The following is a 57,671-nucleotide window of genomic DNA, read 5'->3' on the forward strand; positions in this document are numbered from 1 at the left end:
TTAGTACAAGAAAGATTGGGAAGCAATTTTTAAAATCACTTATGCCATTAAATATTGATCATATAAGAGGACTTTTCCCAGTACTTCATCAAGAAGTAAATGGAAAACCTTTGATTTATTTTGACAATGCAGCGACTACCCAAAAACCTTTGGCAGTCATAGAGTCATTGTCAGATTATTATAAAAAAGACAATTCCAACATCCATAGAGGAGCGCATACTTTAGCTGATAGGGCGACGAGATATTATGAAACCACACGAGGATTGATCAAAACTTTCATCAATTCAAAAGAGGAAGCTGAGATCATTTTCACCAAAGGCACTACTGAAGGAATCAATTTGGTAGCAGCTACATTTGGAAGGAAATTCATCAAGGAAGGTGACGAAATCATCATTTCTACCCTCGAACACCACTCAAATATAGTCCCATGGCAAATACTGTGTGAAGAAAAGGGTGCAATCTTAAAGATAATTCCTATCAATGAGGCTGGAGAATTGGATATGGAAGCTTATGATGGGCTTTTGTCTCCAAGAACAAAGCTTGTGAGTGTAGTCCATGTTTCCAATGCTCTGGGCACAATCAATCCGGTTGAGGAAATCATTTCGAAAGCGCATAAAGTTGGAGCAAAAGTTTTGCTGGATGGAGCCCAATCGACTAGTCATCTTGAGGTAGATGTTCAGGCCTTAGATTGCGATTTCCTTGTTTTCTCAGCACACAAACTCTATGGCCCTACAGGCTTGGGAGTTCTATATGGCAAAAGAGAAATACTTGACGCAATGCCACCTTATCAAGGTGGTGGAGAAATGATCAAGGAAGTAACATTTGAAAAAACAACTTTCAACGAACTACCTTTCAAATTCGAAGCTGGCACACCAAATATTGGGGATGTGATTGCATTTGGGAGGGCTTTGGAGTTTATCAATGATCTTGGCAAAAAAGAAATCAAAGCACACGAAGACGACCTCCTCTCCTACGCTACAGAACATTTACAGGCTATCAAAGGATTTGTACCAGTGGGGACGGCCAAAGACAAAGTCAGTGTAATTTCTTTTAACATCAACGGCATGCATCCCTTTGATGTCGGAATGATGCTTGATGCAAATGGGATAGCTGTCAGAACTGGTCATCATTGCACGCAGCCTTTGATGCAAAGATTTGGGATTGAAGGAACTGTTAGGGCTTCATTCTCTGTTTACAATACCAAATCAGAAATTGAGACGCTTGTGGCTTCTGTTTCAAAAATTGCAAAAATCAAGAACAAATGACCATCCAAGATACACAGAACGAAATCATAGAAGAGTTTAGCATACTTGGTGATGACAGGGAATCCACCATTTTCTACATTATGGAATTGGGTGATAAATTACCTGAAATGCCCGAAGCAGATAAAACAGACGAGCATATCATCAAAGGTTGTCAATCAAAAGTGTGGCTTACTGCTTTCGAAAAGGAAAACAAAGTACACTATTTGGCAGACTCAAATACAGACATTACAAAGGGTTTGATCAGTCTTTTGATTCGTGTCTTGTCTGGAAAGACTCCACAAGAGATTATCAATGCAGAATTGAATTTTATTGATAAAATCGGAATGGGAAATATCATCGGTTCGCAAAGATCAAATGGTCTTGCAGCGATGATCAAGCAAATGAAATTATACGCTATAGCTTATCAAGCTAAAATTAACGCATAAAAATATGTCTGATACCAACAACAATATGGTAGAGATTCCTTCTCAGGAGTTGAAAGAAAAAGTTATCACAGCCATCAAGCAGGTCTATGATCCAGAGATTCCAGTGGACGTTTACGAACTAGGATTAATCTATGAAATCAGCATCTATCCAGTCAACAATGTATTTGTGTTGATGACGCTTACTTCTCCAAATTGTCCATCTGCGGAATTTATTCCAAGTGAGATCAAAGACAAAATACAACAGATTCAAGGCATCAACCATGTGGAATTGGAGTTGACATTTGACCCTCCTTATTCTCAAGACATGATGTCTGATGCTGCAAAGCTTGAATTAGGTTTTCTTTAAAAATTTAAATAAAAAATATATGTATCCAGAGGATTTAATTGCACCGATGCGTGCAGAATTAACTGACGTTGGTTTTCAGGAATTCAGAACCGACGAAGATGTGGTCAGTCACCTTAAAGATCACAAAGGAACTACTTTTGTGGTAGTAAATTCAGTTTGTGGTTGTGCAGCAGGTGCTGCGAGACCAGGTGTAAGGTATGCTTTGGACAAAAGCTCTGCCAAACCTACTTCATTGGCTACAGTGTTTGCAGGAAATGATGTATCTGCAGTATCAAAGTTCAGAGAGATAGTATTGCCTTATCCTCCATCTTCTCCAGCTATGGCTCTTTTCAAGGATGGTGAATTGGTACATTTTATCGAAAGACACCATATTGAAGGCAGGAATGCTCAAATGATCGGTGATCATTTAGTTGAAGTATTTGAGCACTTCTGTAAATAATATTTGCCCTTCGGGGCATTTTTTTTTGCTAAAAAAATATAGCAAATTTACCAATTGAAAACAGTATATTATTTCGAAACCGATAGCTATTGTTTTTATCTTGAGTTACAAAACTGTTTATTTGCAGGAAATATTCAAAAAAAGACGCATTGTTCAGTATTTATTTAATCGCAAAGTTATTACGCATAAATGACCGCTAATATGAATAATCATGTAAATAACACTCGTTTTTACTAACTTAAGGCACTCAAATGAGTTAATACTTAAATAGAAATCAATAAACTAATAAATATAATCAACCTATGTCCGAAACAGCTAAGTTATCATATGGAGGAAAAGAGTACGAACTTCCAGTAATTGAAGGTACAGAAAACGAAAAGGCTATTGATATTGCAAAATTGAGAGGCCAAACTGGTCTTATTACAATAGACCCAGGATTCAAAAACACAGGATCCACGTCAAGTGCAATCACTTATTTGGATGGTGAAAATGGTATTCTTAAATATAGAGGATATGGAATCGAAGAGCTTGCAGAGAAATCATCATTTTTGGAAGTTGCCTATTTACTGATTTACGGTGACCTTCCAAGTCAAAAAGAGTACGAAAAATTTACAAGAGAAATTACTACACATACCTTGGTGCACGAGGATATCAAGAAGATTCTTGATGGTTTTCCTTCTCGCTCCCATCCTATGGGTGTATTGTCTTCTTTGATTTGCTCTTTGACTGCTTTTTATCCAGAATCTCTAGATCCTACAAGGAATGAAGAAGCTGTCAATCTAAGCATCATCAGATTGTTGGCAAAAATCCCAACTTTTGCTGCTTGGGCATTCAAAAACAAAGTGGGACATCCAGTAAATTATCCAGACAATAGCCTAGATTATTGTTCTAACTTCCTGAAGATGATGTTTGCACTTCCTGCCGAAGGATATGACGCTGACCCAGTAGTTGCAAAAGCTTTGGATCAATTGTTAATCCTTCATGCGGATCATGAACAAAACTGTTCTACCTCTACTGTAAGAATGGTAGGTTCATCACAAGCAAGTATCTACGCTTCAATTTCCGCAGGTATCAATGCTCTTTGGGGACCACTTCATGGTGGTGCAAACCAAGCTGTGATTGAAATGCTAGAAGAGATCAAAGCTGATGGTGGTGATACCAAAAAATTCATCGACAAGGCTAAAGATAAAAACGATCCATTCAGATTGATGGGCTTTGGCCATAGAGTTTACAAAAACTTCGATCCACGTGCCAAAATCATCAAAAAAGCTGCTGATGACGTCCTTGCCAAATTAGGTGTGAACGATCCAATCTTAGACATTGCCAAAGAACTAGAAGAAGCTGCTTTGAGTGACCAATACTTCATCGATAGAAATCTATATCCAAACGTAGACTTCTATTCTGGAATTATTTACAGAGCATTGGGAATACCTACAGATATGTTTACAGTGATGTTTGCTATCGGAAGACTGCCAGGCTGGATCGCACAATGGAAAGAAATGAGAGAAAACAACGAGCCAATCGGAAGACCTCGTCAGGTATATACAGGAGCAACTGAAAGAGAGTACGTTTCTATGAACAAAAGAGGTTAATAAACCCTTTTTTATCATTAAAAAGAGTCCCAAGGCAACTAATTGTTTTGGGACTCTTTTTATTCCAATGTCTGTGTCTTAACAGGCCTTTTTGATCACAAGCTCTTTTCCTAACTGACCTTCATTTACCACCGCTTACAAAAGTTAATTGTCTTACCCCGCCTATGCCTTGTGGAGTCACAAGCCATGATAGGAAAAGCTATCCTTTCTGTTAACTGTTGTCTTTAAATAATTGATGTTTTTTTCTTTTATCTTTCAATTTTAAAATACCACTAACTTCTTTATATTTGGAAACTCACATCCAATCAATGAGTTTACCTATGAACGCAAATACACTAGAAGAAGCAGTAGCATTGACAAAAAAATTCACAAGCAAACCTACCAATGAAGAATTGCTGAAAATATATGCTTTATACAAGCAAGCTACCATTGGAGACAACAAAGAAGAGAGGCCTGGAGGTTTTGACTTCGTAGCAGCGGCTAAATACAATGCATGGATGAAGGAATCAGGCAAAGAAAAAGCAGAAGCTTCAGAAGAATATATTTCTTATGTAAATGGGCTTTCTTCAAAATATATGTAGTAGCGAAATCTTCACTTCTATACTTTTTTGAAAAGTAAATAGTCCTTCTTAGGATGAAGCAATTAAAGATATTAAAGCTTCCCTCTCTCTTTCAACATGATATTTGTACAAATGCACTTTAGACTTAAAGTAGCTTCAAACTAGGAATACATCCGAAAACCCAACAAATCAAAATCCCACCTGATATTATTTGATACATTTAAAGGTTTTTAGAATCATAAACGAAATCAAAGTTGTAAATTTGTAATACTTACATTCAATACAATGAGCAGAATTAAAATTAAGAATTTTGGACCAATAAAAGAAGGTTGTAAAACTAATGATGGTTGGGTTGATATAAAAAAAGTCACTGCATTTATCGGCAATCAAGGATCAGGGAAAAGTACGGTTGCTAAATTAATTTCTACTTTTACATGGATTGAAAAAGCTCTCGTAAGAGGTGATTACGATAAAAAACACTTTATAAAAACTTTCACTAAAAAAAACCAATCGAAAAACCAATATTTAAACTATCATCGGCTTGAAAATTACTTTGTAGTTAATGAAGCTGATAAAACTGAGATTGAATACGAAGGAGACGCATTTTCAATTATTTATAAAAATGATTCTCTGGTAATTAGTGAAATTCAAAACAAAGAGTATCCGCTACCGCAAATCATGTATGTCCCTGCGGAAAGAAACTTCATTACCTATGTAAAAACCCCAAAGGAGCTAAAACTTTCATCGGAATCGTTAAAGGAGTTTTTGACTGAGTTTGACAATGCTAAAAATGAAATAAAAGGATTTGAAAACCTTCCAATAAATAATGTGGGGGTTGAATATGACAAACTAAATGATTCTCTAAATTTAAAAGGAGAAGGATATAAAGTAAAACTTACTGAAGCTTCAAGTGGTTTCCAATCACTAGTACCATTGTATTTAGTTTCAGATTATTTATCCAATTCTGTAAAAAGGCAAAGCGAGGCAACCCAGCAAACTATGAGCAGTGAAGAAATGCAACGTTTTAAAAAAGGTGTTGAAGATATTTGGAGTAACGATAGCTTGACAGATGAACAGAAAAGAGGCGCTTTGTCTGTTCTTTCATCAAAATTCAACAAAACAGCATTTATAAACATAGTTGAAGAACCTGAACAGAACCTTTTCCCAACTTCACAATGGCAAATGTTACAAAGCTTATTGAAATGCAATTCGATGAACTTAGGAAATAAACTAATTATAACTACACACAGTCCATACATAATAAACTATTTAAGTATTGTAATTCAAGGAGAATATTTGGAAAGTAAAATTAAAAAATCGTCAAAAAAAAGCACCATGCTATCTAAATTGTATCATCTAATCCCAAGGGATTCAATGGTTTATTCTGGCGACATAGCTATCTATCAATTAGATGAAAAAGATGGCAGTATTAAAAAATTGGAAACCATTTATGGGATCCCATCAGACAAAAACTTCCTTAACGAAACATTAGCTGAAAGTAATTTGATTTTTGATTCCTTACTTGAAATTGAGCAAGAGTTATGAGTGTGAATTTTTTTGATACAGACTGTAAAGAAGTTTCAAGAACAGACGAGCAGTTCGGAATATGTGATGATCAAAACGGATCAAGTGCATACACGGACATTTCCGACAGTAAAAAATGGATTGCTGTAGTAAAAAATGATAATGAAATTGAGATTTCATTCACTGCTATAGATAATTGTATCAATATCTTCAAAGAAGGTACTAACGACAAAGAAAGTTCTTGTGATGGGATGCTGACATTTGTTCAAAGTATCTATCTTGTAGAATTGAAAGAAAAAGGGAAGGGTGGCTGGATTTCTGATGCAAAAGGGCAATTAGAAAATACAATAAAACTAATTTCAAAACATCATGACTTATCTAGTTTTCGCTACAAAAAAGCATTTGCCTGTAATAGAAAACATCCAAGCTTTACTGTAATTGACACAGCAGAAAGGAAGTCATTTTTTGAACGAACAAATGGTTTTAGAATTGATGTTCAAGCTGAAATTCTCGTTAAGTAAGATGAAAAAATTTAAACTCCCTTTTAGACTTTAGACCTTCTGAAAAGTATATTAACAAATTAAGTTAGGAATTGAAAAACCTCAACTGGTGATTATCAGAAGATTTCTCACAATTTTATCTTTTTCCTTAAAGAATATTCTAAAATCTTTAGAGTTCCTATTGCAATTCCAATTAATTAATCTACCTTTGCAACCGAATTAAAATTATAACATTTTTCTAACCGTGGGTTTCCTTACTGTCGCTTACTTTGGGATGCTTCTAGGAAATCATGGTTCAGAAGAGTAAGGAAACATTTCATGGAACAAGAATTAACATTCTCAGACCTTGGGATTTCAGCAGAAATCCTAAAGGCAGTAGAGGATATGGGTTACACCCAACCATCTACTATTCAATCACAATCTATACCTCTTTTGCTTGATGGCAGAGATGTCATCGGACAAGCTCAAACCGGAACGGGTAAGACTGCGTCTTTTGGTATCCCGATCATCGATCAAGTAGATCCAACGATCAACAAGCCACAAGCTTTGATCCTTTGTCCTACAAGAGAGCTTGCAGTACAAGTAGAAGGCGAGATCGTCAAACTATCTAAATACAAAAGAGGAATCAGCAGCACATGTATCTATGGCGGTGAGTCTATTGACAGACAAATCAAAAGCCTTAAGAGAGGTGTTCAGATTGTAGTAGGAACCCCTGGTCGTATAATGGACCACATGCAAAGAAGAACTCTTAACCTAAGTCAAGTTAGTATCATCGTATTGGATGAAGCTGATGAGATGTTGGATATGGGTTTCAGAGATGATATCGAGACGATTTTGAGCTCAATGCCAGAAGAAAGACAAACTGTATTCTTCTCAGCAACGATGCCTAAGCCAATTCTTGACTTGACTAGAAAATACCAAACCAATCCTGAGATTGTAAAAGTATTGAGAAAAGAATTGACTGTAGAAAATATCTCTCAAGCTTATTATGAAGTAAGACCAAGCTTAAGAATCGAATTGATGGCCAGATTAATGGACATTAACCAATTCAAACTAAGTGTGGTATTCTGTAATACAAAAAGAGCTACAGATGAAGTAACAGAAGCGTTGATTTCGAAAGGAATAATGGCAGAAGCACTTCATGGTGACCTTTCACAAGCACAAAGAACCAAAGTAATGAATAAGTTCAGAAAAGGAACTTGCTCAGTATTGGTAGCTACAGATGTAGCCGCTAGAGGTATAGATGTGGATGATGTTGAAGCCGTATTCAATTATGATTTGCCACTTGACGAAGAAAACTACGTTCACAGAATCGGTAGAACAGGTAGAGCTGGTAAATCAGGTATGGCTTTGAGTTTTGTAACTGGAAGAAAAGATACTTATAGATTGAGAGATCTTGAGAAATTTATCAAGACTACAATCCATAAAATGGATCCCCCTTCTGTAACTGACTTAGTGGAGTTGAAAAAAGCTTCATTGGTGAAGGATGTAAATGCTTCTGTCAACAAAGTAGAGGACAATCAACTTTTCGAAGAAACTATCGGAATGATGCTTGCTGAAGGTTTGACAATAGAGCAAGTTGCACTTGGTCTAATCAAAATGCAGATGGGTGAAACTGTCAAGGAAATGGAAGATCAAAACTTCGGACTAGATTTAGGTGGAGGAAGAGATAGAGACCGTGGTGACAGAGGTTCTAGAAGAGGTGAAAGAGACTTTGGAGGAAGAGGAAGAAGCGAAAGAGGAGACAGATTCTCTGGCAGAGACCGTTCTGAAAGAGGTGGTGATAGATTTGATCGTTCTGAAAGAGCACCAAGAAGAGAAAGAACTTCTTCAAGAGAAAAAGGTGTAAGAGAACCAGGAATGGCACGTCTTTTCATCAACGTTGGAGCAAAAGACAGAATCCGTCCAAATGATATCGTTGGAGCTATCGCTGGTGAAACTGGCGTACCAGGAAAAAGCATTGGTGGAATCGATATTTTTGACAACTTCTCTTTTGTAGATGTACCTCAGAAAGATGCAGATCACGTGATCAGCGTTATGAGAGACAATACGATCAAAGGTAAGATTGTAAACATTGAGATTTCTAAAGGTTAATCAATAACCTAAAGGCAATATAAGCGTACCCTTTCAAAAGGGTGCGCTTTTTTCATTTTTAAGCAATGCCTATTTGAGTAGAATTAAGTATTTAAAATATTTCTATTAAAAAAACACTTTAAATTTTACGCTACACATTTAATCTTATCAAAAGCATTACTTAATTTAGCTCAAAGAAAACACAAAAAGAATGCAGCTATTTTTCCACGAACACACCAACGAGGATCATTTCGACCTTGATGCAGAAGAATCAAAACACCTTATCAAAGTACTGAGAAAAACGCAAGGAGATCGTGTTCATTTCACTAATGGAAAAGGAAGTTTGCTTCACTGTGTAATCACAGAAGCAAATCCAAAAAAAGCAAAACTCAGAATCGAAGAAAGGGAGTTCACACCTGAGGATGATTATTATATTCACCTGGCTATTTCTCCCACCAAAAATTCTGACCGAATGGAATGGATGGTGGAAAAATTGACCGAAATTGGTGTACATGAAATCACTTTTATGGAATCTGAATTTTCGGAAAGAAGCCATCTCAAGCTTGACCGTTTAGAGAAAAAAATTATTTCAGCCTGTAAGCAAAGTCTCAAGACTAGAATTCCGAAATTAAATCCAGTTCGCCCAATGACTGAATTGGTCCAAGACAAAAACTTTGACACTTATCAGAGGTTTATTGCTTATGTGGATAAGGAAAATGACAGACATTTATTTGACAAAACAAAAGTTGATAATGCATACTTGGTTTTGATTGGTCCTGAAGGGGATTTTTCAAAACAAGAATTACAATTAGCATTTGACAATCATTTCTTACCTTGCTCTCTTGGAAAAAGTCGGTTAAGATCCGAAACTGCTGCAGTCGCAGCAATACATACTTTACAACTAAAAAACAATTTAAAAGAATTATAAATTCAAGCTAGCTCTAAATCATGCAGGTATATTGCTTCATTCAAAAATGTCTAACACAGGAACAATATTAAACCTTTTCCGTTGCAAGCTTTCCTATAAAACAAATAAAAAAATGAAAAAAACAATCCTAAACTTATTCGCCCTAGCACTACTTGCCTCGTGTCAAACTGCAGTAAATGAAGAAAAAAGTACAGCAGTAGGTTCTGAAGGCTGGTTGGAAGGCACATCTGAAGAGAAATTTGAAGAGGTAGCGCATCAACTAGGCGGATTCAGCAGGACGATGGTAGAAGTATCCTATAGATATTCCGAATTGTATTGGGCCGGAATGGATGAAAACTGGGGTTATGCTGAGCATCAGGTGGAGCACATGATAGAAGCCATAGAAGATGGTCTAAAAAGAAGACCTGTAAGAGCAGAATCAGCAGAAAGTTTTATGAAAGAAACTCTGCCAGCAATGGAAGAATTGGTCAAAAAAGAAAACAAAGAAGAATTCATCAAAGGGTTCAGAGCATTGACATCAGCATGTAACGCCTGTCACGCTAAAGAAGGTGAGTCTTACATTATGATTCAGGAGCCAGAAATTAGAACCTCTCCGGTCAGGTTTTAAAATTTATTTTCAATTTATTTTCGATGATTAAAGATTATATGGTTTTGCCTACAGACGATAAAGATACTGCGGAAAAGAAAGGCTTAACTTTGATTCTAACTACAGAAGAGGACGACGATAGGCCTGTCTTTATCTCAGGTAATTTCAATAATTGGCTTACACAGGACAACGAATTCCAAATGAAGAAATTGGAGGATGGAAAATATAGCTATGTTTTCCCTTCCGATTTTGAGATCTCTTTTCCCTTAGAGTACAAATTCACAAAAGGAGATTGGTCTGAAGTGGAAATTGATAGGTATGGAAACAAAACCCTGAACAGGATTATTCCCGAGTACAAGGAACATCATGAAGCACATGTACCGAGATGGAGAAAAAATTGGCTACCATTTCAAGCTGAGCATCTTCCTAAGATCCATTTGATCTCTGAGGAATTCGAGATTCCCCAACTTAATAAGACACGAAAAATCTGGGCTCTACTTCCTCACGATTATGATACATCAGAAGAGTGCTATCCCGTTCTCTACCTTCAAGATGCCCAAAACCTTTTCAATGAAAATGCCGCTTATGGCAATTGGCAAATAGACAAAAAACTTGCTGTAATGTCATATTATGGCATAGGAAAGCTGATAGTCATTGCTATAGAGCATGCGGAAAAAGATCGTGTAATCGAATACAATGTCGGAAACACATTACTTGGCAAAGGACAAGGAAAAAAATACATCAGGTTTGTAACTGATACACTAAAGCCTTTTGTGGACAAAAACTTCCGAACCAAGCCGCAGCGGGAATTCACCGGAATAGGTGGTAGTTCTATGGGTGGATTGGTAAGTATTTTTAGCGGACTGATGTATCCAGAAGTCTATGGAAAATTGATGATCTTCTCTCCTTCCCTTTGGGTCTTGCCAAAGATCAAGTTTTCTTTTTTGGATATCTACGAGCCTATGGACACTAAAATCTACCTTTATGCAGGTGGTGATGAAAGTGAAACCATGATCAAGCATGTCAAAAAATTCAAAAAGAAACTTCTCAAACAAGAAGTCAACAAAGAAAAAATGAAAATAAACTTGTCCATAAACGAAAAAGGAAAGCACAATGAAAGCTTTTGGAGTGATGAATTTCCAAAAGCAATGGAATGGTTATTTTTCAAAGACAAGGAGGAAAAATCCTTATAAATTTTAATCCCATATTTGCACTAGAGCCTTCTTGAATAATGAAGGCATCAAATAGGCTATCTAACCTGCCTTTTTACGAGAAAATCAATTAAAATTTAGACCAAAAAACAGATGAAAATCAATATTTTAAAGTCATCAGCCTCACTTGTGGGAATTATACTTTGCCCATTTTTAGAAAATGAAGATGGCGTCAAGGTTCCAGAAGAATTGCTAAAATCAAAGGTCTCCAAAAATCTTTTCTCAGGGAAAAAAGATAGTCAATTCATTCTCGAAGATCCTAACAGTGAAAAGGTTATCATCTTGATTGGTTTGGGAAAAAATCCCAATTTCAAATCCATTCAAACAGCTTTTAGAAGAATCGCACATAAAAAAGCTGATTTGATCTCAACGGATCTAAATATTTATTTTTCTCAAGAATTGAATGAAAACCATCTTCAGGCTGCAATCAGTGGATTGTACCTGGGGACATATAGATTAGGTCATTTCAAAAATACCGAAAAACAAGTTAAAGACTGGGAAAAAGTAACCTTAGGAATTTACGCAACAATAGACCACACAGAAGAACTAGCGATTTCATCTAAGAAAATCGTAAATGCACAGTTAGAAAGTATGAAAATGGTGGATCTTCCGCCAAACACTGCCACTCCAGAGTACTTGTCAAACTGGACAAAAGAAGCTGGAAAAAAATATGGATTTTCGGTAAATGTATTGGATAGAAAAGCAGCCAAAGAAATCGGGTTAGAAGCATTCTTGGCAGTCAGTCAAGGTAGTGATTTGCAGAGAGCACCACAGTTTATCATTGCAGAATACAGAAGTTCGGATGCCAAAAAGCATATTGGACTGGTAGGTAAAGGGGTTACTTTTGACACAGGCGGACTAAATATCAAAACAGCAGGAATGGTTCATATGAAATGTGATATGGGTGGAGCTGCTGCTGTTTTAGGTTCATTGCAGGCAATTGCTGATTTGAAATTACCGGTAAATGTAACGGCAATCGTTCCATGTGTGGAAAATGCCGTAGATAACCTTTCTTTTTTGCCCTCGGATGTTATTGGAAGCTATAGTGGTAAGACAATTGAAATCATCGATACGGATGCAGAAGGAAGGTTAATCTTAGCAGATGGTCTCTCCTACCTGATCAAAAACTATAAAATTGATACTGTTATGGATTTCGCAACCTTGACAGGCAGTGCAGTTGGTACTTTTGGATATGATTGTGCAGCATTATTTACAAATGATAAAGTACTTTCGGAAGCACTTCAGGAAAGTGGAGAAGCTGTAGGCGAAAAGATGTGGCCTCTCCCACTTTGGGACAGTTACAAATCCGAAATGGACAGTGAAATAGCTGATATAAAAAATTATAACGGAAAACCAGTTGCTGGAGCGATTACAGCAGCAAAGTTTTTGGAAGCATTTACTGAAGATCATCCATCTTGGGCACACATCGATATAGCAGGAACTGCATTTGGAGACTCCGAATTTGCAAAAACTAAGCATGCTACTGCTTATGGTGTCCATTTAATTATTAAATTGTTGCAAAACTTATAAGCTATGAATACACCATCAAAAACTTTTATCTGCGTATCCAACTTTTTCAAAGGGGGAGATTTCATGTCTCAATTAAACAAATTAGGGAACAAGGTATATCTGATCACATCAGAAAAACTTAAAAACAAACCTTGGCCTCACGAACATCTAGAAGAGATTTTCTATATGTCTGGTCAAGATTTAGATTGGAATCTTGAGCATCTGCTACTTGGAGTAGCGGATCTGATGAAATCAAACAAAATAGAGTCCATCATCGCTTTGGATGATTATGATGTAGAGAAAGCAACTTTTCTCCGTGAAAATCTAAGAATCCCAGGAATGGGACAAACCACAGGCCGGTATTTTAGGGACAAGCTTGCCATGCGTATACGTGCCAAAGCTGCCGGAGTGTTGGTTCCTGAATTTTCAGCGCTTTTCAATGATGAAGAAATCAACCACTTTGCAGACAATGTAGCAGCTCCTTGGGTATTGAAACCTCGATCAGAAGCTTCAGCAAATGGGATCATCAAGGTCCATGACAAAGAGAACCTTTGGAAGCATATCCATGAATTGGGAGAAAACAGGATTAGATATCTTGTGGAACAATTCAAGCCTGGTGATGTCTATCATGCAGACGGCTTGAATGTAGGTGGAAAAGTGATTTCATGTACAGTCTCCAAATATCTTGCAACACCAATGGAGATCTCCCAAGGTGGCGGGATTTTCAGAAGTGCAAATGTAGAGTATGGCTCTGATGATGACAAAGCCATCCAAAAAGCCAATATTGAAGTTATGAAAGCTTTTGGGATGAAAGATGGAGCTACACATACAGAGTTTATAAAAAATCGTGAGGATGGTAAAATCTACTTCTTGGAAACCTCTAGCCGGGTAGGTGGAGCACATCTAGCGGAAATGGTGGAAGCAGCTTCAGGCATCAACTTGTGGGGTGAATGGGCTAAAATAGAAGATTCACTAGCTAAAGGCTACACTTACAAACTTCCTAAGAAAAGAAAAGAATATGCAGGAATTGTTTTGACACTTTCAAAATTTGAAAAGCCAGATCTTTCAAGCTTTGATGATGAAGAAGTCTGCTTTAGAGTTCCTTTGGATTACCACGCAGGAATGATCGTAAGATCCAAAAAACATGCAAGAGTAAGAGAATTGCTTGACGGGTATGCTGAAAGATTAACGTCAGATTTTTCGACTACAGCTGATCCAGAAAAGCTCACAAAATTACATTAAAGGGCGAAAAAAAATTTCGCCCATTACTTACTACTACTCTGAAGAAATAATCAAAACCTCTTGAATTTTTACTACTTCGTTAATTTCAAATCCTTGTTTCTTAAGGTCTGAAAGAATGCTATCAAGTTTTTCAATATTTGAAATTTCAACGCCTATTCTTTCGGACTTTTCCATTTCGGTAGCTATAAATTTATTCGAGCCAAGATTTTCATTCATCATATTTACCATTTGCTCAAGGGAATAACCGACATATCTCCCCTTTCCATTTTTGATATCAGAAAAAGAAACCATTCCTTTGTCCATTTGACTTAGCATAGTTGCCATTTGATCAAAATTTGAAATACTAATTTCATAAAGTTCATATCTTTTTGAATCCATTGAAGTTCTGTACCCTAACTTTTCAAAAATAGCAGTTCCGACTTCCCTTCGAACCTCTTCTAAGGGAACTTTACTCTTCAACTCCAATCTATATTTTCTTTTATCTTCTCCTTCGAAATCCAAAAATGGAGTGTCAAAAAGCGCCATAATAACCTCTTCAAATGTTCCTGACTTTTGCAATAAATTAGGCCCTGAGGCTGATCCTTTTAAAACAATTCCTGAAATAAACTTTTCTCTATAAAGTTCCAACTCGAACCTTTCGTTCTTAATTTCCAATACGCGCTCTTGCTTTGGACCTTCTTTTTTCAATGTTTCATACTTGAATACAAATGATGCAATTGAAAGCATCATCAAAACTCCAACAAACAATACTTTAACCTTTTTCATTTCAAATCAATTTTAAGTTTGAATCAATCATTTTCGTCTAAATCAAATATATCTTCTACTTTGATTTCAAAACACTTTGCAAGCTTCAATGCCAAGACGGTGGAAGGCACATATTTACCTGCTTCAATAGAGTTGATCGTCTGTCTACTTACTCCAATTTGATCAGCCAAATCTTGTTGGGTCATATCTTTCTTCGCACGCTCTACCTTTAGACTATTCTTCATTATTCTTAAAATAAAGTTGATAGTAGAAAACAATAAGGTAGATTCCAATAAAGATAATCCCTACCAAGACCGCTGGCATGGGTAGATTCACAAGACCTTCTGCTCTCCATTCATCAAATAAGGAAAATCCCAAAACAAAAAGTACTTGTGCAAATACTGCCGTTTGAAGTGAATTCAATCGGATTGTTTGGATCATTTCATCTTCTATTTTCTCTTTGGCAGAAGCGATGATGAACAAGCCAAAGAATGCCATACTCATCATGAAGAGAAAATAGAAATAACCAAAGATCAAATGACCTAAAACTGAAATAAGAAATAAGGAAAACCCAATAGATTTGAAATAGGTAGGTAATAAAAATTTAGGGATCATATCAGGATGCTATTTTGAATGTTTTTCATCTATTCGGTTTGATTTCCATATTTGATATTTCAGTGCTCCCAATACATAAGTGCTTAATAAAAACATTACCAATGGAGCTGATATTTTTGGTCCAGATATCAATTCATTTGTGAAATTCCCTAAAAGATGAACTACTATCAAAAGCCCAAGTCCCCAGACCAACCAATAAAATCCAGTTTGAAATGCCTGAAGTCTGAAATGCTTGATCATTTCATCCTCTTTATCTACTGCAGTCAGAATCATAATTATTGATCCCATAGCCCAAAAAGAATAAATCAAATCCGCTACACCTTCTCCAGTCAACCTTATTTTCAATAGAAATAAAATAACGAGAACAAATACTGGAGCTGGATACAAAAAGTAAGCAAAAATATTCCACCTCTTATTTAGTAGAGGAACATGTATAATTTTATCATTTTCCATAAGACAACTTTATTTTACCAAATGTAAAACAAACTTTACATTAAGTAAAACAAATTTGATTTTATATTTTGAAAAAAAATAGATTGACGTTTTCAGAATTTTCAATCAAAAGCTTACTTAAAAACATATTTTATTCTTAAATCAAAATCTCAACACTACGATTTCAATAGATATAGCAAAGGCTATTTTAAATATTTCTAACTTTATAAAACTTTGATAAAGATTTACTGATATATAAAATGACATCTAATAAAAAAATTGCTATCATCGGTTGTGGAAACTTGGGAACATCGATTGCCAATGGACTTTTGGAACAATCGGATTTTTCGGCCCAAAATCTCCATATCACGAAAAGAAATCCAGCCAACCTACTCTACCTTCAAGATAAAGGAGTTCGTGTACATAGCGACAACATGATCGCTACAAAAGAATCTGATATTATAATTTTGGGTGTGAAGCCTTATAATGTGACTTCAATTTTAAAAGAGATCAAGCCTATGCTTGACAAAAATAAACACACAATTATCTCGTTGGCAACTGGAATTACACTGGATGAAATGTATGCAGTAGTAGATCGTGAAATGGTCGTTTACAGAGCTATGCCAAATATTGCAGCAGACATCAATGAATCGATCACGTGTATTTGTGGCAGAAATAATGACTTAATTACTGATGAATTGGTAAAAAACCTATTCAATAGCATTGGATTTTCGATTACAATAGATGAATCTCTGATGGAAGCGGCAACCGTTCTTGGTGCATGCGGTATCGCATATGTTTTGAGGTTTATGCGAGCGATGATTCAGGGAGGCATTCAGATTGGGTTTGACGCTAAGACAGCTTCCCAGATTGTAAACCAAACTGTCAAAGGAGCAGCAGAGTTGATGATCCAAAAAAACATGCATCCAGAGGAAGCCATAGATAAAGTAACCACTCCAAAAGGCTGTACCATCGTAGGGCTTAATGAAATGGAACATCAAGGCTTCTCTTCTGCCATGGTAAGAGGAGTATTGGCTTCCTACCAAAAAATCGCTAAGGACTGAAATATAATAATATAAAAAGAGGAATAGCTTTTGGATTTCCAATTAATATCAAATTTGACATTAATTGATAATCTAAAGCTATTCCTCTATTGAAAAACTATGAGTCTAAATGCTTAGCTCTGAAAGACAAAATCAATCAGGCAATGCAGCCCCTTTTTCGATCCATTCTTTTAGACTCTCCACAAACTCTTCGTGGGACAATGGTGGACGAGTACCGTAAGACCAACTATGTAATACCAATGGTTCATGCTCTACATGGTGAATCAAGTCTTCTTGCCAATTTACAAATCCTGTAAACTCATTGTCCATAAAGTGTTCTGCAAGTTGCCTTGGGCTTTTACCTTCAAACACCATTTTCATATGAGCTGGTGGCAACTGCCATATATCATGCCCTGGAGGCATGTTGTCTCCAGGAATATTTTTCTCCTGATGACAATTAGAACATTTGAGGGCATAAAGACCTTTTCCATCTATACCTCTTTTCACATTTTGGCTATGGATATGGCTATCATCACCTTGTAATGGAGCATCGCCTGCTGGATGACAATTGACACATCTGGGATGCATAAATACTTTATAAGCTTTTAGAAAGGCTTGCTTGGACTCTTCTTCCAGTTGTTTTTCAAACGCATAGTTTTTTTCGACTTCTTCATGGTTTTTATTTACTGCAAATACAGTAACAAAAACCATCAAAACCATAGGGGTCCATATTAAGAAGGAATTCTTTAATTTGTTAAAAATATTTTTCATATCGTTTCAGTTTAAATACTCTTTGCCGCAATATGGATGGCTTCTCTAATTCTTTGATATGTACCACACCTACATATATTGCCTGCCATGGCATTATCAATATCTTCATCTGTTGGTTTTGGATTTTCCCTTAAAAGGACAGCCGCTGACATTACCTGTCCAGATTGGCAATAGCCACATTGAGGTACATCTTTTTCTATCCAAGCTTTTTGGATCGGTTCGGACAAAGACTTATCTAGCCCTTCTATCGTCACGATTTTCTTTCCTTTGGCTCTAGAAAGTGGCGTTATACAAGACCTAACAGCCTCCCCTTCCAAGTGCATTGTACATGCTCCGCATTGCGCCATACCACACCCAAACTTAGAACCTGTCAATCCTAACTGCTCTCTGACAATCCATAATAATGGTGTATCTTCAGTGGCATCTACATTATGTTTTTTTCCGTTTACATCTATTTCTATCATGATAAAAACTATTTAAAAGTTGTCAAAAATTTACACAAAATCCTTTTTGTCAAATGGAAGCTTTGAAATCCTCCTTCCAGTCAATTTATAAAGTGCATTTGCTATTGCTGGGGCAATCGGAGGAACTCCAGGCTCACCAACTCCTCCCATCACCTTATCACTCTCCACTATATGTACATCTACAAATGGAGTTTCATGCATTCTTAGCATTTTATAATTGTGGAAATTGCTTTGTTCGATAGCCCCTTCTTTCAAAGTGAGCTCACCGTAATAGGCTGATGTAATACCGAATATTGCACTGCCTTCAATTTGGGCTTTGACTGCATCAGGATTGATATAAGGACCACAATCTATCGCAGCTGTCACATGGTGTACTTTAGGCCATTGATTCTCCAAAGAAACCTCTACAACAAATGCAACACAACTACCATAAGATGAATGAATAGCCAAACCTAAAACATGACCACTCGGAAGTGTTTGTCCCCATTTTGATTTACTGATAGCCAATTCCAACGTCTCGATACTTCTAGGGTCATCTTTCAGTAGCTTCTTCCTAAAGCTATATTCATCTTCCCCTGCAGCTTCAGCCAATTGGTCAATCATTGTCTCAACAGTAAATGCATTGAATGAATGCCCTACTCCTCTCATCCATAAACAAGGTATTTCATTAGGGGTTTCATGCCAAAGAAGCTTGAAATTAGGCAAATTGTATGGAGTATGTACAACTCCCTCAACTGCCAAATGATCAATATCATCATGAACCAGCATTTGTTCAAGGGCAGTGCCTCTAACAAAACTTTGACAAACGATGTGATGTTCCCAGGCAATTGGATTACCATTTTCATCAATGGCAGCTTTTACTTTACAAAGGGCTTTAGGCCTATAATATCCTCCTCTAATGTCATCCTCTCTAGTCCAAATCACTTTAATTGGAAGACCTACAGCTTTAGAAACTTGAACTGCCTCTGAGACGATATGTCCATCAAGAACACTTTTTCTACCAAAACCTCCACCTACATAATGATTGTTAACTTTTATTTTTTCTGGTGCAACCCCTGCATAATGAGAAGCGGTAAGCATATCAAAAGTCGGCATTTGGGTACCGATATAGATATCGCAACTATCTTCTTTTACATCTGCCAAACAATTCATTGGCTCCATAGGAGCATGCGCCAAATAAGGAAACTCAAATTCGGACTCGAAAACCTTACTCGCTTTTCCAAAACCTTCCTTCAAATTACCACGTTCCTCAGCCTGCCTTCCTACAGATTGGAGCTCTTTTGCGAAAGCCAATGATTGTTTTGGTGTATCAAGGTTTCCATTTGTACCACTACTCCACTCTACTTTCAAAGCATCTCTACCTTTTTTGGCATTCCAAAAACCATCTGCTACGATAGCAATACCTCTATCGATTTCTATAACGTGTTTTACGCCATCTATAGCTAGCGCAGTATTTGCATCAAATGATTTCACTTTACCACCAAATGCTGGAGGCCTTGCAATGACTGCTACAAGCATATTTGGAACACTTGCATCCATTCCAAACATGGCCTCGCCATTTGTTTTGATCTTGGTATCCAATCTTTTGATCGGTTTCCCTACAACTTTAAAATCCTTTGGATCTTTTAGTGCGATACTTTCTAAATCTGGTGCCTCTAGCTCAGAAGCTTTTTCTGCCAATTGGCCGTAGGTCAATGATTTACCATTTCCCTTTACCACCCCTTTTTCTACACTGCAATCCGACGGAGAAATTCCCCAAGTCTGAGCAGCTGCATCTATTAACATCATTCTAGCAGCAGCGCCAACCTGCCGCATTCTTGTCCATTCCGATAAGGCACTTATACTACTTCCTGTAGCTTGGATCGGTCCCATTTGGGTGTGGTTATAAGCAGGATCTATAGGAGCATGCTCGACTTTGATCTTATCCCAATCCACTTCAAGTTCTTCTGCTATCAGTTGGCATAATGATGTATAAATCCCTTGACCAAGCTCCGAGTGGTTCGCAATGATCGTAACAGACTCATCTGTGCCGATTTTTATAAATGCATTTGGAGCATGATAAGCTATATCTTTGAGGTTCATGCCTTGCTTTTTACTACAAGCCATAGGAATTTGAAATCCCAAAACAAGGCCTCCAAAGGTTATAGCACCGGTTTTTAAAAATGATCTTCTCTTTAATTTAACTTCATCCAGCATAACAATAAAATTTAAAATAATTGGCGGAAAGTTATCAAAATCCAAATACTGAACAAATATTCAGACTACGCAAAATACTTGTGCTTAGTAATTTATAATTATTCTGAATAAATATTCAGAAACTCAAAAACAATGAAGGCCTATTCTATTGTTTTTTGTTGAAAAATTAAAAATCAAATTACAAATGATTTTTCCAATAACGATATCAAATCAAACTGGTTACAAATTTAGAATGTTGTCAAATTTGAAATTCAAACCTCACACTACTTCCACTTTATCATTTGATAATCAGTAAATTGAGATTTACCCAATGAAAAGGAATGAAAAAGTCAAAAAGCTCCAATTCAAAAAATCGCCATTTTTTCACCCACAATTCTTTTGTCCAAAGACAAGTAAGAATCTAGAAACTTCGATTGTTTATTTCTTTATCGCATCCCAAAGCATTGAAAGCAAAAGATGGATATTTTTTTGATCCATTTCAATACCTTCATCTTTTGACCAAAGGATCCATCCATTCAATGTACTAAAAGAATACAACCTAAGATGTCGTGGTGAAAGTGGTTTAAACATCCCTAAATTCAGACCTTCTTCATACAAGTCATCGAAAGCAAGAAAATCTTTCATTGCAACTTCGTGTATCTCTTTGCTCAATACCGGTGACGCTGCAAAATGATATGAAAAATAATACTCCAATGGATTATCGCAAAAATAATTGATTACCCTTTCCCATAGAAATTCAAACCTTTCCTTTACTGTTCCATTACCCGCATAGTCTCGAAATATATAAGTGGATTCTTCTTTTTTTTGCTCAATCCAAATTTGTTGTACAATCTCATCTTTACTTTTAAAATGCTTATATATAGTTCCTATTCCAACTTTTGCTCTTTGCGATATATTCGCAAATGTTACAGTATGAAGGCCACGCTCAACAATAAGCTCTAATGATGCCTTTAAAATTCTTTTTTTCTTTTCCATGCTTAAGGGTACTAATATGGATAATATCTACAATCCAAGTAATGAAGTGCACAGCATATCAATTTGGGTGACTGATTAGCTAAAACCAAGAACATACCGACGATCGATGTGACAAAATTATATATCATTTCCAAGTCTCAACTTAAAGAAACGCCTATTTCATCACTAAAATTATCAGTAAAGTTTGGAGTGGGTGATCTATTTTGAAATTCTTTCAAAAAGCAACTGGTGATTCTTTGATTTTTTTTGGGTGAAAATTTGAAATCTAATACTTTTCTGAAAGCATATTTTTGTATTGTTTATTCCATTGGAAAATCTCTTCATCTGGTTTTGAAGATCAGAAACTAATCCCGTCTCACAATACAAGAGCGAACTTAATCGCAAAGTTCTGTTTAACCAAATATTCATATTCAAATTTCTTAAACTTTCCATAATCTAAGTAAATTGTTTTTACTAAACTTTAAGCTCGATTCCTTAAATTGGCACAATCAAAACACTATACCTATGAAACTTTTGAAAACCACAATATTTCTTCTGCTGATAAGCTGTAGCTTCCTTCAAGCAAAGACGGACACAATTGAAGTTTTTAGCAAAGCTATGAACAAATCCCTAAAAGCCACCGTGGTCAAACCTGCTGGAATTGATGGTTTAGAAAAGCAACTCCCTTCTGTGTATGTACTTCATGGTGCATGGGGAAACCATCTTGATTGGCATAAAAATGTCAAAAAAGCTGACCTTTTACAAAGTCTTGCTGATCTCTACCAAATCATCCTTGTTACCCCAGGAGTTGCACCATTTTCTTATTACTATGACAGTCCGCTGATGGATTCTGTCCAATATGAAACATACATCAGCAAAGAGCTAATCCCATTTGTAGATGCAAATTTCCCAACCATCAAGGACAAAAATTCAAGAGCAATCACAGGCCTTTCTATGGGTGGTCATGGTGCAATGATGATCGCTGCGAAGCATCCAGAACTATTTACTGCCGCAGGATCTATGAGTGGCGTGATGAATATCGATGTACGTACTTGGGTCGGAAATGAAGACACACAAGAACAACGACGAAAAAGCCAACAAGAGATGCTTGGAGATATTGAATATGATTATCCATTCAGTCCCTATACTGCTGTAGGGCTGGTAAATCAAATGAAGCAAAATGGAATTGCGCTCATAATCGACTGTGGAGTGGATGATTTTCTGATCGAAACCAACAGACAGCTTCATCAATTGCTACTGGAAAATGAAACACCGCATGAATATACAGAACGACCTGGAGCACACACTTGGGATTATTGGACTGATGCTCTTCCCTATCATATGCTGTTCATCAATCAAGTATTTGAAAAAAAAAAAATCAGATCGCTTGATTAAATGAATCACTATTGACAGAAATTTTCTCGAAGTTCTGAAATTTTGAAAAAAACAAACTTCCCAAATTCACTGTCAGCTATTTCAAAACAAACTTCCTCCAATATCATGGCCAAAAAGATCTATTTATTACTTTTTATATTTTCACTCTATTTACCATCTATTGCCCAAGAAAACCAGCAGTGGGAAACTTATGCCAAAAATAACGAGATCGCAAGAGATCAATGGGGAATCCCCCACATATACGGCAAAACAGATGCAGATGCTGTATTTGGGATGATTTATGCCCAATGTGAAGACGATTTCAATCGGATAGAAACAAACTTCATTAACGCCATGGGGAGAATGGCTGAGGTCGAAGGTATTTCGCAGCTATTTATTGACCTGAGAATGAAGCTTTATATTGATCCCGTCGTGGTCAAGAAAGAATATGAAGATAGCCCACTATGGCTCAAAGACCTGATGGATGCTTGGGCAGCAGGGATCAATTACTTCCTCCACACCCACCCTGAAGTTCAACCAAAGCTTTTGACAAAATTCGAACCGTGGATGGCTTTGACCTTTAGTGAGGGTAGTATTGGTGGTGATATTGAATCGATTTCACCCAATGGGTTAAAACAATTTTATGGTGAAAAAGCACATGCTTTTTTATCTTATTCAGAAAGAGATTGGGAAGAAGAACCCCGAGGTTCGAATGGTTTTGCTATAGCACCAAAATTAACTAAAAATGGCAATGCCCTTTTGATGATTAATCCGCATACTTCCTTTTACTTTCGTCCAGAGGTTCATGTAGTCAGCGATGAAGGGCTCAATGCTTATGGAGCTGTGACTTGGGGACAATTTTTTATTTATCAAGGATTCAATGAATATAATGGTTGGATGCATACATCTGCAAAAGCAGATGCCATTGACCATTTTGCCTTAACTGTAGAAAATCGAAAAGGAAAATACCATTATAAATTTGGAAATAAATGGAGACCTTTGACAGAAAAAAAGGTCATTGTCAAATACAAAGAAAATGATCAAATGCTTGAGCAGGAGTTTACGGCATTTTATTCTCATCATGGACCTGTAATTCGTGAGGAGGATGGAAAATGGATTGCTATAGCTTTGATGGTGGAGAGAGAAAAAGCTCTTATCCAATCATACAAAAGAACCAAAACAAAAAACCATGCTGAGTTTCATGCCAACATGGATCTCAAAACAAATTCTTCGAACAGCACTGTGTATGCAGACAGAGATGGTACAATCGCTTACTATCACGGTAATTTCATTCCCGTGAGAGATCCGAAATTTGACTGGCGAAATGTGGTTGATGGCAGTGATCCTGCTACAGATTGGAAAGGTCTGCACGAAGTTGAAGAAATGCTCTTTATCAAAAACCCAGAAAATGGTTGGATTCAGCATTGTAACTCTGACCCTTTCAATGCTTTGGGCAAAAACAGTCCCAATCGTGAAGACTATCCTCCTTACATCGCTTGGGACACCGAGAATGCCAGAGGAATCAATGCCGTTAGGATACTCTCAGACATCAAGGATTTAACTCTTGAAAAACTCATATCTGATGTGGCTTATGAACCAACTTTGATGGCTTTTGATCCCTTGATTCCTGCTTTGAAAAAAGCATATGACAAATTGCCTGAAAATGACCCAAGAAAAGAAAAACTTAAAGAACCAATGGCGGTTTTGGCAAATTGGGATTTAAAAACAGGAATCAATTCTGTTGGGACTTCTTTGGCTGTATTTTGGGGAAATCAAATGATGGCAGAAGGTCGAAGTATGGAAAAATCATGGGATACTTACATTTTTGATTTTTTGGCTTCAGAAACAAGTGATGAACAAAAGCTAATTGCGCTTGAAAAAGCGATAAAAAGACTTACTGAGGATTTTGGAACATGGAATCTACCTTGGGGAGAAATCAACCGGTTTCAGCGAGTAAACAATGATATTCAAGGTAAATTTTATGATGAATTACCTAGCTTACCAATTGGCTACAACTCTTCACTCTGGGGTTCACTTTCAGCTTATGGCAGCAGAGCATATCCAAATACCAAAAAATGGTATGGAAATGTGGGAAACAGCTTTGTGGCTTCAGTAGAGTTTGGAGAAAAAGTGAAGGCCAAGTCTCTTCTTGCTGGTGGCCAAAGTGGGAATCCATTTTCCCCTCATTTTGTAGATCAAGCGGAAATGTACAGCAAGGGGGTTTTTAAGGATGTAAACTTTTACAAAGAAGATGTGATGAAAAATGCTAGAGTTATTTATAAACCCGGGAAAGTTAAGTGAGTTAAGAGTTGAAATGAGTTATTTGGGAATTGGTTGATTAAGTTAATGGGGACAGGTCAATAGTTAATTAATTGGACTAGTTGCAAATATAAATTTCGGTAATCTAACGTAAATTAGATCATCTATCAATAAGGAAAAGATGAATTGCTGATGGTTGATACGAGTCATCAAAGGGTATATGGCGAAGATCACGAAGAGCCAATATGGTCACTTTCCCTTATACCTTTCCTGAATCCGGCAAATTGTGCCTTTGGATTCAAGTGAAAGTAGATCGTCAAATTATCAATAGCGTTTTTTGTTGTGGAAGCGGGGTAATTGATTAAAAACCAGAAGAAAAAAGCCCCATTGAATCACTTATTTTAGGTTTAAGTAAATCCTCTGCTGGTTTATAGAATGCTCCAGACCGAGTAGATACCATCACCAAACTATCCTTATAATAAGAACTTATTCCTGTTATTTTATGACTTTCCAACCCACTATTGTCTAATTCATTTACCATTAACTGACTGGGGGAAATAGATATTTGAAATATCTGGGAATTAAAGAAGCCGAATAGCGCACCATTGAACTCTTCGAAACGAAGCAAATCAAGAGAACCAAAATCAACATTTGAAGAAAATTCCGACAACACACTCCATGATTCCCCTTCATCAGTTGAATAATATGATTTCAAAATGGTAGTATGGTCTAATAAAAGAATGATGTTGGATTTTGGATCTTTTACTAAATAGCTATCAGATATTCTGAGATTTCCATTATTATCACGGATATCTCTATTTATCATTTTAATACTTCCATCAAAATACGTTTTAAAAAAACCAAAAAAAGTAGATACCAAAAACCCATCATTTACAGGTAATACAGAAAGAAATGCATTACCAAAGTTTTCTTCATATTCCTGTTGAATCGGCGCCTTAAATGTATGAATCGAAACAAGGTCTACGCCTAGACCAGCCCACCCTTCAGAACTTTGCTTTATTTCAATAACCGCAAATTTCTCCGGCCTAAAATATTCTTCACGGTCAGCATTGATAGTGTTATAAGAAACAAATAGAAAATTCTCTTTAAGTTCAAATGCATTACCTCTCGATATACCCAAACTTGAAAACTCTCTAAAATCTGGATCAATATCTTCTCCTTTAATTTCCAACCCTTCCCATGGAGCTGACAAATCCATAGGCTTTAACATGGAATAAACTATTATACTATTTGGCATCTCAACAAACCTAACAGGTAAATACTTTTCACTTACTGGAAAAGATAAATTCCCATATTTATGTTTTCGTCCAGGATTTTGAGTGAGATTTAGAAATTGAAAAATGTTATCAAACCTATGATTCGTAGAGTCATAGGTTCTCACTCCATAACCAAAATCATGAAGTGTTACTATGTAATTACCCATTTCAAAAATACCCCGCATTGCTTTAAGGTCATGTTGATAAAACGAATGTTTAGTCCACTCAATTTGATCTTCAACAGTTGGTTCAGGGTCTTGCTCATCATCTATACAAGAAAAAATTGTCAGAGTAAATAAAGCAAATAATATTATACGCATTTTCATACCCTAAGATAACTAAGGCTTTGTATTGATCGGGCAAAAGGCAAACAATAATGACTAATTTTTATTTAAATGAACTTATTATCCGATGAAAGGTAAAGTAACAAAAACTCATGACCATCGATTTGGCACTGTATGAAAATTCAAAACTCTGTTGGCTTCCTCGATTACGGCTGGATGTTTTTGAGCTTGCCAAATTTGATCTCTGGCAAATTTTCCCGACTTTTCTAAGTCAACGATTGGAAATGGATAATCTTCACCTAATCTGAACCCCATCATTTCCTGTTCAATCTGGGTTATTTCCCAAGGTTGATGAATCAATGAAACTGGCAGTTTCTCCAATTCCGGAACCCATTTTTTAATAAAAACTCCATCTGTATCATGATCCTCCGATTGCTTGACTGGATTGTAAATCCTTACAGTATTGATACCAGTCACACCTGCTTGCATCTGAAGCTGTGGATAATGAATTCCCGGTTCGAAATCCAGAAACTGCCTAGCAAGAAAATCCTTTCCAACTCTCCAGTCTTGAAAAAGATGATGCGTCAAAAATGATACAACCATCGCACGCATTCTGAAATTCAAATAACCAGTTTCCTTCAGGCATCTTACGCAAGCATCCACAAGTGGAAAGCCTGTCACACCATTTTCCCAAGCTTTCACTTTTTCTCTATCAAGTGGTTTTTGAATGATTTCAAAACCTTTGTTGACATGCTCCTTCTCCATTCTACATTCCATTTCAAACTTTTGGATAAAATGGCAATGCCACCTCAGTCTAGATTGAAAATTGGTAAGGTTTCTATTTTGAAATCCTTCTTTCTTTCTTGATTCTGCCGCTTGAAAAACCTGCCTGATGGATAGGTTACCCCATGCAAGATAGGGCGAAAGCCTGCTACATCCTTTTCTACTCATCTCTGGTTTGGAAATGTGTTTGCTATAATTTTTTACCCTTTCTGAAAAGAAGGAATTAAAATATTTATAAGCTGTCATCTCTCCTCCTTTTTGCATCATAGGATGGATGGCTTTCCAAGATTCAGAAATAGCCTTTGGATAGAGCTGATTTTCGAATGACTTTGAAAGCATAAAGTACTTTCCTTTTTCAAACTCTGGATTTTGCAGAGGCTTACTCATCATAGCATACCAATCTTGAGACCAATTTGACCTATTTTTTAGACCTCTTTTCACCCCTTGCTGCGCAAACTCTATCCATTTGATCCCACTTTTTTGAAGTAGTTTCTTCATTTGCAAATCTCTTTCAAAAGTAACTTTGATACCTGTCTCGAGATGTGAAAAAACAGTTTTAACTTGATAGTACAAATTCAATTTTTCAAAAAAATCAACTGGATTCATCAGATATACATGAACTTTAGTATCATAAATTTCAAGTTGCTGGTTCAAATCCTGCAAGCTTTGATATACAAATCTCCAATGCCTGTCATCGCTTTGGGGTGCAGCTATCAGATCAGGTTCAAAAAAATAAACCATGATGATAGGTAAACCAGCATCAATTGCTTTTTTCAATGGCTCGTGATCTCTTAGCCTTAAGTCACGCTTGAACCATACCACATTTACTTCTTGCATGATTTGAAAACATTTGAGACTGATCAAAGTTTTCTTAATATGAACAAATTTTCAAATTTAGAAGAAACTGACATCGATAGAATCATAGAAATGGCCTGGGAGGATCGGACATCATTTGATGCTATCGAAAGACAATTTGGTATTGTCGAAAAGGACGTGATAAACATTATGCGTAGAGAAATGAAACCAAGCTCCTTCAGGATGTGGCGCGCAAGGGTACAAGGAAGAAAAACAAAACATGCATCAAAATCACCTGAAGATGTAAATCATTTCAAATGTGCCCAACAAAGAACGATCACTCTCAATAAAATTAGCAAAAGATGAAGATGATTTGAAATCAATAGGAATATTCACAATATTGGATGTTCGGTATGAAATGAACTTTGAATATCACTGTTAATCAGCAAACAAGCTATATGCAGTTGTTAATGATTTGTAAATACCCGTGTCGTGTGGCAGTCTGCTGAAATTCAAATTACATTTACAACAAGACATTTTATGGCTACATGCAGGTGAACAGATGGTTACACTTTTTTAAAACCAAAAAAAGGTAAAAACGACTAGTTCTTTACCTTTCTCCAAGACATTAATTTTCCTTAACTAAGGATAGTATATCTATATATAAACACTTTAAGTTAGGCTATATCATATGGCCAACCAGAAATGCCTGAAGATAAATTATAGACATTCTCAAAACCATTTTCTGTCATTACTTCACAGGCCTGACCACTTCTATTCCCACTTCTACAGTAGAGATAGTACTTTTTGTCTTTAGGTAGATTTTTGATTTGATTTAAGAATCCTGGTCCCATGATATCAATGTTTCGAGCACCTTTGATTTTACCTGATTGAAATTCGCTGGCTGTCCTCACATCAATTATGACAGCATCTGTGTTAGACAATCCTTTTTTAAATTCATCAGAATTCAAATCTGAATATAATTTTGGCTTTGATTTAAAGAAATTAAACATGTTTCTATAAGTTTTATTTAATCAAAAATACGCTTAACCAAACTATCATAAAGTAACAACTGTCACTTACCTAGATTAACATCATATTTTTTGGCTATAAAATTCCTAAACCTATTGATAATCAATCGAAAAAATAAAAAGAATGGTAGTCCATGAAAGAAAAAATCAAACCAATCCAATGCTTCCATACCTTTTGCTCCTCCTAGGATCCACCTTACTTTACCAAAAATATGTGGTTCTGGAAAAAATGGAGCCAAACCAAGTGTTAAGCAAAGTATTGCGACAAATTTCCAACTATTAAGAGATGTTTTCATTATTATTTTTTGTGTGAAATGGATAAATTGTCTGATACCAAAATGTTTTAGGAAAGCTCTCCATCCCCTCAAATCCCAACGCTTCATTTTTTCCTTCATTTGGTATATAAGCAGTACCAAAAAGATAATCCCAAATACTAAGGGTCAAACCATAATTTACTCCATTTAAGCCTTTTGGGAGGTGTTTAGCATGATGCCAAATATGCATGACTGGATTATTGAAAACGAACTTTAGTGGGCCGTAAGTAATCCTGAGGTTAGCATGATTCAAATGCCCAATAGCAGTTGTGAATATATGAACGATAAAAAAATCGATAAGTCCAAATCCAATCATTGCCAAGGGAATGTACTGTACAGTTTTGTAGATGATGGTTTCCATCCAGTGAAACCTAAGATGCGCAGCAAAACCCATTTCTTCTACAGAATGATGCACTTTATGAAATTCCCAAAGGGCTGGATACTTGTGCAAAGCTCTATGGACATTCCATTGTATAAAATCTGCAAGAACAAACAAAATTAAAAATTGTAGCCAAGTAGGCCAAGACTCTACTTGAATAGCCACAATATTCTCTACACCAAGTGCGCCTAATAGATCATTGAATATTTCCACCGCAACATTAGATATTGCATTGTATGCAATCAAAGAGAATAAAAAGAAATTAAAAAACATGTAAAACCCGTCCAACCAAAAATCTTTTCTCAGAATCGATTGGTTTTCTCTCCAAGGAAAAAAAACCTCCAATAACCATACAAACACAGATAAACCAAATAGCCACCAGAAATAATTCAAAAATGACGGATATAGGATTTCATTTTTGAGGTAATCAAAATACCCAAAATATGCATCGTAGATGATATCAATGTATTTTTGCATGCTGTCTATATATTTTTGAAATTAAATGAATTTTTAATTTGATTAGCATCAATAGTTGAAAAGATTACGTATGGAATTTTTTGCCAGAATAAAATAGCAAAGTTACTACGCTTCGACACAACAATTGAACATTTTGAATATCCGCTTTTTTACAAGTACCCATTTGGAATCTAGTATGAAATACACTTCTATAAGCTATAGACTGATGACTGTTGTTGAGGAGTTTATATACAAATGATTGTGATAAATTTACCCACTGTTATCATTGCTGATTTTCAAATTGAAAATAAAATCAAATTTTGAAATCCAATTCTCCATTTCAAAACTAGGTAATATAATTTCTATCTGATGTGATTTAAGTTACATTCATTTAGAAATTATGTAACAATTTCTTCAAAGAAAAAAGAGTCCTAATTCTGTTGATTCGCTTCAAATCTTCTTAAATTAGAAACTTAACTACCAGCAATTATGAAAATATTAGTCCCTACCGATTTTTCCGATAATGCCAACAATGCACTAACCTTTGCAAAAAAGATAAGTTCAGGAAGAAATGACGTCCAAATCACACTTTTGTTTGCTTATTACGCTGTTTATGATTTTGCTGCACATGCCATAGAAATAGTAGAAACAATAGAAACTGATTCACAAAAAGCAATGAAAAAAGCTGTATCAGATGCTAAAATTGAAGGCATTGCAATTGATTACCAAATAGTCCAAGGCACAGTGGCAACCTCTGTAACTTCTAAAGCCTATAAGGAAGATTATGATTTAATCGTAATGGGAACTCAAGGTGCTTCAGGAATAAAAAAGAATTTGATAGGAACAAATACTGCCCATGTCATAAAAGACAGTCAAGTCCCGGTACTAGCGATTCCTTCCCAATCAAATTGGAAAAAATTAAATGAAATTATCGTAGGAGTAGAATTAGATGGGAAAGAAAATCTTTTCTATAAAAAACTGATTGCTTTGACTTCTTCTTTGGGATTTCCTTATCATTTTTTCAATCTTAAAGTTAGCTCGGAAACTGAAGATTTGATTTCGCTTGAAGATTTCCAGAGGAATTTTAAGCTAACATTTCCAAATATTGATTTTACTGTAGACCAACAATTCGCAAAAAGTGTAATTGATGGTATTGAAGAACAGCTAAAAGAAAAACCAAATAGTATTTTGGTGATGTTTTACAAGAAAAAATCCTTTTTTGAATACATGTTTAATTCCAGCAATTCAATAGCCATGGCTTACCATTCATCGGTTCCTCTATTGGTGTTAAAATAGAGTATTCTTCACTTCTCGTTTTGTAAAATTAATATTTTTTTATTTCATAATTCCCTTTTTGTATTACAAAATAAGACAATTGTATCTTATTTTTATATTGTATTTGGTGAGGTTTATGTAATCAACTTGATTAATTTTGTAATAGAAAATCTGTCAATCTCATAAAATCCTAACGAGAATAGAAAAGACATCTAGCCATTTTTATGAATGACAAAAAAAATATCGAAGAGCAAGATTCAAGATTTCATTTTGAGGAACTAACCTCCAAACTAAAAGCAATTTTAGACAGCACTCCAGATTATATTGTTCTAATTGATCTTGAATTCAAAATACAAACATTCAATAAAGTTGCGTATGAAAACTGCGAAAAATTCCACGGAAAAAGATTGGTTGAAGGAAATGATTTTAGAAAATATGTTTCCAAAGAGGTAGAAGAAGATTTCTATGAAAACTACTACAGAGCATTAGAAGGGAAAAATAACAGGTTTGAAAAAGAAATTGAGGTATTTACTTCAGAAAATATATGGCTTGAATTCATTTTTTATCCTGTATTTGATGAAGAAAAGAACCTGAAAGGATCGACTCTATTGATAAAAAATATCACTGCAAGTAAAAAACACATTGCCAAGATAGAAACCCAAAATAAGCGATTAAAAGAAATAGCTTGGACACAATCTCATGTAGTAAGAAACCCCCTTGCCAACTTAATGGGTTTAGTCAATCTCCTATTGATGGAAAAAAACAATCTTGAGCCAGACCATTTGGAGGGATTCTATCTGAATATTTTGGAAGAAGCACATAAACTCGACCTCATCATCAGAAAAATCACAAACTCGACAGAAGAGGACGAATATTTCAATTAGGTTTTCTCAATTCTTATTGCTATCCATTCAATAACATCCTTTATCACTTTCTCTTTTTCGAATTCATTGATCAATTCATGATATAATCCTTCATACCTAGTGTAAGTCTTATCCTCAACATTTGCTTTTCTGAAAAACTCCTCACTTCCAATCGGATCAGTAAGTTGGTCTGCCGTACCATGGATCAGTAAAACAGGATTTTTAAATTTATTTAGGTTCAATTTTATGCCTTTCATCATTCGGAGAAGTTCATAACCTGTTCTGGCAGGGATGGCATCAGAATATACCATAGGGTCTTCATTGTATTTTCTGACCTCCTCCAAATCATGGGATATCGTGCTGCTATCAAGTTTGAAAGTTTTCAACTTAGGCGCTAACATACTCACAAAGGAAGATACCTTGATCAAAATTTTGGAGATACTATCAGATGGCTTTAGCGATGCAGAACTCAATATCACTCCTGTCAATGCTGGCTGGTAATCAATACAATATTTTGCCACCATTCCTCCTCCCATGCTATGTCCAAAAATAAATAAAGGTACATCTGCACAATAAGCTTTGACTTTGCCGAGTAGGGCATCAATATCTTTTAAATAATCTTCATGGCTTGAGAAGTAGGCAGTGGGTTTGGGCAAGGAGGATTTCCCATGTCCCCTACCATCAAAAGTAAAAACAGCAATACCAGAAGCGACCAATATTTCTGCAAAATGCTGATACCTACTGCTATGTTCTCCCAAACCATGTACTAAAAGCAAAGCTGCCCTAGGAACTTCCGGCATCCACGCTTGGAGGAAAAGCATCTTATTATCGTGTGTTGTATAAGTTGACTCTAGGTGATTCATTAGGGTTTAGGTTTTAGAGTACTGATGTTGAATTTTAATTTTTTATGTCTTTCTGTCTTCTCCTGAATTTATTTACCTCATATCTCTTGCATCTTGACAAGCTGTTGCTGTCTCGTCTCTCACTAATCTACACTCAATGCAACAATTAGCCTCCCCGTTTTTTGTGTGATGATCAGAAAACTACTACGGGATCCACTTCACATCCTTAAAATTTGGCTTTCTTTTTTCTAAAAATGCATTCCTGCCTTCTTTTGCTTCATCTGTCATATAAGCTAGTCTCGTCGCTTCACCTGCAAAAACCTGCTGTCCAACCATTCCATCATCTGTAAGATTAAATGCGAATTTGAGCATTTTGATAGATGTAGGAGATTTTGCCAGGATTTCTTGTGCCCATTCATATGCTGTATCTTCCAATTCATCATGTGGAATCACTGCATTGACCATTCCCATTTCGTATGCTTCCTGTGCTGAATAATTTCTCCCTAGAAAAAATATCTCTCTTGCTCTTTTTTGCCCTACCATCTTTGCCAAATAAGCAGAACCATATCCCCCATCGAAACTCGTCACATCAGCATCGGTTTGCTTGAATATCGCATGCTCTTTACTAGCCAATGTCAAGTCACAAACTACATGAAGCGAGTGCCCTCCTCCTACTGCCCAGCCCGGCACTACTGCAATGACAACTTTAGGCATAAATCTAATCAAACGCTGTACTTCAAGAATATTCAATCTATGGTATCCATCCTCACCCACATATCCTTGATGTCCCCTAGCCCGCTGATCTCCACCAGAGCAAAATGCATATCCTCCATCCTTAGGAGAAGGTCCTTCGCCTGAAAGCAAAACAACTCCAATAGATGTATCCTCCATTGCATCGTAAAATGCATCATACAATTCACTTGTCGTTTTTGGACGAAAAGCATTTCTTACTTCAGGTCTATTGAAAGCGATTCTGGCTACACCATCGCATTTTTTGTAAGTGATATCTTCGTATTCCTTTGCAGTTTTCCAGTTGATAGTCATGATTCGTATATTTTTTATTTTCATGCAAGATAACAGGCTTGTTCGAATTTTGTTGAATTTTGATAAAGGCATTACCTTGCAACATTCAAAAAAATATGGGACAAGTAATATTCAAAGATCAAATCTACACTTTTGACCAGATCCGAACTGGAAATTGGCAGCAGGATGATAAATACTTATCACAAAGCCTTGAGTTTTGCAAGGAATGGCTAAATGGTAAAACTGATTTTGAACTGAGCACTTCAGGCTCTACAGGTAAACCAAAATCAATCAATATCAAGAGGTCACAAATGGAGCTTTCTGCTGCGGCAACTAAAGCATTTTTCAAAATTAATAAGTCTCCAAAATTGTTGGTTTGTATTAACACCCAAATGATTGGTGGCAAAATGATGTTAGTCAGAGGACTATGCTGGGATGCAGACATATATCTTATCACACCAGAGGCTAACCCTCTAATTGATCTTTCACTGCAGAAAAAAATTGACTTTTGCGCAATGGTTCCTTTGCAGGTGGAAGCATGTCTTAAAGAATCAATATCGACAACGAAACTTTCTGATATTGAAACTTTGATCATCGGTGGGGCGCCACCTTCCCAATCATTGATACAAAAAATCAAGACTACTGGGATCAATGCCTTTCAAACTTACGGAATGACAGAAACTGTTTCGCATATAGCTTTGGCAAAAATAAATGCGTCGCAATTGATCTACCACACACTGCCAAATGTCAAAATTGGAACAGATGATGCCAACAGACTTTGGATCGAAGCACCTATGGCAATAGAAAAAAGGCTCCAAACAAATGATTTGGTGGAAATAGTAGCAGATGGTGCATTTCGGTGGATTGGTAGAGCAGATTTCACGATCAATTCAGGAGGAATAAAGATTCTAGCAGAAGCGCTGGAAGCTGAGTTACAAAAATACATTGAGGCGATTTTTGGCGGAATCCAATACTTTGTATTTGGCCAAAATGATGAAAAACTTGGCCAAAGATTAGTCCTATTTTTGGAAACTAAGGAGGGGGATAATAATAAGGCGCAAGAATTGCTGATGATACTGAAGAAGGAAATGAAAAAATATCATTACCCGAAAGAAATTTTCATTCTTGAAGCGTTTATAAAAACACCTTCCGGAAAAATCAACAGAACAAAAACATCAGAATTATGCTTTTGAATTTATTATTCTCTATTTTACTCATGACAGGAACAATTCCCGAACAAAGCGCCAACAATGAATTAACGCTTACGGTAGAAAATATAAAAAATTCAGATGGTGTCGTCAGAGTTTTGTTGTTCAAAGGACCCGAAGGATTTCCAGATCAACATCAATTGGCATTTCAAAATGCTTCCATTATGATTGAAAAAAACAAAGCTGTTTACACCTTCAAAAACATTCCAGATGGTACTTATGCAATTTCGCTTTTCCATGATAGTCAAAATACAGGAAAGCTAAGAACTAATGCGCTTGGCATCCCAAAAGATGGCTATGGTTTTTCAAACAATGCATCAGGGATTGTGGGTGCTCCAAGTTTTGAAAAAGCGTCATTTAAACTTACTGAAAAAGTAAAACAGATCACTATTAAGTTGAAATAGTATTACTTTTAGTGGAAATTTCATCCTTATGATTTTATTAGATTACCCATTTGTTTCCGATTTCCTATTGGAGACTATAGAGCAATTTCAATTTCCAGTAGTTGCAACAGCGGAAGCGAAAGAATTGGCAAAAAACAGAAATATCCACTGGATCTCTGAGGAAGCTGCTAAAGCTCATATTCAAGATAATGAAAAAACATCTATCTATACAAATTCGGAAAACTCTATCAGCTGGGTTCAGCGAAATGCAAGTGGTACAAGATTCCCTGATTTAATTGAGCTTTTCAAGAATAAATTCAAATTCAGGGAATTGATCAAAGATATTTACCCTGATTACTTTTTTCACTCAGTTCCATTTAGTGATTTAGAATCCTTGGATGTTTCAGAGTTGAAATTTCCTTTGATTGTAAAACCGGCAGTGGGCTTTTTCAGCATTGCTGTGCACAAAGTAGATGATGCAAAAGAATGGCCTCAAACAGTCGCTGAAATTCAGCAAGAAATCAAAAATACACAAACCTTTTATCCAAAAGAGGTGATTGACAATACTGATTTTCTATTGGAGGAATATATTCGAGGAGAAGAATATGCTTTTGATTGCTATTTCGATAAAAATGGCGAGCCTGTTATCCTGAATATTTTACACCATGTATTTATCTCCGAAAAAGATGTCAGTGACCGCTGGTATTACAGTTCGGAGGATGTCATCAATCAACTTCATGATCCATTGATAGCCTTTCTCAAAGCTATTGGAGAAAAGAAAAAAATCGAAAATTTCCCCTTACACATTGAAATACGAGTCGATAAAAATGGAAAAATCACACCTATAGAAGTCAATCCAATGCGGTTTGGAGGTTGGTGTACTACGGCGGATTTGACTTGGTTTGCGTACGGCGTAAATTCTTATCAATATTTCTTTGAATCGAAAAGACCTGATTGGGAAGCTATTTTCCAAAATAGAAAAGACAAAAAGTACAGTCTAATCCTTTTGGATAAAGCAGCTAAATTCAAAACAGAGGAAATCGCATCATTTGATTTCGAAGCGATTGCCAGAGATTTTGAAAACCCACTTCATGTCAGAAAATACCCCTTAAATCAATTTGGAGTATTTGGGTTTCTGTTTACCGAAACGAGCAAAGAAATGGAAAAGGAATTGAGGGATGTACTTCATGATGATCTGGGGAGGTATATTAATATGAAGTAATCCATAAATACTCCCTCTAATTCGTGAAGTAACTTTCTTGCGAAGAATTCACTCGATTCACTACATTGGTAAAAACTATACCAACCTTTTCCAAAACCATCCTCGCTGTGGAATAGTATTAAAATTTCTTGAAACATCCACTTACTAACTCCTGATTTTTTCAAAGAAAAAATATATTATTTGTGAAAATTGCTGAAAATAGATCCAATTCCTTTTCTAGGTGATCTAAATGAATATTCTTAACCCTAATTGAAGCATATAAATTATCAAATTTGGAGTAATCCTGAAATAATTTTCCTACTTCGTAAAGTAGCTTTCTGGCAAAAATTTCACCCTCTTCATCATAGGGATAGTAACTATACCAGACTTTCTTTGAACCATCTTCCAAAGGGACAAGTGCCTGCTTTTGATAGTCAGCAAAATGTACTCCATATACTCCAAGCATACTTACGAAAAGCACTAACCCCTTACAACCAGGACCAGCCATCCTTACTTTCACACTCAGAATATGATTCCCATGCTGAAAGGAAGAATCCCTAACTTCATATACACCATCCATCGCTCTTACTCTTTCAGCAAATTTCTCCCATTCTGACAAATAATTGTTTCGCATTTGACCTAGTTTTGAATATTTCTCCTCCATTATCGGGATCAAGGGAGAATTCCAATCCCATGGATCCATAGTAAAATCATTTAATAATTTAATGTAAGATTCCGGTTTATTGACAATTGGTTCCATAGATAGCTGAGGAGTCTGGGGCATTTAAATTTATATGTGTATCCGCATTACTGCACGTAAGGATGAACAGCTGCAATAATCAATCGGTCAAATAGTCTTTCTCCAAAATATCTTCGGTTAAGCTTATAGACGAATTCATTGATGTAGTTCTGTAAATATTTATACGTGATCATGTGATGTATTCCCAATAGATTTCTTTTCAGGTTACTGATTCCCTTATGCACCCATTTTAGGGTTTCATTGACACTTACTTTATCTGAAACAACCATGTAATGTGTGTCAACAATATCTGCAATATCAACATAGGCTGTGTTTTTGTCGGTAAACAGGACGATATCTCCAGCGGCATTCTTCTTGATGAATTTGTTCACATGATCTGAATCTACTTTTCCTAGTACTTCCATTTTATAATATCCACATGCTCTGTCTTTCTTTCCTGTTCTGGGATCTTCAAGTGGGGTAGATTCGGCAGCCACTGCTACTTTTGCCTGCCCTTGGCTCCCTTTTCCTCGTTTAAGGTTCTGCTTTACCTGTTTTTTGGTTGCAACTTCTACAAAGCATTCATCAAACTCAATCATGTCATTTAAGATGTACAGCGAATCCCTTTTACCCATCATGGCACGAATCTTATGCATCAGTCTGAATGCAGTATCATATCTTGACAAGCTAACCTGCCTTTGGAATTCAAGACATGAAAGGCCTTTCTTACTAGCTGACATGAAGATAAAAGCCAACATCCAGGTGTGAAGAGATATCTTACTTTTTTCCATTACAGTTCCACTTTTTAAGGAGCTCCTCCTTCTGCATTGACTACATTCAAAGAATTTCCCACCACTGAACCAGTAATGCTTAGTAATGGATTTACAGGTTTTACAGCATATTCCCGCCTTTTCTCTGCTCTCTTTGATATAAACTTCGCAGCTTTCTTCATCTGGAAAGTATTGTAGAAATTGAAGTATTGTCATAATGTTTCCTATTTTTATACAAGAAACAACAGCAGATTTCAACCTACAACTAATTGACACGTATTGTCAAATTTTGTCACGTGCATTCAAGCGGATACACATAAAAAAATAAGTGAATGTTCTATAAAAATATAGTATTTGTAGTAAAAATAGCTTTGAATAAATCCAATTTTTTTTCAAAATTCCCTAAATAAATATTTTCCACTTTAATGGAAGCATATGCATTATCAAATTTTGAAAAATCAGGGAAAAGAATCCCTACTTCGTTTAAGATTTTACGGGATAGAATCTCATCTTCCTCATCATAGGGATAATAACTCAACCAGCCTAATCCATAACCATCATCTAATGGAACCATGGCTGGCTTAGCATAATCCACGAAAAACACTCCATAAAGACCAAGCATGCTTACTAACAATACGATCCCCTTACACCCTGTTCCTCGTCGTCTAATTTGAGTACTTAAAATATGAAAACCGTGTTGAATTGAAGTGTCTTTTACTTCATCTACATTATCAAGATTACTTAACTTTTTTAAAAACAATTCCCATTTTGAGGAAAATCCAATTCTTTTGATGCTCAATTCCTCTTTTTTTTCTTCCATGATCGAAATTAAAGGCGAATTCCAATCCCATGGATCCATAGTAAAATCCTTCAATAATCTAATGTAAGATTCCGGTTTATTGACAATTGGTTCCATATGTAGCTGAGGAGTCTGGGGCTCCATTGTTAATTTGACTTGTAATATTACTTCCGGGCATAATTGATTTCAAAAATTTGTACGCAAAACTTACGAATTCATTTCTTACTACAAATTGATTTTCTGGCAAATGGGGATTAGGAACAGTAGCAATAACTCCAGAGGCCGCATGATTAGATGCCCACCTAGAGATTTCCATCACTGCATTTTTCGAAAAAAACCAATTTGTTTCACCACTGCTCATAGTCATGGGGTAAATATCTGAATTATTCAATAAATGAGGAAAAATATCATAGATTAATTCAATTGGGGATTTGTGGATTCCAATAACCACAGTATTTGCATAGTCTATATTATTCATTTGAGTATTTCTTATGCCATTTGCAAGTTGAAAATAAGCATTAAAACTACTTGACGTCTGACCGTTTTCAAATCTTAATCCATTGATATTGGTATGCCAGAATCCATTATTTGACCCTGCTACAAAATTATTAAAGGAATTGCTACAGAGTTTTTCTCCAGGCGCTTCACCTAATTCATTACCGCCTCCACCTCCACCCATTCCATCATCAAAACAGGCATCATCTCCATTACAACCACTTGAGAAACATGTCGTATGTGAATATTCTTCCCCTATTACAACTCCGTTATAGGTATATACCCAGTACCAATCAATACAATCAGGCATGTCCATAGTCGAGCTATTTGTCTGATTTGTAGCTAAATCATTAAAAAACTTCCTAATCTCAATTCCATTTGATTGTTTACCTGATACTTGTTGATAGGAAAGGTCAAACCATAAAAATTCTACTTTGGGATCTAAGTCCTGATTCAAATAACCATTAATAATCTTAAATTCATTATTCAAAAGATAGTCTATACTCAGGGCTGATAGTTCAATTATTCCCGAAGAAACAATTTCACCCAAATCGTTAAATTCAAAAACAACTCTTCTTAGATAAGCCTTTTCACCATATGAAACCATAAGTTTTCTGTGAGCAGGAATAATCAGTAATTTTTGATCTTCAGACTGAAATGCATCACTCCACTTTGGGGAAATACTCATATCCATTTTAATCCTTTGATTCATGGAATGACTACTTTCCTGAAAAGCATCATAAAAAATTCTTGCTGTTTCAATTAAATCTTTTTGAATTTCAACTTCTCGAATCGGCTTTTCAGGAGTAATGCAGCCATAAAGTGAAAAACAACCTATTATAAGAAAGTGGAGAAAATTCTTTAATGCTTTCATATATTTCTTTTTTTGAACTAAAAATACCCCCCCGAATTTAATTTCAAAGTTTTCTAATTATTATTTTTAATAAAATTCCCATATAACATCTATTAACTTTAATAATATTTTCCATTTACTAATTTTGAAAAATGAAAAATCTACTATTTACAATTTTGATAATAGGAATTTTTGGCTGTTCAAAAGACAAAAACTCTAATCAATCCATTTCTTCAAATTATGAATTAGAAATCACGGATTCTATTAGAGTTGATTACCTAGAGGAATTGATACTATTTGATATTGATGATGGAAGGTTCTTAGCAAAAAAAGATCTTGTTTCCTACATTATTTTTGACGAAACCGGTAAAATCACCTCTCATATTGAGCTCAAAACAGATGGTCCAAATGCGATAAACATGGTCTATTCAGCAGGTTTCTTTGGTGGGAGGTTTACAATTATGGATCTAAATAAGGGATTGATACAGTTTACAAATGAAGGAGAAATAATCAATAATATCTCCATACCTGAGGACTATATTTACATGCATCCTTACAACAGACCAGCCTTCGAACTGGGGAGTAAATTAGCTTACTACCGTCCAGAAAGAGATCTAATTGACTGGGAAGACCAAGAGAAGTTTTACAAAGAATATTACAAAACACCTTTGTTGGAGGTATTTGACCCTATTACTAAAGAAGTCGAATTGAAAATGGAAATCCCTGAAACCTCAATCTACCAAGACGGAGATTTTCATTTTCTTTATCATCCACAAATCGTTAAAAGAGGGAAGATTTGGTATTTGTTCCTAATGGCTGAACTGAAGTTTTATGTCTATGAAGAGAAAGATGAAGATCTGATTTTCAGAGAAAGTGTAAGTCTAAATATCAAAGACCATGTCCCTTTCCCCCAGGCCGATTTGCAAAACAGATACGAGTTATTTTCTAAGCTCGAGAAGGTAATCTCATCCATGATAGAGCAACTCTATGCGTTTGATGATAAAATAATTCTTATATATAGAAAAGGAGTAAATGAAAATATAGTGCAGAATTACAATCGTGAAAATCAATCTGAATGGCGGGAATTCTTAGAATCCTTGCCAAAATATGCAGCTGTTTTTGATTCTGAATATAAATTGCTTCAAGACGATATAGAATTGCCTAAAGGAATAATCTCTACTCCGGTAGCAAATAAAGACGGTGAGATATTTGTTCAAAAAAACCAAAGTTATTTTGGAGAAGAAGACTGGAACACTTATTACAAATTAAAATTGACTGAGAAAAAATAATAAAATAATTGAAATGAAAATCAGTTTCAAGAATGTCCAATATCTCTTTAAGAATATAAAAAAGGCTGTTTCATCAACTGAAACAGCCTTTTTTTTTGACTTTATCTATTTCTTTCTCAGTTTTTATAAAAATCCCTGACAAAAGCTAGCAACTGATTGTCAGTCATTTTATCTGCATTTTGGACAGAAATCCATTTTTCTTTGAAAGCTTTGTTTTCCGCAATTCGATTTTTGAATTGATCCTTTGCAGTGCCTGGACCAAATAAAAGTACGTCCTCAAATTTCCCAATTTTATCTTCGAGCATCTTATAATATTCATTCAGCTCATTTTGTGCAATGTTGTTTTTGCGGTATTCGTTGTTAGAAAGTACAGAAGGATTTGGAGAAAAACGAGCAGTATCGCTTACTTCGCCTTCTTCTCTTTTTATTCTTTCGTGTGGAGAGATAAGAGATTCTATGAATGTAGCCTCACCATCTTGATAACCAATAAAATGCGCTTTTGACTGATCAAGCCATACTCCAACAGATTTATAATTCATCTTTTCCATATATAGTTTAGTTTATAGTTTCAACGAATTAATATAAACATTTCTTATTATTATTCAAAAAAATATAATGATAAAGCTTAAAATCAATTGAGGCTAAGCTACTTTCAGAACAGGCAATTATCAAAGCTAAAATTCGCAAAGCATTCAGATTATGTTTATTGCCAGTTTTTTAGCGCATAAGAAATAGGATGAAATATTGAAGAATTTCTTTATTGTGAAACTCATGATTAAAGAATTATGCAAAAGATTATATGAGTATCCTCTTGTGTACATGTATGTATATTAAAACACATAAATCATGCTGATAATCGTCAACAGACAACAGTTTACGGTCAACAAATTGATCCAATAATCTATTGCTTGGCTAGGTGCAAGAAAGCGGATTCACATTAAAGATTAAAGGGTAAACTAAATTCAGGTATTATTCATCAAAATTCAGAAAATGATGAAAATAGCCATAAATTTGCAACAATGGACGAATCACAAGCTACAAGAGTCAACAAGTACCTCAGTGAAGTAGGATTTTGCTCAAGAAGAGGTGCCGATAAGCTGATCGAACAGGGAAAAGTAACCATCAATGGCAAAATCCCCGAAGTAGGAACCAAGGTAATGCCTGGCGATGAAGTTCGTGTGGATGGAAAACTGATAAGTCCTCCGAAAAACGATTTTGTGTACATCGCATTCAACAAACCTGTAGGGATCGTATGCACCACGGATATCAAAGCGGAAAAAGACAATATAATTGAGTACATCAATCACCCAAAAAGAATATTCCCAATAGGCAGATTAGACAAACCTAGTGAAGGACTGATATTGCTGACTAGCGATGGAGATATTGTCAATAAAATCCTAAGGGCAGGAAACAATCATGAAAAAGAGTATATCGTGACTGTCAACAAGCCAATAACTTTTGATTTTCTGGAGAAAATGTCTAACGGAGTACCGATTTTGGATACTATTACCAAGGAATGTAAAGTAAGAAAAATAGGAAAAAACAAGTTTAATATCATCTTGACACAAGGACTCAACCGACAAATCCGAAGGATGTGTGAATATTTGGGATATGAAGTAACTAGGCTCAAAAGAGTAAGAATCATGAATATCCAGTTAGATATCCCTTTAGGAGAATGGCGAGACCTAAGCAAGCAAGAAATGGAAGAAATCAACGGAATGCTAGCCAATTCCAAGAAAACATTTGAGATTTGAGAGGAGAAGCAAGAATTAAGTAACGAGATGAAAACCATGAAGTTTAAATTCCGCTACTGAAGGTCATCGGTAGCGGGAGTTAAATTTTGATTAACACATTGATTTGAAATTCGATATTTTACTGACGGAAGACAAGTTCGGCGATATATTTAAGATAAAGTTCAAATGACGATTGTAATTATAAAAAGGTCAGGACATGGCTGATGCTTCCTTCACCCTTTCCCTTTCACCTCTCTCAACCTTCCTACTTCAAGACCTTCTAATTGATCAGCTAGCTATAAACAACCAACCTTACAAAAAATCAAAATATGCATTTAAAATCAGAAGACCTTATACGAATCGAGATAGATTTTGACTCAGGAAGTATTCCACCTCCATTTAGTCATACATTTAGGTTGAAAATCAGCTTTGAGAAGAATTTTCTAAATACACAATTAGACCTAGAATATACCCATCGTGAGGAATTGACCGACGAGGAAATCTTAGATGAAGGGTTTCCTTTAGACGGTAATTACAACTACGTAGGTGAGCTACACAATGCCTGGGAAAAACCTCTCAAATCGCTTTACTTAACATCCAAATGGGCAAACAAAAAATTGGATGAAGATGAAGGAGGCGTACGTGTGCTCGCAAAAGATCTTCATGGAAAAATCACTCGGACTGTTCCTTTGAATCAAGAGGAATGGCAGTATTTGGCACAAGAAATCATTCAGGCGATTTACGAGACGAGCAAAAAAGAAGCCCCATTGATCATTAATTTCTTGAAGATAGACAATGATAAAACTTTGGAAATTTCTTTAACAATGAAATTTTCTATCAGAAAAGCTTTAGCAACAATAGATGGACAAGAGAAAGAACTGAGTTGGGAGAAAACAAAAGAATTATTATCCTATGTATTTTTGCCTGATTATGACTACGACAAGGCCAGAGAGGGCAAACCAAGCAAAAGAGGTATTTATATAGATTGTGGAGATGGCTTTTGGCATGAATTTGGAAAAGGTATTTACAACATAGATTCTTCTTATGATGCGGTATCAAAAATCAGGGAAGGATTTTTAAAACTATAACCAATTATTATTTATTATGAAAAATTTCAAATCTATCAAAAGCATCTTTGCTCAGGTATTAGGGGCTGCATTTTTGTTTAGCTGTGCCAGCTGGAATAACACTGAAAGAGGTGCCGCAGTCGGTGGTGGCACAGGTGGTGCAATCGGAGCTGTAATTGGAAACAAAAGTGGTCAAGCAGGAAAAGGCGCCGCAATCGGAGCTATCGTAGGAGGTGCAGCAGGTGCTGCAATCGGTATCTACATGGACAAGCAAGCCAAAAAAATCGAAGAAGAAGTTAAAGATGCAGAGGTTGAAAGAGTGGGAGAATCTATCAAATTGACTTTTGATTCAGGTATACTGTTTGGTTTCGATTCTTATTCATTGACTCCAGATGCCCAAGAGAATATCATGAAATTTGCGGAAATCCTAAAAGAATATCCAGATACTGATCTATCCATCGAAGGGCATACAGACAATAGAGGGGCATATCAGTACAATCTTGGTCTTTCAGAAAGAAGAGCCGCTTCTGTAAAGAACTATCTAAAAATGCAAGGTATCGAAGATTCAAGAATGTTGACGCTGGGACTTTCCTACGACAAACCTGTGGCATCTAATGATACAGACGAAGGAAGAGCAAAAAACAGAAGGGTTGAAATCTTGATAACGGCCAACGATGAATTGGTAGACAAAGCAGAAAAAGGAGAAATTAAGGACTAATTTCAACTTCTACTCAAACAAAAAAAGCCAGCGAAAGTTGGCTTTTTTTTGTGTCATTTCTACTTAATCTTCAATTTGGGAGGCATCAGGAGAAGTCTTAAATAAATCTAACTCCTACCCTTCATCTTTACAATCTCAGATCTCAAATCCAATATCATTTTAGACAAATCTTCTATTGTCATTGGGTTATTACGATCTTTGGGATTGGGAAAATCAGTACTGATAAAAGCTTTAGCTTCCCAAACTTCCAAAATATCTTCTCCTTTGACCTCATAAGGTTTGTAATGCTCATTGTCAGATACTAAAAATAACTTGCCATTCTCTTCCAAATAATTGAACACTCGCTTATACACAACTCCTTCTGAAGCAGTTACCAAAACGTAGGTCTTCCCACTTTTTATATCTCGCAATTGGTCAACATATCCACCAACAATCAAGGTACCAGGTACCATTGGCAACATGCTATCCCCTGCGATTTCGAAGGCTCTATATGATTGGTTACTAGCCAAATTAGGAAGCCTAAACTGAGGCAATGATTCCATGTAATCTGGATCAGCAAAACCATTTAAGTAACCTGCGGATGCTTTTTGACCTACCATGGTAATACTTTCACGATCAGATTCGTCCACGGCAATTGTTAGAATCTTGGTGTCTCTACTTTGAACTGCCTTCCTACCCTTTTCTTGGATATCATGGTAGAGCAATTCATCCATGGACACTCCAAACAATTCGGAAATCACCTTCAAAGCCAAAAGCTTTGGCTCTGAACGCCCATCCTCATAGGCAGATATCATAGTCCGCTGAACTCCGAGTTTTTCTGCAAGCTCTGATTGGGTGATATTCTGCGAAGTACGTAGATGTCGAAGGTTTTTAGAAAGCAGCATAAGGTCTTGTTTAAGCAGAATAAAGATAAAAATTATGATCGTCTTTCATTGGTTGCTTGACCGAAAATGGATTGGCCATTCTTCGCTGCTCCATTCTGCTTTTGATTTCTTCCATAATCTCACCAACAGTCTTTGGTTCATTTACCAGCAAATATCCATACTGAGGCTTTTTCTCATCTTCAATAAAAAATTTGACTTGGCAATTCCCTGATGGCAAGGTCGTTTGAGTAAGGCTGATTTTAGTGATGTCTTCCATAGCTTTATTGATTTAACAGGAGCTAATATAAGAATGTTATTTTAAATAACACGCATGTGTTTATTAAATAAACTCTAATTTGACATCAGTTGTCTAAAAATTTAATCAATGAGTCTTTTAACTCTTAGATGAAATTGAGAAATGGAGATTTTTATTTAAGTTGACTTAACTTATAAGCATTTAAAATAAAGCTTATTCATTGATTATATAATGTTAATTAAAAAATCTCTATTGAATCATCGTCTTGTCTTAAACTTTTAATAGAGGAACACCGTAAGAATTTTCAGACAATTATCTGTACACCACAATCAAAAATCTATGAAAATTAAATTTCTATTATTATTTGCTATGTTATGTAGTTCTGTTGCTTTTGCACAGACGGAAGATGAAGACGAAAAAAGTGTCTATGATTATTCGAAAACCAAACACGAGTTGGCTGTTGATGTAAGGCCTATATTCGGTGGTAATTTTAACCCTTCTCTATTCTACAGAAAAAATTACACAGGATCAAAAGGGAAAAACATGGGTTTTAGGTTAGATATGAGTTTCAATAATAGGTTCAATGAAGACCAATATTCTTTTCAAAATTTTATTTATAACAAAGCAAATAATCTAGATTATGGACTAAGAATAGGTTTAGAAAAACAAAAGTTTATTAATGAAAAATTCATAGCCTATGGTGGTTTGGATCTTATATTCGGATTTTCCAATTTAAGATTTAGAGAAAGAACTGACCTGCCACCTTTTGATAATACAGCATTTGCAAATGTTGATGATTTTAGGTTTGGAATAGGGAACTTTTGGGGAGTGAAATATCATCTTAACTCACGATTGAGTGTTTCAGCTGAGACGGGCTTTGATGCGATTTACTCAAATAGAGTAATCAAAATAGCTGAAAGCACACAGAATTTTTCTGAAGTTGATAAACAAGATGGCATCTCCTCTTTTGCATTAAACCTTATCCCTTTAAAAGCTTTGAGAATAGCTTACCATTTTTAACGATCCAAAATTCAACAAAAAAGCCTCTAAGATTAATTTCCTAGAGGCTTTTTAATTATCTAAATTTCCCTTTGAGCATGGCCAATTTCGCAGCCAAATCCCCCTCTGCTACTTGAGGATCTTCTTTCTTCTCCTTAGATTTTGACTTTCCCCTTTCCGCAAATGGATCGGACTTCATACTAAGGCCAATCCTCTTCCTCTGAATATCTACTTCCATTACAGTAACCTCCACTTTTTGATTCACTGTGACTACTTCATTAGGATCATTGATAAATTTGTCTGCCAAATGACTCAAGTGCACCAAGCCATCCTGATGAACTCCTATGTCCACAAAAGCTCCAAATTTGGTGATATTGGTAACTATTCCAGGAAGCTTCATTCCAACTTTCAGGTCTTTCATTTCATTGACACCCTCCTGAAAGCTAAACAACTCAAAACCTTCTCTTGGATCCCTTCCTGGCTTGGAAAGTTCATCCATGATATCTTGGAGCGTAGGCAATCCAACTGTTTCTGAAACATAGTTTTTCAAAATAATCTTGGATCGCAACTCTTCCGAACTCATCAAATCAGTTAGCTTTGCACCAATATCTTTGGCCATTTTCTCAACCAATTCATACCTTTCTGGGTGCACTGCAGATGAATCCAATGGATTTTTCGCATTTCTGATTCTCAAGAATCCTGCAGCTTGTTCGTAAGCTTTATCACCCAATCTTGGGACTTTCTTGATTTCTGACCTGCTTTTGAATGGTCCATTTTCAGTTCTATATGCCACAATATTCTGTGCCAATACAGGCCCAAGCCCAGACACATAAGTCAACAATTGCTTTGAAGCTGTATTGATCTCCACACCAACACCATTTACACAACTCATGACTGTATCATCCAAAGAATTTTTCAAAGCCGATTGATCCACATCATGCTGGTATTGCCCCACTCCTATGGATTTGGCATCTATTTTCACCAACTCTGCCAAAGGATCCATCAACCTTCTTCCGATTGACACTGCTCCCCTGACGGTCAAATCCTGATCAGGAAACTCTTCTCTTGCCACATCTGAAGCTGAATAGATCGAAGCTCCACTTTCATTGACCATGGTCACGATGACACTTTTTGGCAATCCAATGGCTTTCACAAATGCTTCTGTCTCTCTACTTGCAGTTCCATTGCCAATAGCAATGGCTTGAATTTGGTGTTTCTCTACCAAATGCCTGATGGTAGCAGCAGATTCTGCCGTACGCTTTTGAGGTTCATTAGGATATATGGCATCAAAGCTCAACAATTGCCCTTGAGGACCTAGACACACAGTCTTGCAACCTGTTCTAAAACCTGGATCGATAGCCATCACTGATTTTTCTCCCAAAGGTGCTGCAAGCAAAAGTTGTCTCAAATTCTCCGCAAAAACTTTGATCGCATCTTCATCCGCTTTCTTTTTGGTGAAAAGTCTGACTTCTGTTTCCATAGAAGGTTTCAGAAGTCTTTTGTAGCAATCTTTGATCGCCATTCGAACCTGCTCCACAGAAGTATTGGCGGCATCTTCCAAGATCACATTTTCCATCAAAGCAATGGCCGACAATTCCTCAGGACAAGAATCCAACATCAAGAAAAGTTCTTTCTCCCCTCTCCTCATAGCCAACACACGGTGCGAAGGGGCCGTTTTCACAGGTTCTGACCAGTCAAAATAATCTTTGTATTTGATGGCCTCAGCTTCTTTTCCCGGCAAAACTTTGGATACAAATGTCCCTTCATTGATAAAGAGATCTCGCATTTTTTTCCTAAGTTCAACATTTTCATTGACCCATTCGGCGATGATATCTCTTGCTCCCTGAAGTGCCTCTTCGCTCGAAGGGACCTCTTTGCTTTCATCTACATATTTCTCTGCCTCTGTTTCGAGGTTTATCGAAGTTTGTTCAAAAATCAATGTAGCCAATGGCTCCAAGCCCTTTTCCTTAGCGATCGTAGCTTTGGTTCTTCTCTTAGGCTTGTATGGTAAATACAAATCTTCCAAGACAGACATGGTCTCTGCACCATTGATCTTCTTTTCCAATTCATCAGAAAGTTTGCCTTGCTCTTTGATAGATTTGAGTATAGCATCCCTTCTTTTGTCCAATTCTCTCAATTGGAGCGCTCTATCTCTGATCCCTGCTACTTGCACTTCATCCAAGCTCCCTGTCACTTCCTTTCTATATCGGGAAATAAAAGGCACTGTAGCACCCTCGTCCAATAAGGCAATGGTGTCAGTGACTTGCTTGAGTTTGATATTCAGCTCTTCGGCTATTTTTAAATAATGATCTATATTCATTTTCTTGTTTTAAAAACTTCAAAATAGGTGCGCAATTTACAGCATTCAAGTTTGGTATGGAAAAAGAAATCTTACTTATTGTACCTTTGGTCACTAAGATATTGGTAATGTGATGGTAATTTTGAATTCAGGTATTTGATCGAAATTATTCATTCAAAAGGATCACTTAAAGTTTAAATTAATCAAATCTATCTTGATACTACACTAGTTTCTCTTTTACAGCACCAATTACTGATCATCTGATAACCTATAACTATTTACATTTGGCATTATGACAAAGAAATTTGATTGGAAAAAAGAAATAAAGAGCTGGGGATTAATCCTTTCAGTTTTTGCTTTTCTTTATTTTACTGGACTGATTACACCAATTATGGGTGGAGTGCAGTCTCTGCTTCTTTCCACAGGACTGATCAAACCAAAAATCACATTAGTCAATAAAGAGAATTTGGATTTTGAGTTTACCGGGAGATTTACAGATCAGCAAGGATCAATTATCGATCTGGAAGCTTATCGAGGTAAGACTGTTTTCATCAATCTCTGGGCAACATGGTGTCCTCCATGTCGTGCAGAAATGCCACATATTTCGGAAATGTACAAGAAAGTCAAAGACACTGAAAACCTCGAGTTTTTGATGATTGCGTTAGACAAGGACTTTGAAAAAAGCAAGAAACTCCTGGATGACAAAGGTTGGAGCTTCCCAATAGTCCATGCGAGCCATGGGCTGAACAATTCCCTCCAATCAGAATCCATTCCCACCACAATAGTCATCAATCCCGAAGGAAAAATCGTCTTCTACCAAGAAGGAATGAGTAATTTTGACACTGAGGAGTTTAGGGGATTTTTAATTGGATTTTAGATTTTAGAAGGTAAATTTTAGATTTTTCGTGGTTCTCGTAAAGAAGGCTAAGGAGTAAAGTTGCGCTGGGAGACGAGAAAATAAAAACGAGAGACTAGAGGCGAGAAACGAGATGCGACCTTTGAGGTTTCAAAAAACCTCGAAGGTCTTCACGATGAATAGTTTAGGGGCTTTTTAATTGGGGTTTTAGATTTTAGAAGGTAGATTTTAGATTTTTCGTGGTTCTCGTAAAGAAGGCTAAGGAGTAAAGTTGCGCTGGGAGACGTGAAAATAGAAACGAGAGACTAGAGGCGAGAAACGAGATGCGACCTTTGAGGTTTCAAAAAACCTCGAAGGTCTTCATGATAAATAGTTTAGGAGGGGGTTAGAGGGATTTTAGATTTTAGATTTTTGAAGGTAGATTTTAGATTTTCAGGGGATCTCGCAAAGTTGGCTGAGGAGCAAAGTTGCGCTGGGAGATTAGAGGCTAAAGTAGAAGCTGTAAGACAAATTTAATTTTTGACTACGTCACCTCGATCCCGAAAGCATTCAGGAGAGAGGTCTCGTCCTGTTTTTAAAACAAGAAAGTGAAAAAAGAAGTTGGAGTGTGAAATTCAGTAAGAGATTTCTCCCCGTAATTCTACGAGGCAGGCTCTTCTAGTCGGAATGGAGAAGCGAGACAGAAGCAGGGATGAGATCAACCCCGAAGGGGTTAAACTTTGAATAGCCCCGGATTGCTATCCGGGGATCAAAGTCGATGAGCGAAACAACAACCCCGAAGCGGGTTGAACTCTACTAATTGTAAGAAAAAGTGTCAACTATTTTCAGGACAAGACAATGATTTGCCTCTATAAAAAGGACATAAGTATAAAAAGCATCTAGTAACATCATTCTCCAAGATGTCAGCCAACCTTAAAACCTTTGAACATTTTAACCTTAATAAGGATCCACATCCACCACGACCCGCACACTCCTGAATTCCTTGTTTGCATACATTTCCTCTAAGATCAATTGCAGATCGTGTTTGAAAACTGCCTGTGCATTTCCAGACTTATCTAGCTTCACAAGACTTTCGAAAATATACTGATTTTTGATTTTACCTATCAGACCCTTTTCTGGCCCTAGCATGATTTTTTTTACCTGAATGTCATTTAGCAGATTATGTAAATGTCGGGCAGCTTTTTCCGCAGTCTTGTAATCCTTTTGCCTTGTGGAAATTTTGACCAACTTGACAAATGGTGGATAGAAAAACTTCTGCCTTTCGGTCATGTCTTGGACGTAGAAATTCTTGTAATCACCCTGAATCACTTTTTCAAAAATGTAATGGTCGGGCTTTCTACTTTGGATCACTACTGTGCCTCGCTTTTCCCTTCTTCCTGCTCTACCAGCTACCTGTGTGATTTGCTGAAATGCCCTTTCTCCTGCCCTAAAATCAGGAAAATACAAAATCCGATCAGCATCCAAAATACCAACCACAGTTACTTTCTCGAAATCAAGCCCTTTGGTAATCATCTGTGTACCCACCAAAATATCAATATTTCCAGCTCCAAACTCTTCCAATAAACGCTGATAACCATATTTACTTCTGGTAGTATCCAAGTCCATCCTTGCAACCCTCGCCTCTGGAAATAAAAGTGAAATATTCTCTTCGATACGCTCAGTCCCCAAACCTACAGCTGCCAATTTGCCACTTCCACAAGCTGGGCAGATTTTCGGTACCTTCTCCTTGAATCCACAATAATGACAGCGCATTTCTTCTCCAAACTGATGATAAGTCAAACTCACATCGCAATGCTCACACTCTGGAATCCAGCCACAATCCTCACAGGAAATATATGGCGCATAGCCTCTCCTATTCTGGAAAATCAAAACCTGCTCCTGCTTATTCAATGCCTCCTGTATCTTTTCCCGCATCAATCTGGTGAAATCAAGTTTGAGCAGATTTTTCTTCTTATCCACCAAAATATCCGAAAGAAAATACTCTGGCAGTTGCGCTTCTCCGTATCGGCGATCTAGCTGTACGTAGCCATATTTCTTCGTTCTGGCATTGTAGTAACTCTCAAAAGATGGTGTCGCTGAGCCAAGTATGGTCTTAGCCTGATGGAGCCAAGCCAGCATGATGGCAGCATCCCTCGCCTGAAATCTCGGGGCAGGATCATATTGCTTGAATGAAGCTTCGTGCTCTTCATCCACAATCACCAAACCCAAACTATCAAAGGGCAAAAATATCGAGGACCGCACTCCTACCACAAAAGAAAACTTCCCACTGATGACTCCATTCCAAACCTCCACCCGTTCGTTATCGGAATATTTGGAATGGTACACACCCATTTTGCTCCCAAATACTTTCCTCAACCTGCCAACAATATGAGTAGTAAGGGCAATCTCGGGAAGAAGTAAAAGGATCTGACTGCCGCTTTCGAGGGCTTCTTTGATCAACTGAATGTAAATCTCTGTCTTTCCACTTCCTGTGATCCCGTGAAGCAAAGTCACCTGCTTGTCTTCAAAAGCCTCCTTGATCTCTTGCATCGCGAGCATTTGCTCATCTGACAATATTATCTTTTCATCACTTTCCTCAATTTCCTCAAACCGACTGATTATCAATTTATATTCCTCCAAAACATTGTTTTTGATCAGTGTTTTGATGGAACTCATGGATAATCCGGCTTCTGAAAATGCTTTTTTATCCAAACCTTTTGTATTCAATTCCGGATTCTGATAGACTGGAATTTCCTGCAAATATTTGAGTAGGACTTCTTCCTGCTTAGGTTTGGAATCAAGCACTTGGAATAGGCTTTCCAATGCTTTTTTATCTTCAGCATACTCTTTTCTCAGACGGATTCTTGTCTCTACTTTCGGAGTATATTTATCTTTTACTTTTTCGAATACGATAATCGCTTCTTTGATCACCAAACTTTTGATGATTCCATGGATGGTTTTGATACCGAGCAATTGCTCACAGTCTTCATAACTCAACTCTTCCCTACTAGCCAAAGCCTGTAGGATCACCTCTTCCCTATCATCCAAAGGATACATGGAAGTCTCAGAATCATACGCCGGATTGAGTTGGATCTTACTTTCGCTGCTCAGCTTCAGTCCAGAAGGCAAGGCTGCATTCATCACCTCTCCGATATGGCAACAGTAATACTCTGCCATCCAAGCCCAGAACTTGATCTGTAGGGGATTGACCATGGCGTAGGTATCCAAGACATCCAAGATGGGTTTGGCTTCATATTCCTTGGGAGGTTTTTGATGGACCTTTCCAATGATGCCAGTCAGCACCTTTTTTTGACCAAACTGCACCATCACCCGATATCCAATCCCAATATCCTCAGAAAGACTCCTTGGAATCTTGTAGGTAAACATTTTGGGAATGGGAACAGGCAAAATCACATCAGCAAACAGCCGAGATTTCTCATCCTGAGGTTCGTAAGTATCTCCAAATAAACTTTCCAAAAATATAGTCTTTAATCAAGTTTTCATTTTGGTCTTGGGAAAAGACCCTTAGGCAAATATAGGGAAATGGAGTTGGTGATTATAGATTTTAGAGGGGAGAATTTTAGATTCAAGATGTAAGATACAAGAGGCAAGACAAAGTCTCATTGAGAGCTCAAAGTTGCAAAGATACGCTGGGGATAGTAAATGTGGGTTTAAAATCTAGAGCATAGTGGGTTTTTGATTCATTATTCGGAGTTCAAAATTCATAATTTAAAAAATGTTGAATATTGAAATTTAAATTTCGAATTTATGAAGTTTTATAGGAAAAACTAAGGCCTATAAAACACGGGAAGTAATGTCAAGGAGAATCAGGATATGAGTTTTTAAGTTGGATAATAATGGAAGAATTTAAGTAAAAACAGATTATAATAATTCAAACTATAAGTTGATTAGCTCTTTAAATAGTTGAGTGGTATAGTACCCACCTGTTTGCGATGAAGTCCCCTTAAATTCGATAAAACCTATTTCTTTTAGCAAAACTATATATCTCTCTATCGTTCTTTCACTTCCTATATTGGTTATTTTGAGATAATCCGGTGTTCTTTTTCCTTCATTTTCCAAAATTACTTTTAAAAGTATTGCCAACTTAGTTTTTGTGCTTTTAGTAGCTCCGTCAATAGCTCCGTCAATAGCTCCGTCAATAGCTCCGTCAATAGCTCCGTCATTTATTGTATTTGACCTTTCCCTATTAGAATTCACGATTCCTGAACTCAAAGGGTGTGGAATCACCATTTTAAATAGGAAGTTTGAAGGTTAAATAAAGAACTATGAAAAGCGCTTAGAAGCCTTACTAGATCTCCATTAAAACCACTTGAAGATTCAAAAAATATTATAATTTCAAAAAACCACTGGTGTAGCATTGGAAAGTCTAATTCAGATTTTCTGGCAAGATTTTCTGAATATTTAAGAGCTATTTTCAAAGATTCTCTGAGAGAGAATTTCTTAGACATATTAACTCTAACAATTTTTGATTTGGACAAATTTGCTGTCCAAGAAGCTTTTGTTGAAATCGAGCGTACTTTTAGGCTAACGGATATTCAAATTAAGTTCCTTCAAGAAATTGTAGTATCTTTACCCAAGCCAGAGCTCTTGGAAGTTGGAGACTTTTATATACAGGCCATCAATTCAAAAGCATCCAAGATGGAGGAATTGTTGCCGTCTTTGAATCCAAAGTTTCAGTTCAGGTATTTGAGATAGTAAGGAAGATTAATTTGGGTGTGGGGTAAGGAGTGAAATTATAGCCATAAAGAACCCTTAAATAAATTTTTAAAATTATTATTTATGAGTAAGGAATTAGCTTTATCACTTTTACGAAAATCTTTAAAAGATGAAAATGCTGTATTTAGAGAAGGTCAATGGGAAGCGATTGAAAAATTGACTGTTTTAAAACAAAAACTACTTGTATTGGAAAGAACAGGCTGGGGTAAGAGTTCTGTATATTTTATAAGCACCAAAATTCTAAGAAGTCAAGGAAAGGGACCAAGTATTATCATTTCTCCACTTTTGGCTTTAATGCGAAATCAGATCGAAGCTGCGGAAAGGTTAGGTATAAAAGCTGCAACTATTAATTCTACCAATATTGAAGAATGGCAGAAGATAAAAGATTCTGTATTGAGAGATGAAATAGACACTCTACTGATCTCCCCAGAGCGATTAGCAAATGAAAGGTTTATCGAAAAAGTCTTATATCCTATAGCAGATCGAATAGGACTCTTTGTGGTAGATGAAGCTCATTGTATCTCCGATTGGGGACATGATTTTCGACCTGATTATCGTCGCATAGTGGGAATTTTAAAACAAATGCCTGCAGGTATGCCCATTTTAGGAACGACCGCCACCGCAAATAACCGAGTGATTGCAGATATCAAAGAACAACTTGGTGGTATTGAAATTATCCGAGGTACTTTAACAAGAGAAAGTCTCAGGTTGCAGAATATCATCCATCCAGATCAAGCTTCGAGGTTAGGTTGGCTAAAAGAGAATATTCCACTTATGAAGGGAAGTGGGATTGTATATGTATTGACAAAGAGAGATGCAAGAATAGTGACGCATTGGTTAACGCTATGTGAAATCGATGCAGCAGCCTACTATTCTGGAATCGAGGATGAAAATTTTGAGGATTCGAATACGTATCGAGAATTTTTGGAGGATTCTCTTTACAACAACGAGTTGAAGGTTTTGGTAGCTTCTACCGCTTTGGGCATGGGATATGATAAGCCTGACTTAAGTTTTGTAATTCATTTTCAGGCGCCAGGATCTATCATTGGTTATTATCAGCAGGTGGGTAGAGCCGGAAGGGCTATAGCTAATGCTTATGGAATATTACTATCCGGTAAAGAAGATGCTGATATTCATAAATATTTTAGAGAAGGAGCTTTTCCGCCAGAAGAAACAGTGAAGGATATTTTGCAGAAGTTAGAGGATCATGATGGTTTGTCCATCCCCAAGCTTCAGGAAGTTTTAAATGTAAAATATGGTCAAATTGAACAAACGCTGAAGTACCTGAGTGTAGAAGACCCATCCCCCATTACAAAAATTGGTTCGCAATGGAAACGAACTGCTGTACCCTATAAGATGGACACCGATAAAATCCAAAGGCTAACCAATCAAAGACTTGAGGAATGGAGAAGTATTCAAGATTATGTAGCTACTGAAAATTGCCTGATGAACTTCTTGCAAGATCAATTGGATGACCCCATTGTTGGACAGTGTGGTAAATGTGCCAATTGTTTAGGACATAATTTGGTTGCTAGCACTGTCAAACATGAAAATATACTTGAGGCATCGATTTATTTGAAACATTCTGAATTTGATATTGAGCCAAGAAAGCAGATTCAGAGAGGAGCATTATCAAACTATAGTTGGGCAGGAAATTTACCTCTAAGACTTCAAGCAGAAACCGGAAAAGTATTATCTCGTTGGGGGGATGCAGGTTGGGGACACTTAGTTGCAGAAGGTAAACGTAAAGAGCATTTCAGTGATGAATTAGTGGATGCTGTAGCTGAAATGATAACTGAAAGATGGCAACCATACCCATTTCCTGAATGGTTAACTTGCATACCATCCATCAATCATCCTAACTTAGTACCTGACTTCGCCAGGCGCCTTTCAGAAAAATTAGGATTGCCATTTCACCCAATTTTAAAAAAATCAAAAAACACACAAGCTCAGAAAGAACAAGAAAATAGCTTTCATCAATGCCGAAATTTAGATGGTGCTTTCCAGATTGATGGAAAAGTTGAAAATAAACCCGTATTTTTAATCGATGATG

57 protein-coding genes (2 of these 57 only partly in view) are annotated in these 57,671 nt (G+C 36.4%); 32 read left to right on the forward strand and 25 right to left on the reverse strand.

Annotated features, from left to right (window positions below; translation table 11 throughout):
- From sufD to MM236_RS04210, 15 genes are all read left to right on the forward strand, one after another.
- Positions 1-33 carry the final stretch of a Fe-S cluster assembly protein SufD gene (sufD, locus tag MM236_RS04140; protein ID WP_241273664.1) on the forward strand. The gene continues 1,245 nt to the left of window position 1, outside the view, so the window shows 33 of its 1,278 coding nt (coding positions 1,246-1,278); its start codon lies beyond the left edge, outside the window; it ends in the stop codon at positions 31-33.
- A gap of 8 nt (positions 34-41) precedes the next feature.
- Positions 42-1,265, forward strand: coding sequence for a cysteine desulfurase (locus tag MM236_RS04145; RefSeq protein WP_241273665.1), 1,224 nt, complete (start codon positions 42-44; stop codon positions 1,263-1,265).
- Positions 1,262-1,690, forward strand: coding sequence for a SufE family protein (locus MM236_RS04150; protein WP_241273666.1), 429 nt, complete (start codon positions 1,262-1,264; stop codon positions 1,688-1,690). Before MM236_RS04145 ends, MM236_RS04150 begins: the two co-directional genes overlap by 4 nt.
- A 4-nt stretch (positions 1,691-1,694) precedes the next feature.
- Entirely contained in the window at positions 1,695-2,036 is a 342-nt protein-coding gene (locus tag MM236_RS04155; RefSeq protein ID WP_241273667.1) for a DUF59 domain-containing protein, read from the forward strand.
- Between the two features lie 19 nt (positions 2,037-2,055).
- Entirely contained in the window at positions 2,056-2,475 is a 420-nt protein-coding gene (locus MM236_RS04160; RefSeq protein ID WP_241273668.1) for a BrxA/BrxB family bacilliredoxin, read from the forward strand.
- A 302-nt stretch (positions 2,476-2,777) separates the two neighbouring features.
- Positions 2,778-4,067, forward strand: coding sequence for a citrate synthase (locus tag MM236_RS04165; protein WP_241273669.1), 1,290 nt, complete (start codon positions 2,778-2,780; stop codon positions 4,065-4,067).
- A 320-nt stretch (positions 4,068-4,387) separates the two neighbouring features.
- On the forward strand, positions 4,388-4,648 hold the full coding sequence (locus MM236_RS04170; RefSeq protein ID WP_241273670.1) for an acyl-CoA-binding protein: 261 nt from the start codon (positions 4,388-4,390) through the stop codon (positions 4,646-4,648).
- A gap of 264 nt (positions 4,649-4,912) precedes the next feature.
- Positions 4,913-6,172: an AAA family ATPase gene (locus tag MM236_RS04175; RefSeq protein WP_241273671.1), complete on the forward strand. Its 1,260-nt coding sequence runs from the start codon at positions 4,913-4,915 to the stop codon at positions 6,170-6,172.
- Positions 6,169-6,672 carry a hypothetical protein gene (locus MM236_RS04180; protein ID WP_241273672.1) on the forward strand — a complete coding sequence of 168 codons (504 nt, stop codon included), beginning with the start codon at positions 6,169-6,171 and terminating at the stop codon, positions 6,670-6,672. Before MM236_RS04175 ends, MM236_RS04180 begins: the two co-directional genes overlap by 4 nt.
- 297 nt (positions 6,673-6,969) lie before the next feature.
- Entirely contained in the window at positions 6,970-8,745 is a 1,776-nt protein-coding gene (locus MM236_RS04185; RefSeq protein ID WP_241273673.1) for a DEAD/DEAH box helicase, read from the forward strand.
- Positions 8,746-8,935: 190 nt separating this feature from the next.
- On the forward strand, positions 8,936-9,652 hold the full coding sequence (locus MM236_RS04190) for a 16S rRNA (uracil(1498)-N(3))-methyltransferase (RefSeq protein ID WP_241273674.1): 717 nt from the start codon (positions 8,936-8,938) through the stop codon (positions 9,650-9,652).
- 112 nt (positions 9,653-9,764) lie between these two features.
- Positions 9,765-10,259, forward strand: coding sequence for a hypothetical protein (locus MM236_RS04195; protein WP_241273675.1), 495 nt, complete (start codon positions 9,765-9,767; stop codon positions 10,257-10,259).
- A gap of 23 nt (positions 10,260-10,282) precedes the next feature.
- On the forward strand, positions 10,283-11,431 hold the full coding sequence (locus MM236_RS04200) for an alpha/beta hydrolase (RefSeq protein ID WP_241273676.1): 1,149 nt from the start codon (positions 10,283-10,285) through the stop codon (positions 11,429-11,431).
- A 111-nt stretch (positions 11,432-11,542) separates the two neighbouring features.
- Positions 11,543-12,979 carry a leucyl aminopeptidase family protein gene (locus MM236_RS04205; protein WP_241273677.1) on the forward strand — a complete coding sequence of 479 codons (1,437 nt, stop codon included), beginning with the start codon at positions 11,543-11,545 and terminating at the stop codon, positions 12,977-12,979.
- 3 nt (positions 12,980-12,982) lie between these two features.
- The gene (locus MM236_RS04210) at positions 12,983-14,200 is read left to right on the forward strand and encodes an ATP-grasp domain-containing protein (RefSeq protein WP_241273678.1); all 1,218 of its coding nucleotides are present in this window, start codon (positions 12,983-12,985) and stop codon (positions 14,198-14,200) included.
- Positions 14,201-14,233: 33 nt separating this feature from the next.
- Here MM236_RS04210 and MM236_RS04215 read toward each other — a convergent pair whose 3' ends face one another.
- Genes MM236_RS04215 through MM236_RS04230 form a run of 4 tightly spaced genes read right to left on the reverse strand, consistent with a single transcriptional unit; the run spans position 14,234 to position 16,012 of the window.
- Positions 14,234-14,965: a hypothetical protein gene (locus MM236_RS04215; protein WP_241273679.1), complete on the reverse strand. Its 732-nt coding sequence runs from the start codon at positions 14,963-14,965 to the stop codon at positions 14,234-14,236.
- A gap of 23 nt (positions 14,966-14,988) precedes the next feature.
- Positions 14,989-15,189, reverse strand: coding sequence for a helix-turn-helix transcriptional regulator (locus MM236_RS04220; protein ID WP_255742335.1), 201 nt, complete (start codon positions 15,187-15,189; stop codon positions 14,989-14,991).
- Positions 15,179-15,559: a hypothetical protein gene (locus tag MM236_RS04225; protein WP_241273680.1), complete on the reverse strand. Its 381-nt coding sequence runs from the start codon at positions 15,557-15,559 to the stop codon at positions 15,179-15,181. The genes MM236_RS04220 and MM236_RS04225 overlap by 11 nt, the downstream gene beginning before the upstream one ends.
- A gap of 9 nt (positions 15,560-15,568) precedes the next feature.
- Positions 15,569-16,012 carry a hypothetical protein gene (locus MM236_RS04230; protein WP_241273681.1) on the reverse strand — a complete coding sequence of 148 codons (444 nt, stop codon included), beginning with the start codon at positions 16,010-16,012 and terminating at the stop codon, positions 15,569-15,571.
- Between the two features lie 239 nt (positions 16,013-16,251).
- Between MM236_RS04230 and proC the strand changes: the two genes are divergently transcribed.
- A complete protein-coding gene (gene proC / locus MM236_RS04235; RefSeq protein WP_241273682.1) occupies positions 16,252-17,055 on the forward strand; it encodes a pyrroline-5-carboxylate reductase in 804 nt (267 codons plus the stop codon).
- 132 nt (positions 17,056-17,187) lie between these two features.
- Here the strand turns inward: proC and MM236_RS04240 are convergent, their stop codons facing one another.
- The 4 genes from MM236_RS04240 to MM236_RS04255 form a co-directional block, all read right to left on the reverse strand.
- Positions 17,188-17,805, reverse strand: coding sequence for a hypothetical protein (locus MM236_RS04240; protein ID WP_241273683.1), 618 nt, complete (start codon positions 17,803-17,805; stop codon positions 17,188-17,190).
- Positions 17,806-17,816: 11 nt separating this feature from the next.
- A complete protein-coding gene (locus tag MM236_RS04245) occupies positions 17,817-18,269 on the reverse strand; it encodes a (2Fe-2S)-binding protein (protein ID WP_241273684.1) in 453 nt (150 codons plus the stop codon).
- Positions 18,270-18,299: 30 nt separating this feature from the next.
- Positions 18,300-20,465 (reverse strand): xanthine dehydrogenase family protein molybdopterin-binding subunit, encoded by a 2,166-nt coding sequence (locus MM236_RS04250; RefSeq protein WP_241273685.1) that lies wholly within the window; start codon positions 20,463-20,465, stop codon positions 18,300-18,302.
- A gap of 417 nt (positions 20,466-20,882) precedes the next feature.
- Positions 20,883-21,440 (reverse strand): TetR/AcrR family transcriptional regulator, encoded by a 558-nt coding sequence (locus MM236_RS04255; protein WP_241273686.1) that lies wholly within the window; start codon positions 21,438-21,440, stop codon positions 20,883-20,885.
- Positions 21,441-21,944: 504 nt separating this feature from the next.
- Between MM236_RS04255 and MM236_RS04260 the strand changes: the two genes are divergently transcribed.
- Both MM236_RS04260 and MM236_RS04265 read left to right on the forward strand, forming a co-directional pair.
- Positions 21,945-22,814, forward strand: coding sequence for an alpha/beta hydrolase (locus MM236_RS04260; protein ID WP_241273687.1), 870 nt, complete (start codon positions 21,945-21,947; stop codon positions 22,812-22,814).
- 105 nt (positions 22,815-22,919) lie between these two features.
- Entirely contained in the window at positions 22,920-25,094 is a 2,175-nt protein-coding gene (locus tag MM236_RS04265; RefSeq protein ID WP_241273688.1) for a penicillin acylase family protein, read from the forward strand.
- A 319-nt stretch (positions 25,095-25,413) separates the two neighbouring features.
- Here the strand turns inward: MM236_RS04265 and MM236_RS04270 are convergent, their stop codons facing one another.
- Together MM236_RS04270 and MM236_RS04275 are read right to left on the reverse strand one after the other, a co-directional pair.
- Positions 25,414-26,655 (reverse strand): hypothetical protein, encoded by a 1,242-nt coding sequence (locus tag MM236_RS04270; RefSeq protein ID WP_241273689.1) that lies wholly within the window; start codon positions 26,653-26,655, stop codon positions 25,414-25,416.
- Between the two features lie 108 nt (positions 26,656-26,763).
- Entirely contained in the window at positions 26,764-28,233 is a 1,470-nt protein-coding gene (locus MM236_RS04275; RefSeq protein ID WP_241273690.1) for a cryptochrome/deoxyribodipyrimidine photo-lyase family protein, read from the reverse strand.
- A gap of 39 nt (positions 28,234-28,272) precedes the next feature.
- On the opposite strand from MM236_RS04275, the gene MM236_RS04280 reads away from it, so the two are divergent.
- On the forward strand, positions 28,273-28,557 hold the full coding sequence (locus MM236_RS04280; protein ID WP_241273691.1) for a TIGR03643 family protein: 285 nt from the start codon (positions 28,273-28,275) through the stop codon (positions 28,555-28,557).
- A gap of 311 nt (positions 28,558-28,868) precedes the next feature.
- On the opposite strand, the gene MM236_RS04285 is transcribed toward MM236_RS04280, so the two are convergent.
- The 3 genes from MM236_RS04285 to MM236_RS04295 form a co-directional block, all read right to left on the reverse strand.
- Positions 28,869-29,204 carry a rhodanese-like domain-containing protein gene (locus MM236_RS04285; protein WP_241273692.1) on the reverse strand — a complete coding sequence of 112 codons (336 nt, stop codon included), beginning with the start codon at positions 29,202-29,204 and terminating at the stop codon, positions 28,869-28,871.
- Positions 29,205-29,266: 62 nt separating this feature from the next.
- Positions 29,267-29,518, reverse strand: a complete 252-nt coding sequence (locus MM236_RS04290; RefSeq protein ID WP_241273693.1) for a hypothetical protein — start codon at positions 29,516-29,518, stop codon at positions 29,267-29,269.
- Positions 29,502-30,392, reverse strand: a complete 891-nt coding sequence (locus MM236_RS04295; protein WP_241273694.1) for a sterol desaturase family protein — start codon at positions 30,390-30,392, stop codon at positions 29,502-29,504. The genes MM236_RS04290 and MM236_RS04295 overlap by 17 nt, the downstream gene beginning before the upstream one ends.
- A gap of 468 nt (positions 30,393-30,860) precedes the next feature.
- On the opposite strand from MM236_RS04295, the gene MM236_RS04300 reads away from it, so the two are divergent.
- A complete protein-coding gene (locus MM236_RS04300; RefSeq protein WP_241273695.1) occupies positions 30,861-31,667 on the forward strand; it encodes a universal stress protein in 807 nt (268 codons plus the stop codon).
- A gap of 203 nt (positions 31,668-31,870) precedes the next feature.
- Positions 31,871-32,530 (forward strand): PAS domain S-box protein, encoded by a 660-nt coding sequence (locus MM236_RS04305; RefSeq protein WP_241273696.1) that lies wholly within the window; start codon positions 31,871-31,873, stop codon positions 32,528-32,530.
- Here the strand turns inward: MM236_RS04305 and MM236_RS04310 are convergent.
- Both MM236_RS04310 and MM236_RS04315 read right to left on the reverse strand, forming a co-directional pair.
- A complete protein-coding gene (locus MM236_RS04310) occupies positions 32,527-33,372 on the reverse strand; it encodes an alpha/beta hydrolase (protein WP_241273697.1) in 846 nt (281 codons plus the stop codon). The genes MM236_RS04305 and MM236_RS04310 overlap by 4 nt on opposite strands.
- 183 nt (positions 33,373-33,555) lie before the next feature.
- Complete coding sequence (locus MM236_RS04315) at positions 33,556-34,395, reverse strand: 1,4-dihydroxy-2-naphthoyl-CoA synthase (RefSeq protein WP_241273698.1); 840 nt, start codon at positions 34,393-34,395, stop codon at positions 33,556-33,558.
- A gap of 95 nt (positions 34,396-34,490) precedes the next feature.
- On the opposite strand from MM236_RS04315, the gene MM236_RS04320 reads away from it, so the two are divergent.
- From MM236_RS04320 to MM236_RS04330, 3 genes are read left to right on the forward strand one after another with little or no spacing between them, the layout of a single operon-like run.
- Positions 34,491-35,567, forward strand: coding sequence for an AMP-binding protein (locus MM236_RS04320; protein ID WP_241273699.1), 1,077 nt, complete (start codon positions 34,491-34,493; stop codon positions 35,565-35,567).
- Positions 35,558-35,986, forward strand: coding sequence for a DUF2141 domain-containing protein (locus MM236_RS04325; RefSeq protein WP_241273700.1), 429 nt, complete (start codon positions 35,558-35,560; stop codon positions 35,984-35,986). Before MM236_RS04320 ends, MM236_RS04325 begins: the two co-directional genes overlap by 10 nt.
- A 28-nt stretch (positions 35,987-36,014) precedes the next feature.
- On the forward strand, positions 36,015-37,187 hold the full coding sequence (locus tag MM236_RS04330; protein ID WP_241273701.1) for an ATP-grasp domain-containing protein: 1,173 nt from the start codon (positions 36,015-36,017) through the stop codon (positions 37,185-37,187).
- 160 nt (positions 37,188-37,347) lie between these two features.
- On the opposite strand, the gene MM236_RS04335 is transcribed toward MM236_RS04330, so the two are convergent.
- The 4 genes from MM236_RS04335 to MM236_RS04350 form a co-directional block, all read right to left on the reverse strand.
- The gene (locus MM236_RS04335; protein WP_241273702.1) at positions 37,348-37,869 is read right to left on the reverse strand and encodes a hypothetical protein; all 522 of its coding nucleotides are present in this window, start codon (positions 37,867-37,869) and stop codon (positions 37,348-37,350) included.
- Between the two features lie 104 nt (positions 37,870-37,973).
- Positions 37,974-38,891: an IS1595 family transposase gene (locus tag MM236_RS04340; protein ID WP_241273703.1), complete on the reverse strand. Its 918-nt coding sequence runs from the start codon at positions 38,889-38,891 to the stop codon at positions 37,974-37,976.
- A gap of 121 nt (positions 38,892-39,012) precedes the next feature.
- Positions 39,013-39,591 carry a hypothetical protein gene (locus MM236_RS04345; protein ID WP_241273704.1) on the reverse strand — a complete coding sequence of 193 codons (579 nt, stop codon included), beginning with the start codon at positions 39,589-39,591 and terminating at the stop codon, positions 39,013-39,015.
- Complete coding sequence (locus MM236_RS04350) at positions 39,572-40,843, reverse strand: hypothetical protein (protein ID WP_241273705.1); 1,272 nt, start codon at positions 40,841-40,843, stop codon at positions 39,572-39,574. Before MM236_RS04350 ends, MM236_RS04345 begins: the two co-directional genes overlap by 20 nt.
- 131 nt (positions 40,844-40,974) lie before the next feature.
- Between MM236_RS04350 and MM236_RS04355 the strand changes: the two genes are divergently transcribed.
- The gene (locus MM236_RS04355; RefSeq protein WP_241273706.1) at positions 40,975-42,111 is read left to right on the forward strand and encodes a hypothetical protein; all 1,137 of its coding nucleotides are present in this window, start codon (positions 40,975-40,977) and stop codon (positions 42,109-42,111) included.
- Between the two features lie 116 nt (positions 42,112-42,227).
- Here MM236_RS04355 and MM236_RS04360 read toward each other — a convergent pair whose 3' ends face one another.
- Positions 42,228-42,659, reverse strand: coding sequence for a hypothetical protein (locus MM236_RS04360; protein ID WP_241273707.1), 432 nt, complete (start codon positions 42,657-42,659; stop codon positions 42,228-42,230).
- 471 nt (positions 42,660-43,130) lie between these two features.
- Between MM236_RS04360 and rluF the strand changes: the two genes are divergently transcribed.
- The 3 genes from rluF (at position 43,131) to MM236_RS04375 (ending at position 45,629) form a co-directional block, all read left to right on the forward strand.
- Positions 43,131-43,865 (forward strand): 23S rRNA pseudouridine(2604) synthase RluF, encoded by a 735-nt coding sequence (gene rluF, locus MM236_RS04365; RefSeq protein ID WP_241273708.1) that lies wholly within the window; start codon positions 43,131-43,133, stop codon positions 43,863-43,865.
- A 308-nt stretch (positions 43,866-44,173) separates the two neighbouring features.
- Positions 44,174-44,932, forward strand: coding sequence for a hypothetical protein (locus MM236_RS04370; protein WP_241273709.1), 759 nt, complete (start codon positions 44,174-44,176; stop codon positions 44,930-44,932).
- A 16-nt stretch (positions 44,933-44,948) separates the two neighbouring features.
- Positions 44,949-45,629, forward strand: a complete 681-nt coding sequence (locus MM236_RS04375) for a YiaD family glycine zipper/OmpA-like lipoprotein (RefSeq protein WP_241273710.1) — start codon at positions 44,949-44,951, stop codon at positions 45,627-45,629.
- Positions 45,630-45,736: 107 nt separating this feature from the next.
- On the opposite strand, the gene MM236_RS04380 is transcribed toward MM236_RS04375, so the two are convergent.
- Together MM236_RS04380 and MM236_RS04385 are read right to left on the reverse strand one after the other, a co-directional pair.
- A complete protein-coding gene (locus tag MM236_RS04380; protein ID WP_241273711.1) occupies positions 45,737-46,513 on the reverse strand; it encodes an XRE family transcriptional regulator in 777 nt (258 codons plus the stop codon).
- Positions 46,514-46,523: 10 nt separating this feature from the next.
- Positions 46,524-46,769: a hypothetical protein gene (locus MM236_RS04385; RefSeq protein WP_241273712.1), complete on the reverse strand. Its 246-nt coding sequence runs from the start codon at positions 46,767-46,769 to the stop codon at positions 46,524-46,526.
- Between the two features lie 318 nt (positions 46,770-47,087).
- Here MM236_RS04385 and MM236_RS04390 point away from each other — a divergent pair, with 318 nt between their 5' ends.
- Positions 47,088-47,768: a putative outer membrane beta-barrel protein gene (locus MM236_RS04390; protein WP_241273713.1), complete on the forward strand. Its 681-nt coding sequence runs from the start codon at positions 47,088-47,090 to the stop codon at positions 47,766-47,768.
- A 55-nt stretch (positions 47,769-47,823) separates the two neighbouring features.
- On the opposite strand, the gene MM236_RS04395 is transcribed toward MM236_RS04390, so the two are convergent.
- Complete coding sequence (locus MM236_RS04395) at positions 47,824-50,067, reverse strand: Tex family protein (protein ID WP_241273714.1); 2,244 nt, start codon at positions 50,065-50,067, stop codon at positions 47,824-47,826.
- Between the two features lie 271 nt (positions 50,068-50,338).
- On the opposite strand from MM236_RS04395, the gene MM236_RS04400 reads away from it, so the two are divergent.
- A complete protein-coding gene (locus MM236_RS04400; RefSeq protein WP_241273715.1) occupies positions 50,339-50,923 on the forward strand; it encodes a TlpA family protein disulfide reductase in 585 nt (194 codons plus the stop codon).
- Between the two features lie 915 nt (positions 50,924-51,838).
- On the opposite strand, the gene priA is transcribed toward MM236_RS04400, so the two are convergent.
- Both priA and MM236_RS04410 read right to left on the reverse strand, forming a co-directional pair.
- Positions 51,839-54,358: a replication restart helicase PriA gene (gene priA / locus MM236_RS04405; RefSeq protein WP_241273716.1), complete on the reverse strand. Its 2,520-nt coding sequence runs from the start codon at positions 54,356-54,358 to the stop codon at positions 51,839-51,841.
- A 420-nt stretch (positions 54,359-54,778) separates the two neighbouring features.
- Positions 54,779-55,132 carry a hypothetical protein gene (locus tag MM236_RS04410; RefSeq protein WP_241273717.1) on the reverse strand — a complete coding sequence of 118 codons (354 nt, stop codon included), beginning with the start codon at positions 55,130-55,132 and terminating at the stop codon, positions 54,779-54,781.
- Positions 55,133-55,372: 240 nt separating this feature from the next.
- Between MM236_RS04410 and MM236_RS04415 the strand changes: the two genes are divergently transcribed.
- Positions 55,373-55,597, forward strand: coding sequence for a hypothetical protein (locus tag MM236_RS04415; protein ID WP_241273718.1), 225 nt, complete (start codon positions 55,373-55,375; stop codon positions 55,595-55,597).
- An 84-nt stretch (positions 55,598-55,681) separates the two neighbouring features.
- On the forward strand, positions 55,682-57,671 hold the 5' portion of the coding sequence (locus MM236_RS04420; protein WP_241273719.1) for a RecQ family ATP-dependent DNA helicase. 107 nt of this gene lie beyond the right edge of the window; 1,990 of the gene's 2,097 nt are visible here — the first part of the coding sequence; its start codon is at positions 55,682-55,684; its stop codon lies off the right edge, out of view.

Origin of the sequence: Belliella calami (assembly GCF_022549695.1) — a bacterium.
Taxonomy (GTDB): Bacteria; Bacteroidota; Bacteroidia; order Cytophagales; family Cyclobacteriaceae; genus Belliella; species Belliella calami.

Excerpts from the sequence above, each read along its gene's own strand:
- MM236_RS04145 (WP_241273665.1), top strand. The coding sequence starts at position 42 with ATGCCATTAAATATTGATCATATAAGAGGACTTTTCCCAGTACTTCAT.
- MM236_RS04150 (WP_241273666.1), top strand. The coding sequence starts at position 1,262 with ATGACCATCCAAGATACACAGAACGAAATCATAGAAGAGTTTAGCATA.
- MM236_RS04155 (WP_241273667.1), top strand. The coding sequence starts at position 1,695 with ATGTCTGATACCAACAACAATATGGTAGAGATTCCTTCTCAGGAGTTG.
- MM236_RS04160 (WP_241273668.1), top strand. The coding sequence starts at position 2,056 with ATGTATCCAGAGGATTTAATTGCACCGATGCGTGCAGAATTAACTGAC.
- MM236_RS04165 (WP_241273669.1), top strand. The coding sequence starts at position 2,778 with ATGTCCGAAACAGCTAAGTTATCATATGGAGGAAAAGAGTACGAACTT.
- MM236_RS04170 (WP_241273670.1), top strand. The coding sequence starts at position 4,388 with ATGAACGCAAATACACTAGAAGAAGCAGTAGCATTGACAAAAAAATTC.
- MM236_RS04175 (WP_241273671.1), top strand. The coding sequence starts at position 4,913 with ATGAGCAGAATTAAAATTAAGAATTTTGGACCAATAAAAGAAGGTTGT.
- MM236_RS04180 (WP_241273672.1), top strand. The coding sequence starts at position 6,169 with ATGAGTGTGAATTTTTTTGATACAGACTGTAAAGAAGTTTCAAGAACA.
- MM236_RS04185 (WP_241273673.1), top strand. The coding sequence starts at position 6,970 with ATGGAACAAGAATTAACATTCTCAGACCTTGGGATTTCAGCAGAAATC.
- MM236_RS04190 (WP_241273674.1), top strand. The coding sequence starts at position 8,936 with ATGCAGCTATTTTTCCACGAACACACCAACGAGGATCATTTCGACCTT.
- MM236_RS04195 (WP_241273675.1), top strand. The coding sequence starts at position 9,765 with ATGAAAAAAACAATCCTAAACTTATTCGCCCTAGCACTACTTGCCTCG.
- MM236_RS04200 (WP_241273676.1), top strand. The coding sequence starts at position 10,283 with ATGATTAAAGATTATATGGTTTTGCCTACAGACGATAAAGATACTGCG.
- MM236_RS04205 (WP_241273677.1), top strand. The coding sequence starts at position 11,543 with ATGAAAATCAATATTTTAAAGTCATCAGCCTCACTTGTGGGAATTATA.
- MM236_RS04210 (WP_241273678.1), top strand. The coding sequence starts at position 12,983 with ATGAATACACCATCAAAAACTTTTATCTGCGTATCCAACTTTTTCAAA.
- MM236_RS04215 (WP_241273679.1), bottom strand. The coding sequence starts at position 14,965 with ATGAAAAAGGTTAAAGTATTGTTTGTTGGAGTTTTGATGATGCTTTCA.
- MM236_RS04220 (WP_255742335.1), bottom strand. The coding sequence starts at position 15,189 with ATGAAGAATAGTCTAAAGGTAGAGCGTGCGAAGAAAGATATGACCCAA.
- MM236_RS04225 (WP_241273680.1), bottom strand. The coding sequence starts at position 15,559 with ATGATCCCTAAATTTTTATTACCTACCTATTTCAAATCTATTGGGTTT.
- MM236_RS04230 (WP_241273681.1), bottom strand. The coding sequence starts at position 16,012 with ATGGAAAATGATAAAATTATACATGTTCCTCTACTAAATAAGAGGTGG.
- proC (WP_241273682.1), top strand. The coding sequence starts at position 16,252 with ATGACATCTAATAAAAAAATTGCTATCATCGGTTGTGGAAACTTGGGA.
- MM236_RS04240 (WP_241273683.1), bottom strand. The coding sequence starts at position 17,805 with ATGAAAAATATTTTTAACAAATTAAAGAATTCCTTCTTAATATGGACC.
- MM236_RS04245 (WP_241273684.1), bottom strand. The coding sequence starts at position 18,269 with ATGATAGAAATAGATGTAAACGGAAAAAAACATAATGTAGATGCCACT.
- MM236_RS04250 (WP_241273685.1), bottom strand. The coding sequence starts at position 20,465 with ATGCTGGATGAAGTTAAATTAAAGAGAAGATCATTTTTAAAAACCGGT.
- MM236_RS04255 (WP_241273686.1), bottom strand. The coding sequence starts at position 21,440 with ATGGAAAAGAAAAAAAGAATTTTAAAGGCATCATTAGAGCTTATTGTT.
- MM236_RS04260 (WP_241273687.1), top strand. The coding sequence starts at position 21,945 with ATGAAACTTTTGAAAACCACAATATTTCTTCTGCTGATAAGCTGTAGC.
- MM236_RS04265 (WP_241273688.1), top strand. The coding sequence starts at position 22,920 with ATGGCCAAAAAGATCTATTTATTACTTTTTATATTTTCACTCTATTTA.
- MM236_RS04270 (WP_241273689.1), bottom strand. The coding sequence starts at position 26,655 with ATGAAAATGCGTATAATATTATTTGCTTTATTTACTCTGACAATTTTT.
- MM236_RS04275 (WP_241273690.1), bottom strand. The coding sequence starts at position 28,233 with ATGCAAGAAGTAAATGTGGTATGGTTCAAGCGTGACTTAAGGCTAAGA.
- MM236_RS04280 (WP_241273691.1), top strand. The coding sequence starts at position 28,273 with ATGAACAAATTTTCAAATTTAGAAGAAACTGACATCGATAGAATCATA.
- MM236_RS04285 (WP_241273692.1), bottom strand. The coding sequence starts at position 29,204 with ATGTTTAATTTCTTTAAATCAAAGCCAAAATTATATTCAGATTTGAAT.
- MM236_RS04290 (WP_241273693.1), bottom strand. The coding sequence starts at position 29,518 with ATGAAAACATCTCTTAATAGTTGGAAATTTGTCGCAATACTTTGCTTA.
- MM236_RS04295 (WP_241273694.1), bottom strand. The coding sequence starts at position 30,392 with ATGCAAAAATACATTGATATCATCTACGATGCATATTTTGGGTATTTT.
- MM236_RS04300 (WP_241273695.1), top strand. The coding sequence starts at position 30,861 with ATGAAAATATTAGTCCCTACCGATTTTTCCGATAATGCCAACAATGCA.
- MM236_RS04305 (WP_241273696.1), top strand. The coding sequence starts at position 31,871 with ATGAATGACAAAAAAAATATCGAAGAGCAAGATTCAAGATTTCATTTT.
- MM236_RS04310 (WP_241273697.1), bottom strand. The coding sequence starts at position 33,372 with ATGAATCACCTAGAGTCAACTTATACAACACACGATAATAAGATGCTT.
- MM236_RS04315 (WP_241273698.1), bottom strand. The coding sequence starts at position 34,395 with ATGACTATCAACTGGAAAACTGCAAAGGAATACGAAGATATCACTTAC.
- MM236_RS04320 (WP_241273699.1), top strand. The coding sequence starts at position 34,491 with ATGGGACAAGTAATATTCAAAGATCAAATCTACACTTTTGACCAGATC.
- MM236_RS04325 (WP_241273700.1), top strand. The coding sequence starts at position 35,558 with ATGCTTTTGAATTTATTATTCTCTATTTTACTCATGACAGGAACAATT.
- MM236_RS04330 (WP_241273701.1), top strand. The coding sequence starts at position 36,015 with ATGATTTTATTAGATTACCCATTTGTTTCCGATTTCCTATTGGAGACT.
- MM236_RS04335 (WP_241273702.1), bottom strand. The coding sequence starts at position 37,869 with ATGGATCCATGGGATTGGAATTCTCCCTTGATCCCGATAATGGAGGAG.
- MM236_RS04340 (WP_241273703.1), bottom strand. The coding sequence starts at position 38,891 with ATGACAATACTTCAATTTCTACAATACTTTCCAGATGAAGAAAGCTGC.
- MM236_RS04345 (WP_241273704.1), bottom strand. The coding sequence starts at position 39,591 with ATGGAACCAATTGTCAATAAACCGGAATCTTACATTAGATTATTGAAG.
- MM236_RS04350 (WP_241273705.1), bottom strand. The coding sequence starts at position 40,843 with ATGAAAGCATTAAAGAATTTTCTCCACTTTCTTATAATAGGTTGTTTT.
- MM236_RS04355 (WP_241273706.1), top strand. The coding sequence starts at position 40,975 with ATGAAAAATCTACTATTTACAATTTTGATAATAGGAATTTTTGGCTGT.
- MM236_RS04360 (WP_241273707.1), bottom strand. The coding sequence starts at position 42,659 with ATGGAAAAGATGAATTATAAATCTGTTGGAGTATGGCTTGATCAGTCA.
- rluF (WP_241273708.1), top strand. The coding sequence starts at position 43,131 with ATGGACGAATCACAAGCTACAAGAGTCAACAAGTACCTCAGTGAAGTA.
- MM236_RS04370 (WP_241273709.1), top strand. The coding sequence starts at position 44,174 with ATGCATTTAAAATCAGAAGACCTTATACGAATCGAGATAGATTTTGAC.
- MM236_RS04375 (WP_241273710.1), top strand. The coding sequence starts at position 44,949 with ATGAAAAATTTCAAATCTATCAAAAGCATCTTTGCTCAGGTATTAGGG.
- MM236_RS04380 (WP_241273711.1), bottom strand. The coding sequence starts at position 46,513 with ATGCTGCTTTCTAAAAACCTTCGACATCTACGTACTTCGCAGAATATC.
- MM236_RS04385 (WP_241273712.1), bottom strand. The coding sequence starts at position 46,769 with ATGGAAGACATCACTAAAATCAGCCTTACTCAAACGACCTTGCCATCA.
- MM236_RS04390 (WP_241273713.1), top strand. The coding sequence starts at position 47,088 with ATGAAAATTAAATTTCTATTATTATTTGCTATGTTATGTAGTTCTGTT.
- MM236_RS04395 (WP_241273714.1), bottom strand. The coding sequence starts at position 50,067 with ATGAATATAGATCATTATTTAAAAATAGCCGAAGAGCTGAATATCAAA.
- MM236_RS04400 (WP_241273715.1), top strand. The coding sequence starts at position 50,339 with ATGACAAAGAAATTTGATTGGAAAAAAGAAATAAAGAGCTGGGGATTA.
- MM236_RS04410 (WP_241273717.1), bottom strand. The coding sequence starts at position 55,132 with ATGGTGATTCCACACCCTTTGAGTTCAGGAATCGTGAATTCTAATAGG.